Origin of the sequence: Plantactinospora sp. B5E13 (assembly GCF_039871775.1) — a bacterium.
GTDB lineage: Bacteria > Actinomycetota > Actinomycetes > Mycobacteriales > Micromonosporaceae > Plantactinospora.
Genome location: NZ_JBDPLT010000044.1, coordinates 1 through 56,454 on the forward strand (window position 1 = coordinate 1; position 56,454 = coordinate 56,454).

59 protein-coding genes and 3 tRNA genes (1 of these 62 only partly in view) are annotated in these 56,454 nt (G+C 71.1%); 39 read left to right on the top strand and 23 right to left on the bottom strand.

Features of this window, described 5'->3' with window-relative positions; all coding sequences use genetic code 11:
• Positions 1-605 precede the first annotated feature (605 nt).
• Positions 606-1,871 carry a nucleoside hydrolase gene (locus ABGB05_RS28800; RefSeq protein WP_347657059.1) on the bottom strand — a complete coding sequence of 422 codons (1,266 nt, stop codon included), beginning with the start codon at positions 1,869-1,871 and terminating at the stop codon, positions 606-608.
• A 52-nt stretch (positions 1,872-1,923) separates the two neighbouring features.
• On the bottom strand, positions 1,924-3,120 hold the full coding sequence (locus tag ABGB05_RS28805) for a hypothetical protein (protein ID WP_347657060.1): 1,197 nt from the start codon (positions 3,118-3,120) through the stop codon (positions 1,924-1,926).
• A gap of 89 nt (positions 3,121-3,209) precedes the next feature.
• Here ABGB05_RS28805 and ABGB05_RS28810 point away from each other — a divergent pair, with 89 nt between their 5' ends.
• Positions 3,210-3,713 (top strand): DUF6624 domain-containing protein, encoded by a 504-nt coding sequence (locus ABGB05_RS28810; protein ID WP_347657061.1) that lies wholly within the window; start codon positions 3,210-3,212, stop codon positions 3,711-3,713.
• 214 nt (positions 3,714-3,927) lie between these two features.
• Entirely contained in the window at positions 3,928-6,921 is a 2,994-nt protein-coding gene (locus ABGB05_RS28815; RefSeq protein WP_347657062.1) for a family 16 glycoside hydrolase, read from the top strand.
• Between the two features lie 81 nt (positions 6,922-7,002).
• On the opposite strand, the gene ABGB05_RS28820 is transcribed toward ABGB05_RS28815, so the two are convergent.
• Complete coding sequence (locus ABGB05_RS28820; RefSeq protein WP_347657063.1) at positions 7,003-7,233, bottom strand: hypothetical protein; 231 nt, start codon at positions 7,231-7,233, stop codon at positions 7,003-7,005.
• Positions 7,234-7,324: 91 nt separating this feature from the next.
• On the opposite strand from ABGB05_RS28820, the gene ABGB05_RS28825 reads away from it, so the two are divergent.
• Positions 7,325-8,116, top strand: coding sequence for a TetR/AcrR family transcriptional regulator C-terminal domain-containing protein (locus ABGB05_RS28825; protein ID WP_347657064.1), 792 nt, complete (start codon positions 7,325-7,327; stop codon positions 8,114-8,116).
• 8 nt (positions 8,117-8,124) lie between these two features.
• Here the strand turns inward: ABGB05_RS28825 and ABGB05_RS28830 are convergent, their stop codons facing one another.
• Together ABGB05_RS28830 and ABGB05_RS28835 are read right to left on the bottom strand one after the other, a co-directional pair.
• On the bottom strand, positions 8,125-8,631 hold the full coding sequence (locus ABGB05_RS28830; protein ID WP_347657065.1) for an HAD domain-containing protein: 507 nt from the start codon (positions 8,629-8,631) through the stop codon (positions 8,125-8,127).
• A gap of 86 nt (positions 8,632-8,717) precedes the next feature.
• Positions 8,718-9,329, bottom strand: coding sequence for a hypothetical protein (locus ABGB05_RS28835; RefSeq protein ID WP_347657066.1), 612 nt, complete (start codon positions 9,327-9,329; stop codon positions 8,718-8,720).
• Positions 9,330-9,404: 75 nt separating this feature from the next.
• Between ABGB05_RS28835 and ABGB05_RS28840 the strand changes: the two genes are divergently transcribed.
• Complete coding sequence (locus ABGB05_RS28840; RefSeq protein WP_347657067.1) at positions 9,405-9,956, top strand: hypothetical protein; 552 nt, start codon at positions 9,405-9,407, stop codon at positions 9,954-9,956.
• A 322-nt stretch (positions 9,957-10,278) separates the two neighbouring features.
• On the opposite strand, the gene ABGB05_RS28845 is transcribed toward ABGB05_RS28840, so the two are convergent.
• Positions 10,279-10,413 carry a hypothetical protein gene (locus ABGB05_RS28845; protein WP_347657068.1) on the bottom strand — a complete coding sequence of 45 codons (135 nt, stop codon included), beginning with the start codon at positions 10,411-10,413 and terminating at the stop codon, positions 10,279-10,281.
• Positions 10,414-10,638: 225 nt separating this feature from the next.
• Here ABGB05_RS28845 and ABGB05_RS28850 point away from each other — a divergent pair, with 225 nt between their 5' ends.
• From ABGB05_RS28850 to ABGB05_RS28870, 5 genes are all read left to right on the top strand, one after another.
• On the top strand, positions 10,639-10,968 hold the full coding sequence (locus ABGB05_RS28850; RefSeq protein WP_347657069.1) for a metalloregulator ArsR/SmtB family transcription factor: 330 nt from the start codon (positions 10,639-10,641) through the stop codon (positions 10,966-10,968).
• Entirely contained in the window at positions 10,968-11,675 is a 708-nt protein-coding gene (locus ABGB05_RS28855) for a cation transporter (RefSeq protein ID WP_347657124.1), read from the top strand. The genes ABGB05_RS28850 and ABGB05_RS28855 overlap by 1 nt, the downstream gene beginning before the upstream one ends.
• A 4-nt stretch (positions 11,676-11,679) precedes the next feature.
• Positions 11,680-12,312 (top strand): isoprenylcysteine carboxylmethyltransferase family protein, encoded by a 633-nt coding sequence (locus ABGB05_RS28860; protein ID WP_347657070.1) that lies wholly within the window; start codon positions 11,680-11,682, stop codon positions 12,310-12,312.
• 87 nt (positions 12,313-12,399) lie between these two features.
• The gene (locus ABGB05_RS28865; protein ID WP_347657071.1) at positions 12,400-13,236 is read left to right on the top strand and encodes an alpha/beta hydrolase; all 837 of its coding nucleotides are present in this window, start codon (positions 12,400-12,402) and stop codon (positions 13,234-13,236) included.
• Between the two features lie 9 nt (positions 13,237-13,245).
• Positions 13,246-14,097 carry a helix-turn-helix domain-containing protein gene (locus tag ABGB05_RS28870; RefSeq protein WP_347657072.1) on the top strand — a complete coding sequence of 284 codons (852 nt, stop codon included), beginning with the start codon at positions 13,246-13,248 and terminating at the stop codon, positions 14,095-14,097.
• Here ABGB05_RS28870 and ABGB05_RS28875 read toward each other — a convergent pair.
• The 5 genes from ABGB05_RS28875 to ABGB05_RS28895 all read right to left on the bottom strand — a co-directional run bounded on the left by ABGB05_RS28875 (position 14,077) and on the right by ABGB05_RS28895 (position 18,801).
• Entirely contained in the window at positions 14,077-14,490 is a 414-nt protein-coding gene (locus ABGB05_RS28875) for a hypothetical protein (RefSeq protein ID WP_347657073.1), read from the bottom strand. The genes ABGB05_RS28870 and ABGB05_RS28875 overlap by 21 nt on opposite strands.
• 80 nt (positions 14,491-14,570) lie before the next feature.
• Positions 14,571-15,248, bottom strand: a complete 678-nt coding sequence (locus tag ABGB05_RS28880) for a hypothetical protein (RefSeq protein WP_347657074.1) — start codon at positions 15,246-15,248, stop codon at positions 14,571-14,573.
• A 92-nt stretch (positions 15,249-15,340) separates the two neighbouring features.
• Positions 15,341-15,931, bottom strand: a complete 591-nt coding sequence (locus ABGB05_RS28885; RefSeq protein WP_347657075.1) for a hypothetical protein — start codon at positions 15,929-15,931, stop codon at positions 15,341-15,343.
• Between the two features lie 173 nt (positions 15,932-16,104).
• On the bottom strand, positions 16,105-17,307 hold the full coding sequence (locus ABGB05_RS28890; protein WP_347657076.1) for a hypothetical protein: 1,203 nt from the start codon (positions 17,305-17,307) through the stop codon (positions 16,105-16,107).
• A gap of 147 nt (positions 17,308-17,454) precedes the next feature.
• Complete coding sequence (locus tag ABGB05_RS28895) at positions 17,455-18,801, bottom strand: S1 family peptidase (protein WP_347657077.1); 1,347 nt, start codon at positions 18,799-18,801, stop codon at positions 17,455-17,457.
• Between the two features lie 143 nt (positions 18,802-18,944).
• Between ABGB05_RS28895 and ABGB05_RS28900 the strand changes: the two genes are divergently transcribed.
• Complete coding sequence (locus ABGB05_RS28900) at positions 18,945-20,192, top strand: ATP-binding protein (RefSeq protein WP_347657078.1); 1,248 nt, start codon at positions 18,945-18,947, stop codon at positions 20,190-20,192.
• Positions 20,189-20,887: a LuxR C-terminal-related transcriptional regulator gene (locus ABGB05_RS28905; protein ID WP_347657079.1), complete on the top strand. Its 699-nt coding sequence runs from the start codon at positions 20,189-20,191 to the stop codon at positions 20,885-20,887. The genes ABGB05_RS28900 and ABGB05_RS28905 overlap by 4 nt, the downstream gene beginning before the upstream one ends.
• A gap of 136 nt (positions 20,888-21,023) precedes the next feature.
• Here the strand turns inward: ABGB05_RS28905 and ABGB05_RS28910 are convergent, their stop codons facing one another.
• The gene (locus ABGB05_RS28910) at positions 21,024-21,863 is read right to left on the bottom strand and encodes a class I SAM-dependent methyltransferase (protein ID WP_347657080.1); all 840 of its coding nucleotides are present in this window, start codon (positions 21,861-21,863) and stop codon (positions 21,024-21,026) included.
• Positions 21,864-22,328: 465 nt separating this feature from the next.
• On the opposite strand from ABGB05_RS28910, the gene ABGB05_RS28915 reads away from it, so the two are divergent.
• The gene (locus tag ABGB05_RS28915; protein ID WP_347657081.1) at positions 22,329-22,856 is read left to right on the top strand and encodes a hypothetical protein; all 528 of its coding nucleotides are present in this window, start codon (positions 22,329-22,331) and stop codon (positions 22,854-22,856) included.
• A gap of 480 nt (positions 22,857-23,336) precedes the next feature.
• Here the strand turns inward: ABGB05_RS28915 and ABGB05_RS28920 are convergent, their stop codons facing one another.
• Positions 23,337-23,642 (bottom strand): hypothetical protein, encoded by a 306-nt coding sequence (locus tag ABGB05_RS28920; RefSeq protein ID WP_347657082.1) that lies wholly within the window; start codon positions 23,640-23,642, stop codon positions 23,337-23,339.
• A gap of 110 nt (positions 23,643-23,752) precedes the next feature.
• Between ABGB05_RS28920 and ABGB05_RS28925 the strand changes: the two genes are divergently transcribed.
• The 4 genes from ABGB05_RS28925 (at position 23,753) to ABGB05_RS28940 (ending at position 26,017) form a co-directional block, all read left to right on the top strand.
• Positions 23,753-24,175, top strand: a complete 423-nt coding sequence (locus tag ABGB05_RS28925) for a hypothetical protein (RefSeq protein WP_347657125.1) — start codon at positions 23,753-23,755, stop codon at positions 24,173-24,175.
• Positions 24,176-24,188: 13 nt separating this feature from the next.
• Positions 24,189-24,635 carry a SitI3 family protein gene (locus ABGB05_RS28930; RefSeq protein WP_347657083.1) on the top strand — a complete coding sequence of 149 codons (447 nt, stop codon included), beginning with the start codon at positions 24,189-24,191 and terminating at the stop codon, positions 24,633-24,635.
• A 108-nt stretch (positions 24,636-24,743) separates the two neighbouring features.
• Positions 24,744-25,595 carry a TIGR03619 family F420-dependent LLM class oxidoreductase gene (locus tag ABGB05_RS28935; protein WP_347657084.1) on the top strand — a complete coding sequence of 284 codons (852 nt, stop codon included), beginning with the start codon at positions 24,744-24,746 and terminating at the stop codon, positions 25,593-25,595.
• Positions 25,592-26,017: a nucleoside deaminase gene (locus ABGB05_RS28940; RefSeq protein ID WP_347657085.1), complete on the top strand. Its 426-nt coding sequence runs from the start codon at positions 25,592-25,594 to the stop codon at positions 26,015-26,017. The genes ABGB05_RS28935 and ABGB05_RS28940 overlap by 4 nt, the downstream gene beginning before the upstream one ends.
• A 15-nt stretch (positions 26,018-26,032) precedes the next feature.
• On the opposite strand, the gene ABGB05_RS28945 is transcribed toward ABGB05_RS28940, so the two are convergent.
• From ABGB05_RS28945 to ABGB05_RS28955, 3 genes are all read right to left on the bottom strand, one after another.
• A complete protein-coding gene (locus ABGB05_RS28945) occupies positions 26,033-26,482 on the bottom strand; it encodes a hypothetical protein (protein WP_347657086.1) in 450 nt (149 codons plus the stop codon).
• Positions 26,483-26,587: 105 nt separating this feature from the next.
• On the bottom strand, positions 26,588-26,788 hold the full coding sequence (locus ABGB05_RS28950; RefSeq protein WP_347657087.1) for a DUF397 domain-containing protein: 201 nt from the start codon (positions 26,786-26,788) through the stop codon (positions 26,588-26,590).
• Complete coding sequence (locus ABGB05_RS28955; RefSeq protein WP_347657126.1) at positions 26,781-27,659, bottom strand: helix-turn-helix transcriptional regulator; 879 nt, start codon at positions 27,657-27,659, stop codon at positions 26,781-26,783. Before ABGB05_RS28955 ends, ABGB05_RS28950 begins: the two co-directional genes overlap by 8 nt.
• Before the next feature lie 319 nt (positions 27,660-27,978).
• Between ABGB05_RS28955 and ABGB05_RS28960 the strand changes: the two genes are divergently transcribed.
• From ABGB05_RS28960 to ABGB05_RS28975, 4 genes are all read left to right on the top strand, one after another.
• A complete protein-coding gene (locus ABGB05_RS28960) occupies positions 27,979-28,299 on the top strand; it encodes a DivIVA domain-containing protein (RefSeq protein ID WP_347657088.1) in 321 nt (106 codons plus the stop codon).
• Positions 28,299-28,544, top strand: coding sequence for a hypothetical protein (locus ABGB05_RS28965; protein ID WP_347657089.1), 246 nt, complete (start codon positions 28,299-28,301; stop codon positions 28,542-28,544). Before ABGB05_RS28960 ends, ABGB05_RS28965 begins: the two co-directional genes overlap by 1 nt.
• A gap of 41 nt (positions 28,545-28,585) precedes the next feature.
• On the top strand, positions 28,586-28,765 hold the full coding sequence (locus tag ABGB05_RS28970; RefSeq protein ID WP_347657090.1) for a hypothetical protein: 180 nt from the start codon (positions 28,586-28,588) through the stop codon (positions 28,763-28,765).
• Positions 28,766-28,897: 132 nt separating this feature from the next.
• The gene (locus tag ABGB05_RS28975; RefSeq protein ID WP_347657091.1) at positions 28,898-29,092 is read left to right on the top strand and encodes a hypothetical protein; all 195 of its coding nucleotides are present in this window, start codon (positions 28,898-28,900) and stop codon (positions 29,090-29,092) included.
• Positions 29,093-29,147: 55 nt separating this feature from the next.
• Here ABGB05_RS28975 and ABGB05_RS28980 read toward each other — a convergent pair whose 3' ends face one another.
• Positions 29,148-30,191, bottom strand: a complete 1,044-nt coding sequence (locus ABGB05_RS28980; RefSeq protein WP_347657092.1) for a phosphotransferase — start codon at positions 30,189-30,191, stop codon at positions 29,148-29,150.
• Between the two features lie 104 nt (positions 30,192-30,295).
• Between ABGB05_RS28980 and ABGB05_RS28985 the strand changes: the two genes are divergently transcribed.
• Complete coding sequence (locus ABGB05_RS28985; RefSeq protein ID WP_347657093.1) at positions 30,296-30,937, top strand: hypothetical protein; 642 nt, start codon at positions 30,296-30,298, stop codon at positions 30,935-30,937.
• Here the strand turns inward: ABGB05_RS28985 and ABGB05_RS28990 are convergent.
• Positions 30,880-31,893 (bottom strand): WYL domain-containing protein, encoded by a 1,014-nt coding sequence (locus ABGB05_RS28990; protein ID WP_347657094.1) that lies wholly within the window; start codon positions 31,891-31,893, stop codon positions 30,880-30,882. The genes ABGB05_RS28985 and ABGB05_RS28990 overlap by 58 nt on opposite strands.
• A gap of 136 nt (positions 31,894-32,029) precedes the next feature.
• Here ABGB05_RS28990 and ABGB05_RS28995 point away from each other — a divergent pair, with 136 nt between their 5' ends.
• Positions 32,030-32,431 carry a RidA family protein gene (locus ABGB05_RS28995; RefSeq protein WP_347657095.1) on the top strand — a complete coding sequence of 134 codons (402 nt, stop codon included), beginning with the start codon at positions 32,030-32,032 and terminating at the stop codon, positions 32,429-32,431.
• 140 nt (positions 32,432-32,571) lie between these two features.
• Here the strand turns inward: ABGB05_RS28995 and ABGB05_RS29000 are convergent, their stop codons facing one another.
• From ABGB05_RS29000 to ABGB05_RS29010, 3 genes are read right to left on the bottom strand one after another with little or no spacing between them, the layout of a single operon-like run.
• Positions 32,572-33,561 (bottom strand): ROK family protein, encoded by a 990-nt coding sequence (locus tag ABGB05_RS29000; RefSeq protein ID WP_347657096.1) that lies wholly within the window; start codon positions 33,559-33,561, stop codon positions 32,572-32,574.
• Positions 33,558-35,027, bottom strand: a complete 1,470-nt coding sequence (locus ABGB05_RS29005; RefSeq protein ID WP_347657097.1) for a M81 family metallopeptidase — start codon at positions 35,025-35,027, stop codon at positions 33,558-33,560. The genes ABGB05_RS29000 and ABGB05_RS29005 overlap by 4 nt, the downstream gene beginning before the upstream one ends.
• Positions 35,028-35,039: 12 nt before the next feature.
• Positions 35,040-36,188 (bottom strand): ROK family transcriptional regulator, encoded by a 1,149-nt coding sequence (locus ABGB05_RS29010; protein WP_347657098.1) that lies wholly within the window; start codon positions 36,186-36,188, stop codon positions 35,040-35,042.
• 292 nt (positions 36,189-36,480) lie between these two features.
• On the opposite strand from ABGB05_RS29010, the gene ABGB05_RS29015 reads away from it, so the two are divergent.
• From ABGB05_RS29015 to ABGB05_RS29090, 16 genes are all read left to right on the top strand, one after another.
• Positions 36,481-38,283, top strand: coding sequence for a peptide ABC transporter substrate-binding protein (locus ABGB05_RS29015; protein ID WP_347657099.1), 1,803 nt, complete (start codon positions 36,481-36,483; stop codon positions 38,281-38,283).
• A gap of 74 nt (positions 38,284-38,357) precedes the next feature.
• Entirely contained in the window at positions 38,358-39,317 is a 960-nt protein-coding gene (locus tag ABGB05_RS29020) for an ABC transporter permease (RefSeq protein ID WP_347657100.1), read from the top strand.
• A complete protein-coding gene (locus tag ABGB05_RS29025; protein ID WP_347657101.1) occupies positions 39,314-40,237 on the top strand; it encodes an ABC transporter permease in 924 nt (307 codons plus the stop codon). The genes ABGB05_RS29020 and ABGB05_RS29025 overlap by 4 nt, the downstream gene beginning before the upstream one ends.
• 14 nt (positions 40,238-40,251) lie before the next feature.
• The gene (locus ABGB05_RS29030; RefSeq protein ID WP_347657102.1) at positions 40,252-42,480 is read left to right on the top strand and encodes an ABC transporter ATP-binding protein; all 2,229 of its coding nucleotides are present in this window, start codon (positions 40,252-40,254) and stop codon (positions 42,478-42,480) included.
• Positions 42,477-43,187, top strand: a complete 711-nt coding sequence (locus ABGB05_RS29035; RefSeq protein WP_347657103.1) for a copper homeostasis protein CutC — start codon at positions 42,477-42,479, stop codon at positions 43,185-43,187. Before ABGB05_RS29030 ends, ABGB05_RS29035 begins: the two co-directional genes overlap by 4 nt.
• A 107-nt stretch (positions 43,188-43,294) precedes the next feature.
• Complete coding sequence (locus tag ABGB05_RS29040; RefSeq protein ID WP_347657104.1) at positions 43,295-43,630, top strand: hypothetical protein; 336 nt, start codon at positions 43,295-43,297, stop codon at positions 43,628-43,630.
• A gap of 44 nt (positions 43,631-43,674) precedes the next feature.
• A tRNA-Trp gene (locus tag ABGB05_RS29045) sits at positions 43,675-43,749 on the top strand.
• 52 nt (positions 43,750-43,801) lie between these two features.
• Positions 43,802-43,876 (top strand) — tRNA-Asp (locus tag ABGB05_RS29050).
• A 24-nt stretch (positions 43,877-43,900) separates the two neighbouring features.
• Positions 43,901-45,553: an ankyrin repeat domain-containing protein gene (locus ABGB05_RS29055; protein ID WP_347657105.1), complete on the top strand. Its 1,653-nt coding sequence runs from the start codon at positions 43,901-43,903 to the stop codon at positions 45,551-45,553.
• 49 nt (positions 45,554-45,602) lie between these two features.
• A tRNA-OTHER gene (locus ABGB05_RS29060) sits at positions 45,603-45,678 on the top strand.
• 86 nt (positions 45,679-45,764) lie between these two features.
• The gene (locus tag ABGB05_RS29065; RefSeq protein ID WP_347657106.1) at positions 45,765-47,186 is read left to right on the top strand and encodes an SDR family NAD(P)-dependent oxidoreductase; all 1,422 of its coding nucleotides are present in this window, start codon (positions 45,765-45,767) and stop codon (positions 47,184-47,186) included.
• Positions 47,183-48,388 carry a gala protein gene (locus ABGB05_RS29070; protein ID WP_347657107.1) on the top strand — a complete coding sequence of 402 codons (1,206 nt, stop codon included), beginning with the start codon at positions 47,183-47,185 and terminating at the stop codon, positions 48,386-48,388. The genes ABGB05_RS29065 and ABGB05_RS29070 overlap by 4 nt, the downstream gene beginning before the upstream one ends.
• Complete coding sequence (locus ABGB05_RS29075) at positions 48,385-50,073, top strand: hypothetical protein (protein WP_347657108.1); 1,689 nt, start codon at positions 48,385-48,387, stop codon at positions 50,071-50,073. The genes ABGB05_RS29070 and ABGB05_RS29075 overlap by 4 nt, the downstream gene beginning before the upstream one ends.
• Before the next feature lie 65 nt (positions 50,074-50,138).
• A complete protein-coding gene (locus ABGB05_RS29080; protein WP_347657127.1) occupies positions 50,139-51,281 on the top strand; it encodes an AAA family ATPase in 1,143 nt (380 codons plus the stop codon).
• 25 nt (positions 51,282-51,306) lie between these two features.
• Positions 51,307-52,542 carry a VWA-like domain-containing protein gene (locus tag ABGB05_RS29085; protein WP_347657109.1) on the top strand — a complete coding sequence of 412 codons (1,236 nt, stop codon included), beginning with the start codon at positions 51,307-51,309 and terminating at the stop codon, positions 52,540-52,542.
• A gap of 170 nt (positions 52,543-52,712) precedes the next feature.
• Entirely contained in the window at positions 52,713-53,534 is an 822-nt protein-coding gene (locus ABGB05_RS29090; RefSeq protein WP_347657110.1) for an FkbM family methyltransferase, read from the top strand.
• 66 nt (positions 53,535-53,600) lie between these two features.
• On the opposite strand, the gene ABGB05_RS29095 is transcribed toward ABGB05_RS29090, so the two are convergent.
• Entirely contained in the window at positions 53,601-54,647 is a 1,047-nt protein-coding gene (locus tag ABGB05_RS29095) for an aldo/keto reductase (protein ID WP_347657111.1), read from the bottom strand.
• Between the two features lie 91 nt (positions 54,648-54,738).
• On the opposite strand from ABGB05_RS29095, the gene ABGB05_RS29100 reads away from it, so the two are divergent.
• Complete coding sequence (locus ABGB05_RS29100; RefSeq protein ID WP_347657112.1) at positions 54,739-55,350, top strand: TetR/AcrR family transcriptional regulator; 612 nt, start codon at positions 54,739-54,741, stop codon at positions 55,348-55,350.
• A 322-nt stretch (positions 55,351-55,672) separates the two neighbouring features.
• Here the strand turns inward: ABGB05_RS29100 and ABGB05_RS29105 are convergent, their stop codons facing one another.
• Positions 55,673-56,454, bottom strand: the 3' end of a protein-coding gene (locus tag ABGB05_RS29105; RefSeq protein WP_347657113.1) for an alpha-galactosidase. Its footprint extends 1,318 nt past the window's final position; 782 of the gene's 2,100 nt are visible here — the last part of the coding sequence; its start codon lies off the right edge, out of view; the stop codon is at positions 55,673-55,675.

Below are 56,454 nucleotides of genomic sequence, written 5' to 3' on the forward strand. Positions count from 1 at the left end.
AGACCGATTCCGTCGCAAGAACCTGTCTACCGATGGCTCCACGTCCTTATCAAAAGCTGTCCGCTATGGACGGTACGCCCGTGTCATCCCGAACCGCCCCCGGATCCTTGCTGAGATCACCTCAATGGATGCGCACGGCAGCAGGGGAACGGTCCGCTCGTTGGTCATGCCTCCTTCCTAAGCGTCGCAGGGTGTCCGTCGCACATGGAAATAGCCGATCGTCGCCTTCGGGTATCCGATCGGCTGATGACCCAGAACGCACGACGTACCCGTCACAGGTGCGCGGGTCGGCGCGACCGTCCTGTGCGCAGCGGCCCGACACGATCCGGGCCAGGCGGTGTGCGGCAGATCGGGGCGCCGTCGGTGAGGGGTGCCAGGAAGCGAGGTCGTCAGGCGGACCCAGGACGAGCGCCGTCATGTCCGACAGCCGTTGGGAGTGGCTCCTCTCGTAGCCGGCCAACTGCGGTACCACTCGGGCGAGGTCCTGCTCACGTGCGGCAAGAACCTCCCACCACCAGTCATCGAGATCGCCGCCGTTGAGCAGCCAGGTACTGATGCAGCCCGCGGCATCGGCATCGAGCGCGTCCGGGTCGTGTGCGTGAGGGCTACTCCGCGAGGTAGCCGGTGGCCGGGTCGACCTCGGCGAGAAAGCCGCGGATGGCCTCCTCCATCTCGGCCCGGCCCATCCGCGGCTCGACGGGTCCGCCGAGGGTGAAGCCGTACTCGTGTGGTCCGGTGAGCCACTCGAAGTCGTACGTGCCCGGCTCGTCGGCGCGTACCCGGACCCGGAAGTCGTGCCCGTCGACGGTGAGCAGGACCGGCTCGCCCCGGTGGGCGGGGCGCAGGTGCTCGGGCGCCCGGCCCGCTTCCGGCCCGCCCATCGCCGCGCCGTCCGGCCCGCCCGCACCCTCGCCGAACGGTCGGAACGCGCCCGGTGTCGGGTAGCGCGACGGCATCGACCGGCCGGACCGCGTCGACGGGTACGCGTCGACAACCGCGAAGTAGTGGTCGAGGACGGCATTCGGTCGTACGTCGACCGCGACCTGGTGCCGGCCCTGCCCGGTGCCGTCCGCGTCCGGCTGCCACACCGTGACCCCGGAGTCCGGACCGGGCTCCCGGACGACCGTCACCTCGCCGGCGGCGAAGGTACACAGTGACGGCGCGACGATGGTCATGGCGGCCAGCGGGTCGTGGAAGGTGACGGCCCGCCGTTCGGTGAACCAGGAGCCGGCCAGGTCGGCGACGGCCGCCAGCAGCGGATGGGCGCCGCACCGGGCCAGGAACGTGTCGGCGTCCATCCGTACCCGGGTGGTGACGTCGAGACCGACGCAGCGGTGCACCGGGACCGGGGTGGCGTACACCCGGGCGGCGGCCTCGGGGTCGCAGCGGACGTTCCACTCCGGGCCGGGCACGGTGTGGAAGGCGCCGCCCATCGTGACCAGGGCGCGCAGCAGCGACGGAAGCTCCGGGTCGGCCGCGAAGAGCAGGGCCACGTTGGTCAGCGGGCCGACGGCCAGCAGCGTCACCTCGCCCGGATGGGCCCGGACGGTCCGGCGCAGGAACTCCACCGCGTCCCCGGTGGGGAACGAGGTCTCGTGGTCCCAGCGGGCGAGCGCGGCGGCCTGCGGCGGCGGTCCCTGCAGCGGTGGACCGACCAGCGGCCGGTGCGCGCCGGGCAGGATCGGTACGTCCCGTCCGGCGGCCCGGCAGAGCACGCTGGCCAGCGCGGCCCGGGCGGTCGGGTCGGCGCTGACCGTGGTGATGCCGAGCAGGTCGCAGCGCGGTTGCGCCAGCAGGTAGGCGAGGCAGACCGCGTCGTCGATGTTGTTGCCGATGTCGGTGTCCAGCAGGACGAGGTGCCGGTTCTGCACGACTTGCTCCACGGTCGGTCGGGGCCGCGTCGGTCGGTTGGGCCGGCGGGTGCTAGCCGAGCGTCGAGCCGGTCACGGTCGGGTTCCGGGCGCCGAGGAAGAAGATGCCGGGAAAGCCCCGCGTCTCGAAGCCGTCGCTGGGATTGCGGCGCAGCGTCGATCCGTTGATCGTCATCGTACCGGTCCGGTCGTTGCTGACGAAGAAGATCGCACCGCCGCCCTCGTTGGCGTGGTTGTTCTCGACGACACTGCCGGCGATCGTCACGGTGAACCGGTTGCCGTCGGTGTAGATCGCACCGCCGCTGCCGCCGCCCGGGGTGCCGCCCCGGGCCGGGTTGGCACCCCGACCGACCGCCTTGTTGTGGCTCAGCACGCTGTTGAGCACCACCCAGGAGACGCCGATGCTGCTCAGCGCGCCACCGTTGGCGCACGTGCCGCCCTGCCCGGACGCGCCGCCGAAGGTGCTGTTCACGACGTACACCGGTAGGCCCTTGAACTGGCTCAGCACCCGGATCGCCGCGCCGCCGAGATCGGGGCCGGTCTGGTCGCAGCGGTTGCGAACGAACCGCGAGTTGACCACCTTGAACCGTCCGCCCCGGACGAAGATCGCCCCGCCGCCACCGCCCTCGACCCGGTCGCCGGTGGAGTTTCCGTCCGCGAAGGTCAGGTTCTGTACGGTGAGCCGCGGGTGGTCCTGGTCCTGGCAGTGTGAGGTGGTCCAGCCCTGCGCCTGGTCACAGGTGTTCATGTAGAGGATCCGGCGCTTGCCGCCGCCGCTGAGCGTGACCTTGCCGCCGCCGTCGAGCACGATCCGGGGACCGGTCGAGTTCCGGATCTTCGCGGTGGCCTTCATGGTGATGGTGACCGGGGCGGGACCGCAGGAGAAGGTGATCACCCCGCCCTTGGCGACCGCCGAGACCACCGCCGCCGAGGTGCAGCTGGCCGGCGTACCGTTCCCGATCACCCGGTCCGGCTTGCGGGTGTCCTCCGCGCGGGCCTCGGCCGGCACCTCGGCCCGACCCTTCGGGTTGCCCGGCCGGGGCAGCGACGCGGCCGATTTGGTCGGCGACGGGCTCGCGGTGGGGGAGGGCCGCACCGACGCGGTGGCGGTCGGGGTCGGGGTGATGTCCGCACCCGGCGCCCATGCCGGCCCTGCCGCCGGCTCCTCCGACGACGAGCCGCAACCCGCGAGTACGACGGCGGCCAGCACTCCGGCGACCGCCGTCGCGGCCGTGATCCTGATACGCACCGGCAGATGGTACGGCGCGGCGAGGTCCCGCTCCCGGGTCCTACGGATCTGCGACACCGGAACATCTCCGGACTCTCTACCGTCGACGGATGGACGAGTACCGGCGCATCGCCGCCGACCTGCTGGACATGGCCGGCGCGGACCAGCGGATGCGCGTCCGTTTCATGGCCGACGGGGACGCCTGGGACGTGGGGGTCGACCCGGCCAACGCGGCACGTCTGAAGGAGATCGTCGCCGAGATCGGGTGGCCCACGGTGTCGTTGGTCGGCGGTGAGGCGTCGACGGCGGCGTGGCTCCTAGCCCAGCACGCCCCGGACGACCTCGACTTCATGGAGCGCTGCCTGGAGTTGATGAAGCAGGCTGGTCCCGGTGAGGTCAGGTTGTCGGACATCGCACTGCTGGAGGACCGCGTACGGATCATCCGAGGTCGACCGCAGGTCTACGGCACACAGTTCTGCGACCTGGGCAACGGTTGGCAGCCGTTCCCGATCGAGAATCCGGAAGGTGTGGACGTACGCCGGGCCGCGATGGGCCTCGACACCTTCGCGGAGAACGTCGCCCGTATCCGGACCGTCCACCCCGAGGCCAGGTGAGGTGCATCTTTCACGCTCTTCGGACGCGGATCACCTCTGGTGCGGGCCACGCTGACCCAACTTTCATCCATTCATTCAAAACTTCTGCTGGATCGATGGAAAGTGGTAAAGTCGGCAATCGATCTTGGGTGTTACGAGGTCGTACCGAACCGGTCCACGGGAGGAGATCGGCTCGCGCCTCCCCGGCCGGGACCTGCGCTCACCAGGAGGAACCGTGACCGCACCGAACCGACGGCGCCGCCGTCGCGTCGCACTCGCGGCCGGGGGTGCCGCGCTGGCGACACTGCTCGCCGGAGTCGCCGTCGCCCCCGCCGCGTCCGCCGCCGATGTACCGCCCCAGGAACCCGGTGTCACCCTGCGCTCGTACGACATGGGCACCCCGCTCTCGGCGCTGTGCACCCTCAAGCCGGCACAGACGCCGAACGTCGACAAGCTCATGCCGCAGATCAACTGGACCGGCACCGACGAGTTCGGCCTGACCGACCGGTTCATCAGCCACGTCACCGCCAACCTCACCGTGCCGGTGGACGGGACGTACACGTTCCGGCTCACCAGCGACGACGGGTCACGGCTGACCATCGGCGGCCAGCGGGTCGCCGACCACGACGGCCTGCACGGCGAGACCTCCGTGGAGGGAACGGCCACCCTGACCGCCGGCCTGCACCCGCTGTTCGTCGAGTTCTTCGACAACGGCGGCGGCCAGGTGCTGCGCCTCGAGTGGCGGACACCCGGCGCCGACGACTTCGCACTCGTACCGACCTCGGCGTTGAGCACCGACGCCGGCGTCGTCCGGGTCACCGCGCCCGGCTGGAAATACTGTGAGGGTGCCAGCGACTCGGCCGGCGACGGGCTGCCGCTGGACCGGGTGCACCCCGGCTACACCCTCACCGACCTCCGCCCCGAGGGGTTCCAGCCGCAGGTCACCGGCATGGCGTTCCTCCCCGACGGAGACCTGGTGCTGTCGACCTGGGGCGGCACCGACAATGCGACCGGTGAGATCTGGGTGGTCGGGGGTGTCACCGGCCGGACCGGCCCCGAGCGGGTGACCTACCGGAGGTTCGCCGACGGGCTGCGGGAACCCCAGGGCGTCGCGGTGGTCGACGGCACCGTGTACGTCAGCCAGAAACACGAGCTGACAGCGCTGCGCGACACCGACCGGGACGGCGTCGCGGACACCCGTCGCACGGTCGCCACCTGGCCGTGGGGCGGCAACTTCCACGAGTTCGCCTTCGGGCTGCTCTACCGGGACGGCTACTTCCACCTCAACCTCTCGGTCGCGATCAACTACGGCGGCGCCACCACGGTGCCGCAGCCGGCGCCGAACCGCGGCACCTCGATCAAGGTGAACGCCGGGACCGGGAAGATCACGTACCTGGCCGGCGGGCTGCGTACCCCCAACGGGATCGGGTGGGGCCCGAAGGGCGAGGTCCTCGTCACCGACAACCAGGGCGGCTGGCTGCCCGCGTCCAAGCTCGTCGAGATCGGGAAGGGCGGGTTCCACAACCACTACACCACCCCGGCGGGCCCGTTCGACGACAACCCGGTGACCCGACCGGTCGCCTGGCTGCCGCAGAACGAGATCGCCAACTCCCCGTCCACGCCGGTGCTGCTGAAGAAGGGGCCGTACCGGGGACAACTCGTCATCGGTGACGTGACCTACGGCGGCCTCCAGCGGGTCTACCTCGACAAGGTCGAGGGCCAGTACCAGGGTGCGGTGTTCCGGCACACCCAGGGCCTGGAAGCCGGCGTCAACGAGGTCACCCTCGGCCCGGACGGCGCACTCTACGTGGGGGGCCTGGGCGCCGGCGGCAACTGGGGGCAGGAGGGCAAACTGACGTACGGCCTGCAGAAGCTGACCCCGAACGGCACCTCGGTTTTCGAGGTGAAACGGATGCGGGCGTCCCGGGCCGGGTTCGACCTGGAGTACACCGAACCCCTGTCGGTCGACACCGTGCGGGAACTCGCCGCCGCCTACCAGGTGACGCAGTGGCGGTACGGCGCCACCAGCCAGTACGGCGGCCCCAAGCTCGACCTGGAGACGCTCGACGTCACCCGGGCCGAGCTGTCCCGCGACCGGCGCACCGTCCGGCTCACCATTCCGGGTCTGAAGGAGGACCGGGTGGTGCACCTGCGGTCGCCCCGCCCGTTCAGCTCCGCCGACGGCGAGGAGCTGTGGAACACTGAGGCCTGGTACACGCTCAACCAGATTCCGGGTCACGTGACGCAGCCACAGACGTTCCACGAGGCCGAGGAGGGCCGGACGGTCGGCGTCGGAATGGCGACCGACCATGCCGCCTACTCCGGATCCGGGTTCGCCGCCGGCTTCGCCGAGGACGGCTCGTCGACCCGGATCGCCGTCGAGGTCGGCAAGAGCGGACAGTACGACCTGGCGATGCGCTACAGCAACGGCCCGAACCCCTTCTCCGGCGAGAAGCAATTGAGCCTGTACGTCAATGGTGAGCGGGTGGAGCAGACGGTCTTCCCGTCCACCGTCACCTGGGAGGAGTGGGGCACCGTCAGTACGACGGTGCGGCTGGTCAAGGGCCGGAACCTGGTCGAGTACCGTAAGGAGGCCGCCGACTCCGGCCACGTCAACCTCGACGTGCTCGCCGTCCGGCCGCGGGGTGAACGCATCACCCTCTTCGACGGGAGTGGACTCACCGAGTGGCAGCACACCGACGGACGTGAACCCGAGTGGACGATCGCCGACGGTGCGATGACGGTACGCAACGGGGACCTGCGTACCGTTCAGGCGTTCGGTGACTTCCGGCTGCACGTCGAGTTCAACCTGCCGCTGTATCCGCCGGAGGTGACCGGGCAGGCGCGCGCCAACAGCGGCGTGTACCTCCAGGACCGCTACGAGATCCAGGTGCTGGACTCGTACGGCATCGACCCGCCGCAGACCAACGACGCCGCCGCCATCTACACCCAGAAGGCCCCGGACGTGAACGCGGCCCGGCCGCCGCAGACCTGGCAGACGTACGACATCGTCTACCGGCAGGCCCGCTACGACGCGGCCGGCACCAAGGTCGAGAACCCACGGGTCACCGTGGTGTGGAACGGCGTCACCGTGCACGACGACGTCGAGATCCTCGGCCCCACCGGCGGCAGCCGCCCGGAGGGCCCGGCCGCGGGCGCCATCCGACTGCAGGACCACGGCAACCCGGTGCAGTACCGCAACATCTGGATCGAGCCGCTCGACCGGTAGTTCACCGGCCGTCCGGGACAGGGGCGGCCGGGCCGGTTCGCCGGCCCGGCCGCCCGCGCCGGTTCCGGCGGCTCTCCCGGGTCAGGGGCTGCTGTCCGGGTAGACCTCCACGTCGTAGAGCAACTGCACGTGGCGTCGGCCGTTCGTGACGCCCACGAACACCGGATCGCCCGCAGGGGTGCGGCCCTGGCGCCACACCTGCTCGCGGGCGGCCTCCCGGGACTCGTCGTGGACCTTGCCCGCTCGGTGCATTTGCCACACGCGTCGGGCGGTGATTCGGTCGCTGTCGAGGTGGACTCGTATCAGGGGCATGCGGCTCCTCCGCCTGTTCGCCTGCCGGAGCGGTCCAGGCGAACTAACTTACCATCGTTAAGTCAATTGAACGGCGTGCTAGGTTGACTGGGTGATCGCCGCAGAGCCGGACCCCTCGGGGAACGCCACAGACGAGCAGGAGAGCCACGGCAGCACGGTGTCGGTGTGGCTCCGAACCGATCGGACACGTGCCCGACGGGCGCCGCAGCTGACCCTCGGTCGCATCGTCGACGCGGCGGTGGCCGTACTCGACGAACACGGCACGGTGGGCCTGACGATGCGCCGCCTCGCCCAGTTGCTCGACGTCACGTCCACCGCGCTGTACTGGCACGTGAGAACGAAGGACGATCTCCTCGACCTCGCCCTGGACGAGGTCTTCGGCGCCGTGCCCGTACCGGAACCGAGCGAGGACTGGCGGGAGGATCTCCGCGCCCTCGTCCGAGGGTGGCGGGCGGCCATGCTGAGGCATCCGTGGGCACCGGAGCTGATCGGACGCCCGATGCTCGGGCCGAATGTGCTCGCCCGTACCGAGTTCCTGCAGTCGGCGCTCGTACGCGGCGGCTACTCAGGGCGCCAACTCGCGGTGGCAACCCGCACCCTGGCCAACTACGTGATCGGCGCCGCGCTGACGGAGGCCACCTGGCGCCGGACCGCGAACCCCCGGTTGCGGGCTGCGGCCCGCAACCACATCACCGCGAGCGCCGACACCTACCCGACCCTCAACGCCTCCGGCCATATGGACGAGACCCGATGGAGCGACGACCTGCTGTTCGACGAGGGCCTCGACAGCATCCTGACGGCACCCGGACCGGTAGCCGGTGAGCCCGCCGGTGCTGGTGTCGATGACGAACCGGGACAGCTGGATACCGACGACCCGAACTGACGATACGGTCAACCCGGTTCGTCCCAGTCCAGTCGCTCGATCCATCGACGTACTGCGGCAAGATCGCTGTCAGTCAGTCCCTGATGCGGGTCGACGCGGTGCAGCAGCGCCGGCCCTCCGTGGTGTGCGGCCACCCATCGTCGGTCGGCGTCGGAGATCTCGTCGTCGAGCCAGACGAACGGACGTCGTGCCGCCCAGCGGCTCAGGGGTTCGGTCTTCCAGTGCACGCCGCGTGGTGGGTTCCCGTCGGTGTCGGGCCACTCGACGACCGGCAGCACAGGGAGACCGAGCCGGGGTGCGACGACCTCGTTCGCCTCGGCCATCCAGGTACTCGCCCAGACCAGTTCGCCCGACAGGGCGAGCAGACGACGACCGTCGTTGTGGTCGAGACGATCCGCCAGCGGGTTCCCGGAACGGTCGGGAATGTCTGCCGCACCGCTGTTCAACCGTTGATCGGTGCCGCCGGGACGGGCGCGGAACGGAATGAGTACGCCGTCGACGTCGACAAAGACCAACGGCCGACGGCCACCGCCACGCCTGGCCGATCCGTTCCGCTGAGCGTGACCGTGGGCCGATGCGGCCGGAGTCTGCCGGTCCACCGTCACCCGTTCTCCTCCGGGTCGAGCCCGGCGATGGCGGCCAGGTCCTCGGCGGAGATCCCCAGGACTTCCGGTACGTACGCGAGCACCGCCCGATGCGGAACGATGCCCCCGGCACGGAGTCCTCTGATCGTGGACTCCGACCGGAAGCTTCCCCTGGCCATGTCCCGGACAGAGATTCCGCGCAGGTCTATCAGCCGGCTGAAGACCACTCCGAAGGGGTGCGGCTCCGGTTTGCCGGGAGCGGCGACGCTGGGGCCGACGACCATGTCGCCGAGCTTCGCCTGGAATCTGATCAGCCGATCGCCGTCGAACCGGACCTGGGCCGAGAACGGCAGGACATCGTCGCTGCCGCAGCTCGCCGTTCCCGGCACCGAGACCTCGACAACTCCCTGCTCGCGATCGTTCCACGGAGTCTCGTGTGGGTGGGCGGGCTCCACCCGGTCGATCCGCCAGGCCTGGTTCCACCACGGCAGTTCAGCAAGCAGGTCGGTGAAGAAGGGCGGTAGAACCGCGAGGTCCACGGGGGCCGGCCTGACAGAGTGGACAACTCCGGGCCAGTACCGCAACGCCTCGACCACGGCAGGAGTCAAGGTACGCCCGGCGAAGGTCATCAGCAGAGCGTAGCGCCGGCTGTTTAGGGTCACGGTCGATGAGAGACCGGGTACGCAACGCCCTTCGTCGCCACGATGGTCGTGCTGATGTGCTGCGGCGGTCTACTGATACTGGCCGCAGTCAAGATCGCGGCCCAGCACTACCCGCTGGTCGCGATGGTCGTCGTCGGGACCGGCTACGCCGCTCGGCGAGTGGTTCACACAATCCGTGCCCGGCGCACGGCGCGTCGGCTCGGGATCGAGGGCTGGCGACCCGCCCCGATCGACCAACCGTGGCCGTGGCTGCCGTTGAGCGAGCGACCCGACCAGATCCGGGTGCATCGGGCCTGGGCCCGGACCGTCGACCGGCTTCCGCTCACCGTCGGCGAGATCACCTGGAACGGGAACGCGCTCCACGGCTCGGTCCCGGACTGGCAGGGTCGGGGCGTGTTCGTCGTGGTCCAACTGCCCGTACCGGTCGAACCGATGGCGCTGCGTCGACCGCACCGGATGATCGGCACCGCCCGCCGGCTCGACGCCCCCGGAGTTGCACGCCGCGTACGAGGCCAACCAGATTCCACCATGGACGGCCGACCGCGACCTCCTCTTCACTTTCCACGTGACACCCGGACGGATGCGGCCCGGTGAGGTCCACGAAGCGGTGCGGCGTACGATGCTCGTGGTGCGGCTGCTGGACCTGGACCCGGTGCGCCCCGGCCGCGGCAGCCCGGTCCACGGGGACGTGACGTGACCGGGCGTTGTCCGGAGTGTGGGGCGGGGACGGCTCGTGAGGTCACCGAGACGTTCGACGGGGACAGGCTCGGCTGGGCGGTCTCGACGCGCTGCGGCGGCTGTGGCGGTGTCACCGAGCGGTGTGGCCGGGATGAGATGCCCGACGACGTGCGCAGAATCCTCGTCGCCCAGGTCGGCCTGGTCCGGTTGCGGGTCGACCCCGTTGCCGCCCGTCCGATCAGAGTGCGGCTCCTCGGCGTGTTCCGCCGCAGGGGGCCACGATCGCCGAGGCGAGCAGCACCTTCGCCGCGCTGACCAGCGGTGGCATCCTCGGGACGCCCGCCGAGACGAGGTTGCTCGCCGAGCGGCTCACCGCCGTGGGTGCGATCGTCTCGCTGGACCCCCAGCCGGGCCACCGGTCGGTAGGCGGGACACCGGGTACCCCGGGGCCCACCGCTCGAGTCGGACCGCTCGCCCCGGACGGACGAGGCTGAGGAAGCCCAGGCACCCACCAATCTCCTCGTCCTGCACTGACAATCCGCGTCCCCTGTCACGGTACAGAATTCACTGAATACAGCAGTTGCTGTACAGTCCGTGTGTGGAGACGTTGACGCACGGGCAGGTGTTGGCGCGCTTCGGCCATGCCCTGTCCGATCCGGTGCGGGCCCGGCTTCTGCTCGCACTGCGCGAGGGGCCGGGGTATCCGGCGGAGCTGGCTGAACTGCTGGGCACCAGCCGGCAGAACCTCTCCAACCATCTGGCCTGCCTGCGCGGCTGTGGGTTGGTCGTCGCCGTGCCGGAGGGGCGGCGAACCCGCTACGAGCTGGCTGACGCGCGGCTGGCGCACGCCCTGGGGGACCTGCTCGGACTGGTGTTAGCGGTGGATCCGGCGGCGTGTCCGGCCACGTCCGACCAGGGCTGCTGCTGATGGCCACCCCGATCCGGTTGGAGCCGGTCGGCCCGGCGGCGGCCCGGCGGGCTCTGCTCACCCGGCGGGTGCGGCTGCTGGTCGCCGCGACCATCGTCTACAACGTCGTCGAGGCGGCGGTGGCGATCACCGCGGGGTCTGTCGCGTCGTCGACGGCGCTGATCGGCTTCGGGCTGGACTCGGTCGTCGAGGTCGCCTCCGCGACCGCGGTGGCGTGGCAGTTCTCCGCCGCCGACCACGAACGCCGCGAACGCACCACACTGCGGATCATCGCGGTGTCGTTCTTCGCCCTCGCGGCGTACGTGACGGTCGAGTCGGTGCGTGCGCTGTCCGGCGCCGACCGGGCCGAGCACTCCACCGTCGGCCTCATCCTGGCCGCGCTGTCCCTGGTCGTGATGCCGGTGCTGTCGGCCGTGCAGCGCCGTACCGGTCGTGAACTCGGCTCGGCCTCGGCGGTGGCCGACTCGAAGCAGACCCTGCTGTGCACCTACCTGTCCGCGGTACTGCTGGCCGGGCTGGTGGTCAACTCGCTCTTCGGCTGGTGGTGGGCCGACCCGGTCGCCGCCCTCGTCATCGCCGCCGTGGCGGTCAAGGAAGGTCGCGAGGCGTGGCGCGGGGACGTCTGCTGCGCGCCGGTCAACCCCGGGTCCACGCCCACCACGACGGTGGACGGCTGCGGCGACGACGGCTGCACCGGCAGGAAGTGAGTCGATGGCCGCGATCGCACTACTGATCTATCTGCTCGCCCTCGGACTGGCGTTCGGGTGGCGCAGCCTCGCACAGTGGCGCCGCACCGGCGACACCGGACTCCGGCTGGACGCCGGACCGGTCGGCACGCTGCGCTGGTGGGCCAAGCTGCTGTTCGTCGCCGCGCTGCTGCTCGGCACGGCCGGCCCGGTTGCCGCGCTCGCCGGCATGAACCCGGCCGCCGTCGTCGTCGACCGGACCGCGATGTGGATCAGCGGACTGGTGCTCGCCGTCGCCGGAGTGATCGCCGTCCTCGCCGCCCAGACGGGCATGGGCACCTCGTGGCGGGTCGGGGTCGACCCTGGCGAACGTACCGACCTGGTCACCGGCGGAGCGTTCGCGGTGGCCCGCAACCCGATCTTCACCGCGATGATCGTGACGAGCCTCGGCCTGACCCTGATGGTGCCGAACCCGATCTCCCTCGCCGCCACAGTGGTCCTGGCCGTGTCGATCCAGTTGCAGGTCCGCGCGGTGGAGGAGCCGTACCTCGCCCGTGTGCACGGCGCTGCCTACGCCGCCTATGCCTCGCGGGTGGGCCGGTTCCTGCCCGGCATCGGCCGCCTCACCGGACCCGTCGAGGCCGCGGACCACCGATAGCAGCCGACATCAGGACCTGATTTTGGATCGGGGTACGCCGACATTTGTCCAAGACCGGTGGCGGCAGGCCCCCGCACCATCGGGGGCATGAACGTCGACGACGTCGAGTCTCCGCAGGGTCTGCACGTGGTCCACGACGGTTCCCGGCAGGCACCGCCGCTGCTGCTCGTCCACGGTTCCGGGTTCTCGGGAAACTCCTGGCACCCGATGGTTCCGGCGCTCGCCGGTCACCACCACGTCATCCGGGTCGACCTCCCCGGCTGCGGCAAGTCCCCGCCCGCGCCGTCGTACGCGGTGCACGCACAGGCGGGTCGGGTGGCCGCACTGCTCGACGACCTCGGCCTGCGGCGGGTCGCCGTGGCCGGACACTCCAGCGGCGGCTACGTCGCCACCGCGCTCGCCGAACAGCGCCCCGACCTGGTCGGATCACTCGTCCTGGTCAGCACCGGCCCGAGCCCCGACGCGCTGCTTCCCCAGCCGGCCCTGCTCCGGGTCCTGCTCGCCCCACCCCTCGGGCCGCTGCTCTGGCGACGGCGGACGGACAAGATGATCCGCCGGGGGATCGGCCTGACCTGCGTACGCCCGGTGGAGGTCCCGGACGACCTGGTCGCCGACCTGCAACGGACCACGTACCGCGCGACGAGGGGAGTACTGCGGGCCAACAGCGCCTATCTCGCCGAGCGGAGTGTGCCGGAGCGGCTCACCGCCGTCGCCGTGCCCGTACTGGTGATCTTCGGCGCCGCCGACCCGCGCTGGGATCCGGCGTCGGCCCGTCGGTACGACGCGGCGCCGACCGCCCGGGTCGAGATGCTGCCCGGCGTCGGACACCTTCCGATGCTCGAAGTGCCCGACGCGACCAGCGAGGTCCTGCTGAACTTCACGGCGCCGACGGCGAACACCCCGCCCGACAACCGTCGCGCCTAGACTCGGCCCGTGGTGTCGACCGGGACATCGCCCGACTGGGCATCGGTGGAGATCGCGGTCCCGCGCTCGCCGCGACCGCTGCCGGGAATCAGCATGGCCGGCTTCCACCAGCGGGTTCCCGGGCCCGTCGACATCGCGATGGTCGCGCACCCGGCCGTCACCCTGCTCGTCGACCTGAGCGGAGGCGGGTGCCTCGCCTACCGGGCCGGTGGCCGCCGCGAACACGGCAGTGTGGTCATCGGGCTCGCTCCCGGCGACCTGCGGGCCAGCGGCTCCGGAGTCGGCGAGTGCCTCCAGATCCGGCTGGAACCGGTTGCGGCGGCGACGGTGTTCGGAGCCTCGGCCGAGCTCGGTGGGGCACTCGTGGCCTTGGACCAGTTGTGGGGCCGGCACGCTGGCCAGGTCGAGGAGCGGCTGAGCGCCGCGACGTCCTGGGCGGAACGCTTCACCATTGCCGGGAAGATGCTCGGTCGACGCTGGGAGACCCGCCGGCCCGTCGACCCGGAGGTGGCCCAGGTCTGGCGCCGCACGCTCGCCAGCCGGGGACGGGCCCGGGTCGAGGCTCTGGCGGACGAGGTCGGTTGGAGCCGTAAGCGCCTGTGGTCCCGGTTCCGGTCCCAACTCGGGATCACCCCCAAGGGCGCCGCCCGACTGGTCAGGTTCGACCACGCCGCGCACCTGCTGGTCGCCGGGCACGACGTCGCCCGCGTCGCCGCCGAGAGCGGGTACGCCGACCAGTCCCACCTACACCGCGACGTCAGGGCGTACGCCGGGACCACGCCGACGGCCCTGGCCGTCGCGCCGTGGCTCGCGATCGACGACGTCGCCTGGCCCGGCTCGTCACCGGCCCTCCGCCCGTAGCTCGTCGATCAACGCCACGATCGCCGGATCGGCCGGTGCGCGTACGTCCGCGGGCCGAATTACCTCGTCGCCCTGCGGATCGTAGATCGTGAGTTCGTGGCGCTGGGCGAGTTCGTCGATCAGCCCCAGTGCCGGCGAGCCGTGTTCGCCGTAGCTCAGGTGCATGCTGACGTGGTCGATGCCGACCGCCAAGGGCGTCATCATCCACGGTGAGTCGGGATCGTGGGGTGGGACGTCGGGGAAGCAGGCGCGGAGGTCCTCGTAGAATCCGACGACACGTGCGTCCAACTCGCCGTCCGGGTGATCCGGGCTGGTGCAGCGGTCCGCCATGGTGCGTATGTCGGCGTCCGTCGCGGTCGGCTCGACAGCGATTACCACGACATGGAAACTCATGGCCGCATGGTGCGTCATCGGGAGCGACCCGTCGAGCCTCTCCGGACCCGGGCAGGTAGCCGACGGTGCCCGGGCCGCTCCTACTGTCGACTCTCCAGGTGTTGCGCGACCCGGAGCAGCGGACCGACCAACGCGGGAATGTGTTCCGGCATGTCGATCACACCCGGACGGTAGCTGAGCAGCTCGGGACCGTAGACACTCCAGGACGGCACGGTGCCGGCGAGATGTTCGTCGATCAGCGCCGGCCCGATGAGCCGGGAGATCGTACCGGGATCGCCGCCACGGACCCGGTACCGTCGGTCGAACCCGTCGTGCCCGGTGGCCTTCCCACCACCGGTCAGCCGCTGCCCCAGTCGGGACATCGGCGGCCGAGGCTCGACCGTGAGCCCCGGATAGGCGCGCGTCAGCCGTACGACGACAACGGTGAACGAGTGCGTCTGGGTCGTCTGCGTGGTGCTGGTGCCACCCTGACCGTCCGATGTCGTGGTCGTCTGTGTCTCGGTGTAGGAGTACTCCGCGACACTGACCGGCCGACCAGCCACGACCGCCAGCGACACCCCACGAGGGTTGCCGCCCGGAAGTCGTCGCCCCCAGTCCACCGCCGGGTACGGCGTGATCGTCCAACCGTGCTGGTGGGCCCACCGCGTCAACCGGTCGCGCCGCTTCCGCTCGCGCTTCGCGGTCGACACCATGGCCACAACAAACAGGACGGTCACTCCGAGGCAGGCGATACCGACGAACAACGGCAGATGATCCACGTCCGTTACTACCTCCCGGTGAGGCCGGGTTCCGCCTCGGTCAGGTCATGACGGCGGTCGGTCAGATCGCTGGTGATGGCACGTGCAGCCGATCAGCGTGCCCAGTCAGGGCCGGACGGGCAGAGCGCACAACCGATGCCACGGTGTAGCACGGCCTCTTCGTGCGGCACATGGTGCGCCTGACGGCGGGCACAGACCACTCCTCGGGTGCATTCGTCGTTCAGTTCGTGGACGACGACCGTGCCTGAACAGACCTTTGAGCCTCGACCTGTCGGGCCGGGCGGAACCTGCGGCGACGAGGCCGCCGGCGACGCGCGGAGTGGTGGCGGCTCGAAGTCGTCGGGAGCTGCCGCGTACCGACGATGGAAGGCTCGTTCGAGCCCGTTCTCCAGGCCGAAAAAGGCGTGGTTGAGCCGCCGCTCCCGCCCGTCGTCGAAGTCCGCGTCGGTGAGCCGCCGGGTCAACTCGGCGAGGTCGGTCAGACCGAGATAGTCGAACGCGTCCGCGGCACGGAGGATCTCTTCGGGGGTGCACGTATCGGCCACGGCCGAGGTGCCGCTGCCCATGATCCGGCCGTACGGCTTGGCCATCGCGTGCAGGTGCCGGTCGCCGACGCCACGCCCCGGCTGGTCGCTCAGCGCGCGGTTCCAGACGAGGTCGGCCGGGGTGAGAACGCTCGCCATAATGCCGAACCTAGCCGACATCCACCAGCTGCTTATGCCGGGACAACGCACGATGCCGCAGGACGGCGTCGGGTGTGACAAGGTCGAGCACCCCGCCGTGGTCACCGGACAGTGCCGCGAGCACTCCGACAGCCCGTCACTCCCGGGCGCCCCGGTTCCGTCTCCACCCGCGCTCAGGGCTGAGCGTACGGGGAACCGACGATCCGCAGGTCGTTCACACTGTAGGCGGGCTCCCGGGGGTACAGCATGGTCTCCGCATGGTCGGTGCGGTACCGGGACAGCGCCGACGCGCTCACCGCGGTGTCGACCAGGGTGAGCTGACGGAGGTCGTACCGCGCGAGGACGGGGAGGACCGCATCGCTGACGGGTGTCCCGCGCAGGTCCAGCGACCCGAGCCGCGTGACACCCTCGAGCAGCGCCACGACCTGCTGGTCGGCGTCGTGGCCGAGCCGGATCCGCAGGTGGTCGAGCTCGGTAGGGAGCCGTGCCGAGCCGGCGATCGCCGGGGCGACGAGCTCCACGTTCCGCACCGACGGGCCGAAGGCGCCGTCCAACCACAACGTCTCGGCCGCGGCGAGGTCGACGCGGGTCAGGCCCGGGGCGACCTCGGCGATCGCGGCCTGGCCCCAGGGGCGCGGCGGCAGGCCGGTGACGGTCAACTCCGTCAGGGTGTCGAGCCGGTCGGCCGGACTGACCTGGAACTCGCTCGGCGTCGCGAGGTGCAGGCGCAGGAGCCGAAGTTTCGGAAAACGGGCGAACGTCGACAGCGCTCCGACGCCCGACCTGCACCGGCCGCACTCGACGATCTCGGCATGGGGCAGCGGCGGCAGCGCGTCATGGTCGTACCCGTCGCCCGCTACGGTCACCGACCAGATCCGGTCGGCGACGCTCGCGAGGTGCCGGAGATCCTCGCTGTCACCGCACTCGGTACGGGTGTGGAGGCTGAACGGGTTGCCGTCGTGGACCGGAGGCAGCGCCGGACCCAGGACGTGGAATGGGGGTACGCCCTCCCGGATGTGGTAGAGCCGCGACTCGTCGTCGGTGAACCGTCCACAGCAGACCAGCTCGATGATGGTCGCCGTGCCAGTCTCGCCGACGACCGCGACGTTCACCCACTCGGGCACCCGACCGTCACGCCACAACTCGTCCACGACCGTTCCGGCGTCACACCGCCACAACGCGTTCCGGCGGTCAGGCTCACTGTCCTGCGGATAGCGGACCTCGCCGGGACGTGGCGGATGCCCGTCGTACGACTGGTTCAGTCGTACCCGGAACACCAGGGGTGCCGGCAGTCGCTCGACCACCAGCGTCTGCGCGAAGCTCCGGGCAGCCTCGGCCGACTCCGCCAACCGAGCGGCGAACAAGTCTCGATCCATCCGGTCAACCTAACCACCGCTGGGACCTGCGAGCTGCCTCACGAGGTCCGGATGGCGAGGACCTCCGGCGTCGGCGGTGCCGGGCTGCCGGTGGGCCGTGGAGGCACACCGGGTGTCCGGGACACCCGGTGTGCTGATCCGCCTCTGTTAGTTCTGCAGTACGGTAGCGTCGAGGTGACGGCTCACCCGACCGATCCGGGTGAGGTAGCTTTCCACGTTGTTCCAGGCGCCGGTGTGGCCGCCCCGGGCGGTGTTGCCGAAGAACCACGGGCCGCCGCTGTCGCCACCGGCCGAGATGTCGGCGTCGGTGATGTCCAGGCCGCACCACCGGTCGCCGTTGGTGAACGTCTGGCAGGTGTCGGTGTCGGCGATGTAGGAGCAGCGGTATCCGCTGGTGCGGCCCCAGTGACAGACGGCCGAGTTCATCGGCGCGTTGGCGACGGCTGTCACCGTCCGGTCGCCGCCCGCCTGCCGGTTGGTCGCCCGGAACTGCTTGTTCGTCGAGTGACCGTTCCCGGTCAGCGTCCGGTGGAACTGGAAGTCGATCGCGCTGTTCGACGTCTGGGTCGGGCTGGTAGTGATGATCCCCGTGGCGTTGCCGTACCGGAGGGCGTTGGCGCAGTGCCGCGCGGTCAGCACACCCCGGGTGCCGTTGCGGACCGCGGTGAAACCGGCGGTGCATTCGGCGTCGCCGTTGGCCAGGTTGAGGTCCCGTCCGCCTTCGACGGTGCGTTCGGTGACCGCGTCCCGGTCAGGGTCGAGTTCGAGCACCACGTCGATCGGAAGCTGTCCTCCGACGGTGCCCGCGGTCAACGCGTGCTCGAAGATCGAGCTGAGCGCGCTCAGCCGCGACGATCCCTCGACGGGCGCGTACTGGAGGCGCATGACGCGTCGCTCGGGGTCGTAGCGGGTGCCCGCGGACCGGATGACGTCGGAGCGCGCCGCAAGGGACGTGGTGAGCGCGTAGGCCAGGTTGGCCAGCTCCGCAGAGCTTGCCGGCGCGCCGTACTGCACCTCGGTGTTCACCGGCAGACGTTCGAGTTCGGCAACGACGTCGGCGTCCGGCTTCGCGGTGAACTGGATCCAGTTGCTGCCCGCGCTGTCCGGAGCAGCCAGGCCAGCCCGGACGAACGTGTCCGGCCTCGTCTCCTCCAGTTCCGTGACGTAGGCACTGAACTCGTGGATGCCCTGGTGGGCCGCGACGACGGCGGACAGGTCCCGCCCGCTCTCCTTGGCGTACGTGGCCAGGTCCTGCATCGACGCGTCGTCGAGAGCCTGTGCGGACAGACCCGTCCCGGTCACCCGGAACGTGCCCGCCGAGGCCGGCACGGTCCGCACCGGTACGGACGCCTGGACGACGGTTCCCGCGCCGCTGGTGTCGAAGCCGTTGGTGTCGAAGCCGGATAGGGCTGCCTGGGTGGGCGCTGCCGCCACGACCAGCGTCAGGCTGACGGTGACCGTCAGCGCGGTGGACAGGGGGAGAACTCGCCGCATCCGTGGTGTCCTTTCGGAGAAAACTGGTGATTTCCAGCTCGGTGCACTGAAGTACGCTGATCATTGCGTTTCGCGGATCGGCTGTGACCCAACGAATCCGCGAACTTCTGTCTGCCTGGACCGCCGTCCACCTGAGGAGGGCCATGAGCGGCCGGATCGGGCTGTGGCGCGTCACGGAGCTGCCGACGACCAGAGCCGGTGTCGAGCGGGCGTTCTCGTACTTCATCGCGGGTGTCCGCCTGGGCACGGTGGCGCAGATGGCCCCGGCGGTGCACCTCGGCGCGGCGACGTCACCGCACGATGTCGCCTATCTCGCGTGCTGGGCTGCCGCGGCATGCGCGTCCGTCGCGGTCAGCGTGGTGGCGCTGGTGCGCCGCCGCCCGCTGGGCACGGCGGCTTCCGTAGCGGACTTCGCGCTCGCCTGCGGCCTGCTCGTGCTCGGGCCGCTGGTGCTCGCACCGGGGGTACGCCTTGGTACCTGGGTCGCCTACCAGCCGGGCTACGCGCTGTCGGTCATCCTCACGGCCAGCGGTGTCCGCAGCCGTACCCTCTGCGTGGGTGGCCTCGTCGGCATCGTCGTCTGCTACGTGGTGTTCCTTCGCGGCGAGGTCGGGGAGGACATGACCTCGACCGCGGTCGGCAACATCCTCACCTACGTCGTGTATTCGCTGGTCGCGCGAATGCTCTTCGGATACACGCGTCGCATCGCGTCCGACGCCGACGCCTCGCGTGCCCGCGCAGCGGAGCTGGCCCGGCGTGAGGAGGAAAGACGTGCCCAGGTGATGATGCACAACGGCGTCGCCCTGATGCGCCTGCTGACCGAACCGGGGACCGACGCCGCACGCTCCCGGCTCATCGACCAGGCGGAGGTGGAACTGCGGCGCATGCGCTCCTACCTGCGTGGCCAGGCGCCGGAGGAAGACCGGGCCGCCGGCTATCCGGCGGTCGGCTCCGGCTCGCCGGTGATGCTCGCCCCCATGATCGGGCGGGTGTGTGACCGGTTCGCCGACCTGCACGTCGACACACTGCTCGACCTCGGCGCCGAGCTGGAACTTCCCGCCGCGCAGGCCGAGGCTGTCGAACGCGCGCTCGAGAGCCTGCTGCTCAACGTACGCGTGCACGCCCGGGCGGACACCGTCGTGGTCCACCTCGACCAGGGCGGGGACGGGAGCTGGACGTTGACCGTGCGCGACGACGGCGTCGGGTTCGACTCGTCGTCGGTGACGGCCGGGGTCGGCCTGCGCCAGGTTGTCGTGGGCGAACTGCGGCTGCGGGGACTCGACGTCGAAGTCGAGTCAACAGTGGGGGAGGGGACGACGGTGACGATCTCGTCCGGTCTCGGGCCGGCCAGCGTTTCCCCGGACCGGGACGCCTCCGTGGACGCGGCATGAGGCGCCCGGTGGCGGTCGTCGACGACGCGTCGCTGATCCGCGAGTCGATCGGCCTGCTCATGCCCGGCCTCGACGTCGTCGTCGCCGTCGCGACCGTGGAGGAACTGCTGCGCCGTCGCCCGGTGGTGGAGGTGGTCCTGCTCGACCTGCACCTGGCGAACCTCGAACAGCAGCCTGACGTCCGGCAGGGCATCGCCGCGATCCGTGCGCTGACCGGTCGCGGCTACCGGGTCTGCGTCTACAGTCAGGAGGAGCGCCGGTTCGTCCTCGCGGCCTGCATCGCGGCGGGTGCGAGCGGCGTCGTCTCCAAGGCGCTGCCGACCGGCCGGGCCGAGCAACTCCTCCTCGAGGTCGCCGCCGGCGGCACGGTAGTGCCGCAGCCGGTTGTCGGGATACTCGAGGTCCTGGTCCGGCGCGACTGCATCACCCTGCTCAGTGAGCGTCAGCGTCAGCTCCTCCACGGCCGTGCCCGCGGTTTGAGCTACGCCCAGATCGCCAGGCAACTGTTCGTGAGCGAGTCCACGCTGCGTGGCTACTGGCTCGACCTGACCCGGTCGTTGTCCGACTCCCTGCGTAGCCTCACCGCCGGCGAGATCGAACGCGCTCTCGGGCTCGCGCCGGGAGATCTTCTGGAATTCTGGTCCGAAGACGCGGCGGACGCGCGGGACTGGTGGCGCGTCGATACGGGCAGGTGAGTCGATCTGACCGGGCCGCGCCGCAGCCCTTCCCGGACGACCGCGATGACGGTCGTGGCTCGGACGAGAACCGCGCCGGTGTCGTGGTCGAAGCCGGTGATCAGGTCGGCGTCGTGGTCCCAGTGCGTCTGTCCGGTCACGAAGACCCGCCACGACGGCCCGCAGCGGAGGGGCTCTCCGCGCACCACCGCTCGTCGCACCGGCGCGCGAGATGGACGGTGAGGTCGGCGACCACCTCGACCGTCGTCGGCAGGACCCGTCTGATCGCGTCGAACACCTGCTCCTGGTGTGGGCTCGGCAACTCGAGGTAGGCCGAGACGGTCGTCAGGTAGCCGACATAGTCGTCGGCGTCCATCGTCAGCCGGCGTTCGAGCACGGACTGCCGTACGTCGACGAACCATGTCGAGCGTCGAAGCTCCGTACCTGGCCACTGCAGGTCCTGATCCGGTGGCGTGCCGTCGGGGGACGGGATCTCGTCGCTGGCCAGGAACGGCGCCCGGGCCACGCGTACGGCCTCCCGCACCGCCGGGTCAGCCAGTTGCAGTGCTCCACCACACGAGGCGAAGGTCCCGCCCGGCGCCACCAACGCGGCCATCCGCGACCACCGCCGCTCCGGTTCTGTCCAGTGCAGCGCCGCCGCCGCGTAGACCAGGTCGTAGCTCTCGTCGGCTCGGACGTCCTCGAACGCGGCCTGCACGGTCCTGACGTCGGCCGGCACGTGTTTCCTCAGCTCGGCGAGCATGGCCCCGTCCGGGTCGGTGGCGGTGACCGCGATCCCTCGCTCGGCGAACAGCCTGGTTGCCTTTCCTGTCCCGGCGCCGATCTCGAGGGCGGTCCGCACCGGCCTACCCGCGTACGTGAGCACCAGGTCGGCAAGTTCCACCGGATACCCGGGCCGGAACCGCTCGTACGCCTCCGCTACGGCCCCGAAACTCGTCGCCCGACCGGACATGCCGAGCATCCTGACACGATCCACGCCGCCGACGGACGGGTTTTTGCAGGTCCTCCGACCGCCTCACGGTCGCCGGTCCGGACGGCGGTCGGGTGGTTCGGCGCCATCCAACCTGGTCACCGTGATCGACTGTGCTGGTGGGACGGCTTCCGTCGCCACGACTCGTTGTCGAGGCGGGTTCCCCGCCTCGCCGGATGGGGAATTGATCGTGGATTTCAGTGCGCGGGTGCGGTCGGCCTTCCGGCGGGGTAAGACCGACGCGGCGGCGCGGATGAGCGAGGCCGAGATCGAGCGGGCACAGGCGGCCGGCGACCCGGGCGGGCGAGGTCGAGGCCAGGTACGCCCTGGCCCGGGTCGCCGTTCGTCGTGGTGACCTGCCCGGCGGGGCGGCCCGGGCCCGGGAGCCGTACCGGGAGAGCGTTCTGGCCGCCCCAGCACTTCCGCCATGGGAATCCATTCAACGGCACCGCCCGGGTACCGTCGTCTCCCGTGACCCTCTACTGGGACCCGACGACAGCGATGCGGCCCGAGCAGCGGGTCGGCTTTGACGGCAGGTGGGAGGAATTGCTCTGGCTGAACGTGCCCGGCCCCTTCTGGACGGGACAGACCGACAACTGCTGGACCGGACGGCTGCACGCACCCAGCAACGTCTTGTACGGCGGCGAGTACGTCACCGAGTTCGTCTTCCGGCAGCCCCGGACACCAGCCGAGGTCAACGCCCTCCTGGACGCTGCCTGGGAGGACCCGTACGGAGGTTACGGCTGCGACGGCGACGACCGCTGGACTCCCGCCACCGTCCGCGCCTGGTGGCGCGAACGTGGCCGGGTGCGCGAGCATCTCGACGATCTGCTTCCGCGTTGGAGCGCTGGTCGCGCCGAGGAGCAGGAGGCGGCCGAGGGGCTGCGTGACTTCCGCTCCTATCTCGCTGGACCTTTGGCGACCGATCTGCGGCGCTATTTGTTCTGGCTCGAGGAACGCCGCTCGCCCACCCCCGTCGACGTGTTACCTGATCTCTGAGCCTTCACGAACCGTCCAGGCTGATGGAGCTTCCGTTGTCGCCTCCCGCCCGACGCGACCGGCGCGAAGAGGACCTGCGGAGACGTGGTCGCGGCGTCGGCCCAAGCCTGGCTGGCTGGTCTACCCGCGTACCAGCCGGATCCGCCACCACTGACGGACGCCACGGGTTCGGTATCGTGAGTCGAGCCCAGGCGGGACGGCCGCGAAAGGACCTAGGCCGCGATGCCGCACATCGACAGCGCTGCCAGTGACCTACGCGTGCTCGTCGCCGGCCTCGACAGGGCAAGGGCAATCGTCGCGGCCGCCGACGACGAAGCCCGGAGGATAACCACCAGCGCTCTCGGGGGTGGCCTTACCGCCGTCGCTGCCGGCATGTCCCGGGTACGTGACGCCGTCAACGAGGTTCGGGCACAGGTCGACACGGTCGTCAACGCGGTCGATGAGACAGTCCTGTCCGTGACCGCCGCACAAACCGAGGCGTCACCGCAGGCGGTGATTGCCGTCCTGGCCTCCGCGCTGCACAGGATCGACGCCGTACAGATCGGGATCACCAAAACGCTCGGCAGCACCCACGACGTGTCCGGGCTTGTGACCCGGATTCTCCAGGGCGGCGACCCCACGACGATGATGTCGGTGCTCGGCGACCTCAAAGAGGTCCTCCTTGTGGCGCGGCAGCGGGCGGGACAGGCCAGAGAACACCTTCGGGTAGCCGTCAACGCGGCGCGAGAAGTCGGTCGACCGGGAAATCGGCCGGGGCTGGCGGTTCCGGACCGACCAGCCCCTCACCAGCCCAGGGTGCGGATGCGGATCCGAGTCGTTCCGAAGGGGGTGATGTGCCCTGGGCCCGCCGAGCCACCGGCGTTCCAGGTGGTACGCCGACCGGACCCCGTACCCGGATCGCGGCCAACGAGCAGCCCAGAGAACGCCGGTCGCTGGAGTTGGAAAACCAGTGTGCCGACACGATCGCCGGGCAAGGCTACCGGGTCCACCAGAATCCCACCAGGCGTGAGGTCGCCGAAGCGCGTGGCATCACCGGCGATGCCGGCGACCCGCAGAGGGCGCCCGATTACCTGATCGAGGGGCACGTTTTCGACTGCTACTCGCCGACACCGCCGGTTTCGCCGCGCGCTGTGTGGAATGCGGTCTCGAAGAAGGTCAGCAGCGCCCAGACACAGCGGGTGGTGCTGAACCTTCACGACTGGCGCGGCGACCTCGACGATCTTCGGCGACAGTTCGACACCTGGCCCGTGCCAGGGCTCAAGGAACTGGTGGCGGTCACACCATCCGGCAAGATTGTGCAGGTCGTCCGGCAGGACTGAGAAGAGGTCTGGCATGTCCATCCACTACCGGCTGACCCTGGCCGGCGACATCCCACTGGAACGGGTGGCCCAACTGATCCCCGCCGAAGCCACCGAGGTTCCTGCCCCGGGCGGCGACCGGGTGCTCAGCGCAGACCTGGACGACGAGTACGGCTATGTCCTCACCCTCACGTCTGGCGTACACGGCTACTACGAGGCGGAAGCCGACGGCATCATGTGGCAGTGGGAGCCCGAGACGTACGTCGACGTCACCTTCCACATGAACAAGGACCTGCTCACCGACCTGGGCAGGCCTCGGATGCTGAGGAATGTCGCCGAGATCCTCGCCAGCACGACCGAGGACGCGGCCCTGATTCTCGATGACAACTGGTTACTGCTGACCCGCAGCGGGGGCAGGCTCCAGAAGCACAACACCGCCGACTGGGACGACGGGGAGCTTTTCGACAGTCGCTCGGACTGACACGGACATCGTTCGGTGTCGTGGGGTGATGGCGCAGGATCGGTGCTGTTCTCCGGGCCGGGGACAGGAGGTTCACGGGCGACCGCCGCCGTCGCTAGCGTAGGTGCCGTGCAGATTGGTGTGAACGTACCGAACTTCGCCCCGGGCACCGACCCCGAGACGCTGCGACGGTGGGCGCAGACGGTCGAGGACCTCGGCTTCGACCTGCTGATGGTCTCCGACCACATCGCGGTGACCCCGGACGTGGCCGAGCAGTATCCGGCGCCGTTCTACGAGCCGTTCACCACGCTGTCCTGGCTGGCCGGGGTGACCCGCCGGGTTCGACTGGGCACCACGGTGCTCATCGTGCCGTACCGGCATCCGCTGCTCACCGCCCGGATGGCCGCGAACCTCAACCGGCTCAGCGGCGGCCGGCTCGTCCTCGGTGTCGGCGTCGGCTGGGCCCGGCAGGAGTTCGAGGCGCTCGGTGTGCCGTTCCGGCGACGTGGCGCGCTGACCGACGAGTACCTGCGAGCGATGCGCGACGCCTGGCGGAACACCGACGACTACGACACCGCGCCGATCCCGATCTGGGTCGGCGGCAACAGCGAGGCAGGCATCCGTCGCGCGGTGCTGCTCGGTGACGCCTGGCACCCGCTGCGGTTCACACCAGGATGGCTGGCGGACGCGGCCGGGCGGCTGAAGGCCACCGCCGACGAACTGGGCCGTCCGGCGCCCGCGCTGATGCCCCGCATCGCACTGCGGGAGACCCGTGAACCGGTCACCGACCCGGACCGGCTCGCCGGGGTCGGCACCATCCACCAGATCGTCGCTGACCTCGAACAGCTGCGGCTGCTCGGCGCGGAGACGGTGGTGCTCGACCCGTTCAACGGTGACCTGACCGAGATCCGCCAGCCCGAACGCGCCTGGCAGACCCTTGCGGCCGTGGCCGCGTACCACAATTCCCAGGAGGACCGATGAAGCCCGACGACGAGAAGTTCCTCCGCCGTGCTGTGGAGATCGCCGGCGAAGCCGGAGTGCTGGGCGAGCGCCCGTTCGGCTCGTTGCTGGTCGGCGCGGACGGCACCGTCCTGGTCGAGGACCACAACACCGTGGTCTCCGACAGGGACATCACCGCTCACCCGGAACTGAAGCTGGCCCGCTGGGCCGCCCGGGAGCTCACGCCCGACGTGGCGGCGACCACCACCATGTTCACCAGCTGCGAGCCCTGCCCGATGTGCGCGACCGCCATCGCCCGGTCCGGCCTTGGCCGGGTGGTGTACGCGTTGTCCGCCGAGCAGTTCGAGGAGGTCAAGCCGGCCACCCCGCCGCTGCCCCCGGTGCGGTACGAGGGGCCGGCGCTGTTCGCTGAGGCGCGCCAGCCGATCGACGACTATTACTAGGAGTGCGCCCCGGTCTCAGGCCGACGTGTCCGCTGACGGTGTCGGGCTGGCGAAGATCCAGGTCTCCCACTCCTCGCTCGACACGTAGGTGCTGGCCCGGCCATCGGGGGAAAGGGCGACGAAACCCCCTGCCTCCTCCGGCAGCCGCACCGCACTGGCCCGTGGTCGTGGGTCGCCGACCCTGACCCGCAGCCAGGGGAGCTGTCCGGCACCCTCGACGGCGAGCAGCATCGTGCCGTCCGCGCCGAGCGTGCCGTTATGAACGCACAGTCGCCACCACTCGTTGTCCACCCGAACGTCGGCGTCCGGATCGGCGTACGGGATGCGGACCGTTGGCGTGGCCGAGACCAGGATGAACGGCTGCCATACGGCCATCGGCGTCGGCAAGCCCGGCATTTCCAGGAAGTCGTCGACGGTGAAGCCTGCGTCGGCGACCGCCTTCCGCACGCTCTGCGGGTCGACCATGTCGGGACCCTACCTGCTGGTTCTCCGTCGAGACTGCTGGGCGTGCTCGTTATGGCGTACGCCTCCGGGTCAGTCCGGGGGCGTACGCCATGAGTGAGGGGCCGGTCATTGGGGGAGGACGCCGGTCTTGACGGCGGTGACGAAGGCGGACCAGTCGGCGGGGGCGAAGGCGAGGACGGGTCCCGTCGGGTCCTTGCTGTCGCGCAGCCCGACGAGACCAGGCAGGTTGTCGGCGACCTCGACGCAGTTGCCGGCGTTGTTGCTACGGGTCGACTTGCGCCAGGTGGCGTCGGCCAGGCTAGGCACGGGAGTACTCCTCTGCGATTTCTTTGATCATGCTCTTCGACCGGGATTCGGTGAGGGCACGTCGGGTCATGTCGGCCCAGATGAAGTTGTACGCCTCGGTTTCGTGCGGCTTGTCGAGGTAGACCGCACCGGTGACCGATTCCAGGTAGGCGACCGTCGGCTCCACCTCCTTGCCCCTCTCGTCCCGGTCGAAGTCTAAGATCGAAAACGCTCCGGTCATCGCTCCGGCGTGCAGCCCGGCAGAAAATGGCAGAACTTTGATGGTGACGTTCGGTAGTTCTGTTGCCTTGCCGAGCTGGTGAAGCTGCTCGGCCATGATCGCGGGATTACCGACCGGTCGCCGCAGCATCGCCTCGTTCATTATTACGTTCAGTTGCGGTGGGTTGAAGCGGGTGAGCAGTGCCTGGCGACGGCTGCGAAGCTCGATGAGGCGCTCCCGCTCCTCGTGATCATCGGGGCTGATGGCACCGCCGGGCATCCGGAAGATCTCCTCGGCATAGCGGCGGGTCTGGAGCAGCCCGGGTACCAGTTCCGCCGCGTACTCCCGGATCGTGGCGGCGGACGTCTCGAGTCCGATGTAGAGCTGAAACCAGCGCGGCATGCCCGACCCGAGCCAGTCGTGCCACCAACTCTTCTTCTCTCGGGTGGCGGCGGTCATCGCGAGGAGCAGCTCCCGCTGCTCGTCGGAGGCGCCGTAGAGCTGGAGCATCTGCTCGACGTCCGCCTGCCGAAAGCGGACGCTCTCCGCACCGTTTTCGATCCGGTGCAGGGTCACGCGGGCCCGGTCGAGCTGGACCGCCGCCTGGTCCATGGTGATGCCCGCTGCCCGCCGGAGCGCGGCGAACTTCCGACCGATCTGGCGCCGGAGCATCGTCGAGGCGACTACTGGCTGTGACACCGGCTGGCTCCCGTCCTGGGTTTCCTGGTCAGTGGTCCGTCCAAATCAAATAGCCATTGTCTAACCGCGAATAGACACGTGACAGAGTGTACTGACGTTGAGAGATCATCGGCAATAAGTGTCTCTGATGAAACATTGCATTTCCCGTGGGTCAATGCTTCACTCCCCTCAGGCTGATGTGGAACTGAGGCGTCGGCCGAGCTGAACGCCCCTGTCGCAGCGGCCTCGACGGAGGTCGAGGTGGACTGACGGGGCGCCATTCCCTCGTCGATCAATAGAAGGTGGCCTCATCGTGCGTCTCGGGTTATCAGCCCTCCGTCGGTCGAAGCGGCCGACGAGAGAGCAGCGGGGCAGTGGCTATTACCGGTCGGCGGCGTACCTGCCGTTGCGGCCGTGGCAGGTGCGGGACCGGCGGTTCCGGCTCGCCCGGGTCGGACAGCGCGGCTTCGACCAGGCCGAGGTCCGGGCCTTCCTCGCCCAGCTCGCCGACGATCTGGCCGCCGCGTACGAGGCGGTGGCCCACAGTCGGCAGGAAACGGCCCGGATCAAGGACGCGTTGCGGCGGTGGCAGTCGGAGCAGGCCGGCACGGTGGGTGAACGGGGTCGACCCTGATGCGGTACATCATCCAACTGCCTGTCACCGCCGTCGACCTGCAGACCGCGATCCGGTTGGCCCGGGTGGTCGCCCGGACGACGAGCTTCCTGCCGCAGGTCGACTCCCGGGCCACCACCGTCGCCGAGCACGGTGATTCCGGCGTACGGCATCGGGCCTTCTGCGACCTGAGGCTGCCGGACGGTCGGGGCTGTCTGCTGCGGGCCGGCCACGACGGTACGTGTTCCCGCCGCCTCCGACGCTGACCCGACACCCCCTGTTGCCTGTGAAACCGGAGGAGTGAGCCGTGCGCCTGGTGATGACGCTGGTGGTGGTCGGGGTGTTCGGTTTCGCCGCCGGCCTGTTTCTGTTCAAGGTCAAGTCGCGGTGGTGCCCGCAGTGCGGCGCCCGGCTCAGATGCCCCGACTGCCGCAGTCGAATCCCACGCCCTTATCTGCGCAACAGTCGTCCGAGTGGCTGGCGGTGAACCCGCCGTCGGCGTACCCGAATCTCCTGCCCGCCGTCGTCGTCACCGGCACAGCGCGGCGGCGGGCAGGACCCCCAAACGGAACGAAGGTGTCCACTTGTGCCCAGTTCATTCGCCGGTCCCGGTGACGTTGTGCGTCTCCCGGTCGAGGACTACCTCTACGGCGACGCCCCGGTCACGGTACGGATCGTCGGTATCGACGACAATCTTGACCGGATTCCCGGCCTCGAATGGATACGGATCCTCGCCGCCGACACCGCGCGGCCGGGCGCGAAACCGTACCCGATCATCGTCCGCGCCACCGCGCTGCGCCGCCCGGGGGCCTGACGGTGCGGGTGACCGGGCCGCCCGGTCACCCGGTCGGGACCGGTCCCGGTGGGCGTCACACGTCGCCCGGTTCGTCGTGCGGTTGCTCAACTGCCGCCTCGGCGGCCAGCCGGGGTGTGACATCGGAGGCTGCTGTGCGGACGTCCGCCAGCAGCTTGGCGATCGCCGCCTCGGTGACCCAGGCGTCGCCGTTACGGTTGACGGCACCCAGCCAGTCACCGATGTCCCAGATCGCCCGGCAGGCAGCCAGTACGGGGAACCCGGCCACCTCGCTCTCGCTCAGCGGACGGACCTGCTGGTAGCCGGCGAGGACCGCTGCCCAGCGTGCGCGTTCCTCCTCCGGCGCGTCGGGGCCGCGATAGAGGACGACCAGGTCGTACGCGCGTAACCCGAACCCGCAGTGGTCGAAGTCGAACGTGACGAGCCGTCCGTCGCCGTCGATGTGGGTGTTGCCCCGGTGCAGGTCGGCGTGGATGATCCCGTACCCGCCGTCGATCGCCCGGAGTCGCTGGAGCTCGCCGGTCAGTCGTTCGCCGAGTCTGCCGAGTTCGGCGAGGTCCGCTCTGGCCCGGTCCGAGCGGGCATAGGGTGCCAGGCTGGCCAGCGGCCGTTCGACGAGGATGTGTTCGTCGAGGTGGTAGCGGTCGTGGCTGGTGTGGAAGGCGTCCATCGTCAGGTGCATCCTGGCTATGCCGGAGCCGTACTCGCGCCACTGCTCGGCGGTCAGCGTGTTCTGGTACAGGGGTGTGCCGGGCGCGTGGGTGAACAGGGCGAAGTTTCGTTCGCCCTCGGGCGCCGTCAGCCGGCCGAGCCGGTCGCCGGAGATCCGTTGGTACGGGCGGATGACGCTCAGTTCGGCTGCAGCCAGGTGATCGAGCAGGTCGAGTTCGAAGCGAAGGTCGGATTCCGAACGGATCCAGTACTTCTCCCGGTTGTAGACCCGCAGCACGCGGCGACCGCCCTCGGCGTCGGTGACCAGGTAGGTGTCGTTGAAGCCGCGGTTCAGCAGGCTCACCGTGACCGGCGCGGCGATGGCATACTCCCGTGCCACGAGCTGGCCGAGGTCCCCGGCGTGAAGGAGCGAGTGGGTCACGCGCATGTCGAGTGAGCCTATGCGGGGACCAGGCGGCCCACCAGGAAATCTGTAGCATCCGCCGGAAACATTCCAGGTCGGGAGGTCCGGTTCGTGACGGTGGTGACCGGTTGAGCAACGAAGAGGCGCGGCTGACGGAGCTGCGCGACGAGCTGAGGCGGGACGACCTGGACCTCGACGCCTTCAGCATCTCCTTCGAGAGCGCCGTGTACGAGCTTGCGCCGTACGAGGGTCGCGACCTTCCACCGCGTTTTGTCGAGTTGGTCAACGAGCTTGAGAGAATTCGTTTCCGGGAGCGCCCGGAGAACCAGCGCGCCGCGGTCGTACGGCTCGTGGACAGAGCTGCCCGGATGCTGAGCATCGAGAACGCCGCGCCGACCGCTGGTGACACGGCTCTCGCGGCCTATCGGGAGAGTCCTTCCTACCAACGTCGGCTGACCGTCTTCGCGCTGGGCCTGGCGGTGCTCACTCTGACGCTCCTGGACCTTGGCGCCTGCGCCGTCGGCTTCGGCGTCGTCATGTTCTGCGGGATCACCAACCGGCTTTCACTTGTCGCCGCCCCCGCCAGCGCGGCGGTGCTGGCGGGGGCGGTGCTTCTTGTGCTGCGGGACCTCGCCATGATCAGTCGCCGTGAGTCGCTTGGTTGGTCGTCACCACGCCTCCTGTGGCGAACGCTGTCGGTGATTGCCACCGACTATGCGAGGGGCGTGGTAGAACAGTTCAAAGTGGACGAAGGTGCTGGCGCCTCGTAGCGGGCGGCGATCGCGGCGGCGCGGTGGTGCAGGGACGTACGCAGCGACTGCGGCGCCAGGGCCTCGGTGTCCGTGGCGAACTGCCACAGTGCCCACTCGGCGTGTCTCGAGTCCTGGAAGGTCAGCTCCAGCCGCAGCCAGCCGTCACCGTCGACCCCTTCGGAGTGGACCGCGAGCGCCGTGCCCACCAGGGCCTCTCGCCGCCTCGGGTGCACCCGGGCCAGCACGAGGACCTGGTCGCCCCCGGTCCGGAACCGGGTGCTGCGCTCCTGCCAGGCCCGGTCCAGGTCGACCCGGTCCGGTCGCTGCGCGGGTTCGTCGAGTTCCTCGGCGGCCAGCACCCGGGACAGTCGGTAGGTGCGGTCCGAGCCGGACCTCGTGGCCAGCAGGTAGCCCTGGTCGCGGACCGTGACCAGGCCGATCGGGTCCACCGTGCGCCATTCCGGGGCCTGGTGGGCAGCCGCGTAGTGGATGCGCAGCTTGTGTCCGGCGAGCACCGCACGCCGGATCTCGGCCATCACGGCGTCGGGCACCTCCTCGGCAACCAGCCGGCGTGACAGGAGGTCGGAATCCGGGTCGACGAGCAGTCGCTGGGCCGCACCGGCCGCGGTGGCCCGATAGCTTTCGGGCAGCGCGTCGACCACCTTGCGCATCGCCGAGGCGAGTGCCGTCCCGAGACCGAACGCCTGCGCCCCGCTGCGCGATCCGGCGACCAGCAGGGCGAGCGCCTCGTCATGGTTGAGTCCGGTGAGCTCGGTGTGGAAACCGGGCAGCAGTGCGAAACCACCGTGCCGACCCCGTTCGGCGTAGACCGGAACGCCGGCTGCGGAGAGTGCCTCGATGTCACGCAGCACGGTACGGGTGGACACCTCCAACTCGCGGGCGAGCGTGTCCGCGGTCAACCGACCGCGCTGGCGCAGCAGCAGTACCAGCGAGACCAACCTGTCGGCGCGCACCCCGGAACCGTACCGAAATACACGACACAACGTGTCACGTATTCGTTGGCATCCTCGACGACACGGCGCCAGCGCACGGGTCTTCGGGCCGAGCCGACGGGCGTCCGTCCTTTCCGGACAATCGAATGGAGCTGTCGTGGCAGTGGAACGAACCGCGGTCAACCCGGTGACGTGGTCGGTGGAGATGGGATTCAACCAGGGTGAGGTTGTTTCCGGGCACACCCGCACCCTGTACGTCTCGGGACAGACCGCGATGAGCACCGACGGCAAGCCCCAGCATGACGGTGACATGGCCGGACAGTTGGCCCTGAGCCTCGACAACCTGGAGGCCGTGCTCGGCGAGGCCGGGATGTCCCTGGCGAACGTCGTCCGGCTCAACGTCTACACCACCGACGTCGATCTGCTGTTCCCGCACTACGGCGTGCTGGCGTCGCGGTTGGGTGCCGCCGGGGTGGCACCGACCACCACAATGCTCGGCGTGACCCGGCTGGCGATCCCCGGCCAGATGGTCGAACTCGAGGCGACCGCCGTGGCGTGAGGTGACCTTGGCGCCGCTGCCGCTCGTGCCGGTCGGACCGGCACGAGCGGCAGGCAGGTGCTGATTCCGGATGGCCGAGAGCACCACGCCACGCTCGCCCCGACCGCCCCCGGCAGCTACGAACGGAGCGGCCGAGGCGCCTACGAACCGACCGGTTCGAGGGCGCCCCAGCCGTCCGGGACCGGCAGGCCGGCCGCCCGGCGGGCCAGGATCGCGGCGCCGACCTGGGCGGCGGTCGCCCCGAACGCCGACGGCAGTAGCTCGGGCGCGTCCCGCCAGGCGAGCGCGCCGGCCAGGGCCGTGCGGACCGGGTCGAAGAGCTGGTCGCCGGCCTGGGCGAGCCCACCGCCGAGGACGATCCGGGCCGGGTCGAGGGTCAGGGTCAGGGTGGCCAGGGCGAGCCCCAGCGCCTCGGTCGCGTCGTCCCAGACCGACCGGGCCAGCGGGTCGGTGTGGTACGCCGCGGCGATTGCCCGACTGTCCAGGCCCGAAACGCCGCCGAGGCGTACGTAGCGTTTGGCCAGGCCGCCGGCGGAGGCGTACACCTCGAGGCAGCCGCGCTGGCCGCAGCTGCACGGCTCGCCGCCCGGGTGGACCGGCATGTGCCCGACCTCGCCGGCCGACCAGGTGGTCCCCGGTACCGGCATGCCGTGTACCACGACGGTGGCGGCGATCCCGGTGCCGAGCGGCAGCAGCAGGAAGTTGTCCAGCCCACGGCCGGCGCCGGCGACCGCCTCGGCGACCCCGGCGGTCCGGACGTCGTGCCCGACCGCGACCGGCAGCCCGAGATCGTCGCCGACCAGCGCGCGCAGCGGCACGTCTCGGAACCGGATGTTGGAGGCGTAGCGCACCACCCCGGCGGCCTCGTCGACGATGCCCGGGGTCACCACCCCGATCCCGGCCGGCGTGGCGCCGAGGGCGAGCGCGTCGTCGCGCAGCCGCCGGCCCAGGGTACGGACCGCCTCGACCGGGTCGATACCCTCGGCGACCCCCGACGGAACCACCAGGCTGTGCCGGAGCCGACCGGTCCCGTCGACCACCGAGCCCTTCATCGTGGTGCCGCCGACGTCGATCGCGAGGACCGCCGGGCCCTCGGACGGACCCGCCGGGTCCACAGCGAGCGGACTCACCGGGTCACCACGGTCAGCTCGGCGGCGAAGTCGCGGTCCAGCGGGAAGACCGGCCGGAGCACCCGCTCGTACGGCAGCCGGACCAGGTCCTGGTCGACGCCGCCCGGGGTGAGCGCGAGCCGCCAGTCCCCGGCCGCCTCGAACAGCTCCGGCTCCAGGTAGCCGATCTTGACCACCACCACGTCGACCTGGTCGACCGCGACGCCCAGCCGGGCGTACGACGACAGTAGCCGGTACTGCATCCGGCGGGAGGTGACGAAGACACTGAGCCCGCCGACGCGGATGCTGACACAGCGTCCGCCGTCGGGGTCCTCGGCGACCGCCTCCAGGGTGCCCTGCAGCGTCAGGGGTCCCGGATCCCGGGGGTCGATCCGACCTCCGACGCTCACCTCGACCGGGGAGCCGATCGGCTGGTCGGCGACCTCCGCCACCGCCTCCGGGTCGACCAGGGAGGCGTACACCGCCCGGACCGCACCGTTCGAGATCTCCGGCCGGGCCAGCATCCGGCCGAGCGCGAAGGTGACGTCGTCGGCGCCGCCGGCGCCCGGGTTGTCCCCGGAGTCGCTGATGAAGAACGGCCGTCGCGCCGGGTCGGCGACCGCGTCGAGCGCGGTCTCCAGGCACTCGTCCATCGAGCCGGTGGGGGCGACGAAGGCGAACCCGTCGCGGGCCGCCCAGAACGCCTCGCCGAGTTCCCGGGCCGCCTCGGCGGTCGCGGTCGGGTCGGTGCCGGTGGCGACCACCGCGGCCCGGCAACGCGGCTGGTCGGCCCAGGCGAACCCGACCCAGATCGCCGCGTCGATGACCCCGTCGCGGGCCTCGACCTGCGGGATCCGGGCGTAGAGGCCGAGCGCCGGCTCGTCCCGGGTGCTGGTCATCTCGCCGGGCAGCAGGATCGGCACGTGCACCAGCGCCTTGTGCGGCCGTTCCTGCCGACGCAGCGCCTCGACCAGGTTGCGGGCCGCCCGCTCCCGGGTCTCCCAGACGTCGACGTGCGGTGCGGTGCGGTAGCAGGTGAGCAGGTCGCAACCGTCGAAGAGCACGTGCGAGACGTTGCCGTGCAGGTCCATCGCGGCGGAGACGAACGGCTCCGGGCCGATCTGCGCCCGGATCGCGGTGATCAGGTCACCCTCGGCGTCGTCGCGCCCGACGACGCTCATCGCGCCGTGGATGTCGAGCAGCATCCCGTCCACCGGACCCGCCTCGGCCAGCTTCTCCACGATCTCGGTCGCCCAGGCGTCGTACGTCGCCGGTTCGACCGCGCCGCCGGGCAGGGCCCGGGCGTGTACGAGCGGGATCCACTCGACGTCGGCCGCCCAGTCGGCGACCGGGGAGAGCCAGGCGTACCGGGCGAGCAGGGCGTCGCCCCGGGTGACCTCGAAGTCTCCGGCGGTGCTCAGGTGGGGCGAGAAGGTGCTGGACTCGATGTGGATGCCGCCGATGGCGACACGGAGGGGACGGGGCACGGGTGTTGCTCCTCAGGAGGGTCGTACGTCGGCCGTGGTGCGTAGCAGGTGTCCGAGGCCGACCAGGGCCGCGTCGGGGCCCGCGATGCTGGCTTCGATCATCAGGGACTGGGTCATGGACGGCAGGCAGCGTTCGTAGAGCATGCCGCGCGCGGCGGCCACGTAGACGTCCAGACTGGACAGTGCGCCGCCGATCACGACGGCGTCCGGGTTGAGGAAGTTGACCAGCCCGGACAGGGCGACCCCGAGCAGGCCGCCGGCGGTGCGGACCATGGTCACCACGGTCGGGTCGGCGTTGCCGACGGCGGTCATGATGTCCCGGGTGGTGGTCGCCGGGGAGCCCTGCTCGGCGAGCTGACGGGCCAGGGCGGCGCCGCTGGCGACGGTCTCCAGGCAGCCGCGGCTGCCGCAGGAGCAGTGCCGTTCGCCGCTGTCGGCGACCCGTACGTGGGTGACGTCGCCGCTGAGTCCACGGCCGCCGCGGTGGATCTGACCGCCGCTGACCAGGCAGGCGCCGATGCCGGTGCCGGCCTTGACGTAGATCATGTCGCCGGTCTCCCGGCCCCGGGTGACGTGCTCGCCGATCGCCGCCGCCTTGGCGTCGTTCTCGACGACCACCGGCACCTTGAAACGTTCCCGCAGGTGGTTTCGGGGGTCGACACCGCTCCAGCCGGGCATCCGGGCCGGGCCGATCAGCCGGCCGCCGGGGTACTCGACCGGGCCGGGCAGGGCCACCCCGACGCCGAGCAGGGCCTGTCCGGGTGCGGTCTCCCCGGAGAGTCGGGTGACGGTGGCCGCGACGACGTCGAAGACCTCGGCGGGACCGGCGGCGATGTCGATCGCCACCTCCTCGGCGGCCCGCAGCGTGCCGTCGGGGGCGCAGAGGCCGACCCGGGCGTGCTGCCCGCCGAGTTCGGCGACGGCGTGGATCCCGGCGGTCTCGCGCAGGCGCAGGATCCGGGGACGTCGTCCACCGGTGGACCGGCCGACCCCCTCCTCCAGGACGGCGCCCTCCTCAAGCAGTCGGCGGACCACGGTGGTGACCGTCGACGGGGCGACCTGCAACGCCTCGACGAGGTCGGCGCGGGAGGTGGCCGCACCGCTGGCGAGCAGGCTGAGGGTCTGGTCGCGCAGGGTGGCGGAGATCGATGACTCCGACATGCCTCTCCTCCTTCGGGCCGGTCGTCCGGCGTCGCCTCAGCTTGTCGGGTGCAACTGCCGGAGCCGGACACCGGGGTCACCGCGAAGAGTATCGGACGTTGCTTCGCCGGGTTTGATCGTAGCCTGACATAAGTCGCCGAATAAAGAGAGATTTTTTCGTTGACTCGAAACTTACCCCCGGCTACATTCTCGACATCGAACGCTCGAGGAGCATCACCAGGCGGCCGGGACGCGAGTCGACGCCGCTGGCGCCCGGAGACGCGGGGCACGTGCAGATCAATCGAGGAGATCCATGAGGAGCAGATTTTCCGGGCGCGCACTCCGCAGCGCGGTGGCCGTGGTCGGTGCGGTCACCATCGGGGTCGGCCTGGCCGCCTGCGGCGGCGGCAGTGGTTCGTCGAAAGAAGGCGGAAGTCAGGGCAAGGACACCGCGACGGTCGCCTTCCGTACCCCCAACTGGATCCTGCCGATCTCGGCGCCGGGTTTCACCCAGGGGGAGAACGCCATCTTCGGCCAGGCGCTGTACCGGTCGCTCTACCAGTACAAGCTTGACGGCTCGGCGCAGTACAACATCGACCCGAACCGGTCGATGGCCGAGGTCCCGGTGGTCAGCGACGGTGGCAAGACGCTGACCATCACGCTCAAGGACAACACCTGGTCCGACGGCAAGCCGGTGACCACCAAGGACATCCAGTTCTGGTACGACCTGGTCACCGCGAACAAGGACAAGTGGGCGTCGTACCGGGCCGGCGGCTTCCCGGACAACATCGCCAACTGGACGATCAAGGACGACAAGACCTTCTCGGTCACGACGAAGCAGGTCTACAACACCGCCTGGTTCGTGGACAACCAGCTCAACCGGATCACCCCGCTGCCCCAGCACGCCTGGGACAAGGACTCGGCGGGCGCGACCGTGGGCAACCTGGCCAGCACCCCGGAGGGTGCGCGGAAGGTCTTCGACTTCCTCACCGCCGCCTCCAAGGATCCGAAGACGTACGCCACGAACGAGCTGTGGAAGGTCAACAGCGGCCCGTGGAAGCTGGAGAAGTACGTGCCGAACGGCGAGGTCACCCTCGCCGCCCAGCCGAACTACTCCGGCACCGACAAGCCGAAGCTCAGCAAGATCGTGCTGCGGCCGTTCACCAGCGACGACTCCGAGTTCAACGTGCTCCGCTCCGGTGAGCTCGACTACGGGTACGTCCCCGCGGCCAACCTCTCCCAGGAGGACTACCTCAAGTCCAAGGGCTACACCGTCTCACCCTGGTACGGCTGGTCCATCACGTACCTGCAGCTGAACTTCAACAACCCCAAGACCGGGGTGCTGTTCAAGCAGCCGTACCTGCGGCAGGCGATGCAGCTGCTGATCGACCAGAAGACGATCAGCAAGGTGATCTGGTCCGACAGTGCCGCCCCGACCTGCGGCCCGGTGCCGGCCAAGCCCGGCTCCAACGCCGCCGGCGAGGGCTGCGTCTACGGGTTCGATCCGGCCCAGGCCAAGACCCTGCTGGAGAGCCACGGCTGGAAGGTCACCCCGGACGGCGAGACCACCTGCGCCACCCCGGGCAGCGGCCCGAACCAGTGCGGTGACGGCATCGCCGCCGGCACCCCGCTGAAGTTCACCGTCACCAGCCAGACCGGTTTCGCCGCCACCACCAAGATGTTCGCCGAGATCAAGTCGCAGTTCGCCAAGCTCGGCCTCCAGCTGGACATCAAGGAGGTCCCGGACTCGGTCGCGGTCACCCCGGCCTGTAAGCCGACCGAGGCCAGCTGCTCCTGGGACATGTCCTTCTTCGGCTCCCAGGGCAGCTGGTACTACCCGGCGTTCGCCAGCGGCGAGCGGCTCTTCGCCACCGACGCCCCGGTCAACCTGGGCAGCTACAGCAACCCGGAGGCGGACACGCTCATCGAGGCCACCCAGTTCTCCGGCGACGAGAGCGCGCTGAAGGCGTACAACGACTTCCTCGCCAAGGACCTGCCGGTGCTCTGGATGCCGAACCCGGTCTTCCAGATCTCCGCGTACCGGTCCGGCCTGCAGGGCGTCGAGCCGCAGGACCCGATGAACTACATGTACTTCCAGGACTGGTCCTGGAAGTGACCATCCACTGATTCGTTCCGGTCCCGGCGGCGCACCCGTGCCGCCGGGACCCCGATCGGGGAGGAGCGGCCCAGGTGGTCCGGTACCTCATCACACGCTTGGGCCAGGCGCTCATCGTCGTCGTGCTCGTCACGGTGATCGCCTTCCTCATCCTGCACCTGCTGCCCGGCGGCGCGGCCCGGGCCACGCTCGGCAAGGAGGCGACGCTGGAGCAGCTGGCGGCCTTCAACCACGAGATGGGCTACGACAAGCCCTGGATCCAGCAGTACGGCATGTACCTGCAGCGTCTGCTGCACGGCGACCTCGGCTACTCGTACCAGCTCAACCAGTCGGTCACCGAGGCGATCACCCAGCGGCTGCCGAAGACGATGGTGCTGTCGCTGCTGTCGACCCTGCTCGCGGTCGTGGTCGCCATCCCGCTCGGCGTCATCCAGGCGGTACGCCGCAACCGCTGGCCGGACTACACCATCACCTCGCTGTCGCTGCTGGCGTACGCGACGCCCATCTTCTTCATGGGCCTGATGATGATCATCCTGTTCTCGCAGGTCTGGCCGATCCTGCCGCCCGAGGCGCCACAGGGTTTCACCGTGGCCGAGGTGCTCGCCGACCCGGCCGGGCTGGTCCTGCCCACGGTCACCCTCGCCATCGTCACCATCGCCGTCTACTCGCGGTACGTCCGCTCCTCCATGGTCGACAACCTCAACGAGAACTACGTCCGTACCGCGCGCAGCAAGGGGCTGTCCGAGTGGCGGGTGGTCTTGCGGCACACCCTGCGCAACGGGCTCTTCCCGGTCATCACCCTGCTCGGGATGTACCTGCCCGCGCTGTTCAGCGGTGCCCTGGTCGTCGAGTCGCTGTTCAACTTCCCCGGCATGGGGCAGCTGTTCTGGCAGGCGGCCCTGAAGCGTGACTTCCCGATCCTGCTCGGGGTCACCCTGATCATCTCGATCGCGACGGTGGTCGGCGCCCTGCTCGCCGACCTGCTCTACGCCGCCGTCGATCCCCGGGTCCGACTCCGCGGGAGCACCTCATGAGCACACTGTCCGAGGCGGTCCCGCCGGTCACCGCACCGCAGCAGCCGGCCGGGACGGCCGAGCCGCCGGTCCGCGGCATGTGGCGGCAGGGCCTGGTCGTCTTCTGCGAGAACCGGCTCGCCCTGGTCGGTCTGGGCCTGTTCATCCTGCTCGCCGGGGTCTGCTTCCTCGGCCCGCTCTTCTACCACACCGACCAGGTGCACACCGACCTCGCCTCGGTGCACCTCGCCCCCGGCGAGCAGGGCCACCCGCTCGGCACCGACGGGGTCGGCTACGACCAGCTCGGTCGGCTGATGCTCGGCGGCCAGACCTCGATCGTGGTCGGGCTCGCCGCCGGCCTGCTCGCCACCGCGCTCGGCACCCTCTGGGGCGCGGTCGCCGGCTTCGTCGGCGGCTGGGCAGACTCGGCGATGATGCGGGTGGTCGACGCGATGATGTCGATCCCGTCGCTGTTCCTCTTCATGCTGCTGGCCGCGATCGTCACCCCGACCGTGCCGATGCTGATCCTGATCATCGGGGCCTTCGCCTGGCTCGGCCCGGCCCGGCTGGTCCGCGGCGAGGCGCTGACCCTGCGCTCCCGCGAGTACGTCCAGGCGATGCGGGGCATGGGCGGCACCGGCGGCCGGGCGGTACGCCGGCACATCGTGCCGAACGCGATCGGCACGGTGATCGTCAACGCGACCTTCCAGGTCGCGGACGCGATCCTGTACGTCGCGTACCTGTCCTTCCTCGGGCTCGGCGTACCGCCACCGGCGGCGAACTGGGGCGGGATGCTCTCCGACGGTCTCGCGGACACCTACAGCGGCCACTGGTGGCTGCTGTATCCGCCCGGAATCGCCATCATCCTCATCGTGCTCGCCTTCAACTTCATCGGCGACGGGTTGAGGGACGCCTTCGAGGTCCGCCTCCGGCGACGCTAGGCAGGAGCAGGGAAATGAGCGCACCGAACGATTCGACACCGCCCGAGGTGGCCCGCGACCGGGCCGGCGGGCAGCCCCTGCTGGAGCTGCGTGACCTCCGGACCGACATCGCGCTGCGGCGTGGCACCGTGCACGCCCTGGACGGGGTCAGCCTCGAGGTGATGCCGGGCGAGACCCTCGGTGTCGTCGGCGAGTCGGGCAGCGGCAAGACGATGACCGCACTGTCCATCATGGGGCTGCTGCCGCACGGCGGCGCGGTGACCGGCGGGCAGATCCTCTTCGAGGGTCGTGACCTGCGGTCCCTGCCGCGCGACGAGGTACGCCGGATCCGGGGCGTCCGGATGGGCATGGTCTTCCAGGACCCGCTCACCTCGCTCAACCCGACCATGCGGATCGGCACCCAGGTCGCCGAGCCGCTCCGGGTCCACCAGCGGGTCGGCAAGGCGGAGGCCCGGGACCGGGCGATCGAGATCCTGCGCCGGGTCGGGATGCCGCGCCCGGAGCGGATCGTCGACAACTACCCGCACGAACTCTCCGGCGGGATGCGGCAGCGGGTCGCCATCGCGATGGCCCTCGTCTGCTCGCCACGGCTGCTCATCGCCGACGAGCCGACCACCGCGCTGGACGTGACGACCCAGCGGCAGATCCTCGAGCTCATCGACGACCTGCGCGAGGAGTTCGGCATGGCGGTCGTCCTGGTCACCCACGACCTCGGGGTGATCGCCGGCCGGGCCGACCGGGTCGCGGTGATGTACGCCGGCCGGGTGGTGGAGACCGCAGCGACCGGTGACCTGTTCCGGTCACCCCGGCACCGCTACACCGAGGCGCTGATGGCCGCCCTGCCCGAGTCGGCGATCCGGGACGAGGGCGAGCACGCCCGGCTCTACAGCATTCCTGGGCTGCCGCCGGACCTGTCCCAACCGCTGGCTGGCTGCCGGTTTGCGCCGCGCTGCCGGTACATCACCGACGAGTGCCGCAGCGCCGAGGTCACCCTGACCGGAACCGGTCACCAGCACGCCTGCCTGCATCCGGTCACGGTGGCCTCCCCGGGCACCGGGCTCGGGGCGGCGGACGCAACCGCCGAGCCGGGAGAGCCGGCCGCGCCCGCTGAACCGACCGTGCTCGTTGAGCCGACGGTGCCCGCTGAGTCCGCCGTACCGGTCGGGTCGGCGACCACGGCACCGGCGGCAGCCGTACCGGTCGAGCCGGCGACCGCGACGCCGGCCGGTGGACCGGCGCCGATCCTGTCCGTCCGCGACCTGGTGAAGAACTATCCGGCCGGCGGCAGCGGGCTGCTGCGCCGGGACGCCGGCCAGGTGAGCGCGGTCGCCGGGGTCTCGTTCGAGGTACGTCCGGGAGAGACCTTCGGACTGGTCGGCGAGTCCGGGTGCGGCAAGTCCACGGTGGGTCGGCTGGTCGTCGGGCTGGAACGGCCGAGCGCCGGGCAGATCGTCCTGGACGGCACCGACCTCAGCACCCTCGCCGGCCGGGAACGTCGCCGGATGCACCGGCAGGTCCAGCTGATGTTCCAGGACAGCTACGCGGCGATGAACCCGCGGATGCGGGTCGACGCGATCCTCGCCGAGCCGCTGGAGATCCAGCAGGTCGGCGACGGTGCCGCCCGTCGGGCCCGGATCTCGTCCCTGCTCGACCAGGTGGGGCTCTCCCGACGGGTGCTGGAACGGTATCCGCACGAGTTCTCCGGCGGCCAACTGCAGCGGATCGGGCTGGCCCGGTCGCTGGCGCTGCAACCCCGGCTGATCGTCGGCGACGAGCCGGTCAGCGCGCTGGACGTGTCGATCCAGGCCCAGGTGCTGAACCTGATGCGGGACCTGCAGTCCGAACTCGGCCTGGCGTACGTTTTCATCAGCCACGACCTCTCCGTCGTCGACTACATGGCGGACCGGATCGGGGTGATGTACCTCGGCAAGCTCGTCGAGGTCGGCCCGGCCCGGGAGGTGGTCCGGGCCGCCCGGCACCCGTACACCCAGGCGTTGATCGACGCGGTGCCGTCGGTGACGCCCGACCCGAAGGCGCCCCGGGAGGGGCTCACCATCCGGGGTGAACTGCCCAGCGCGGTCAACCCGCCGACCGGGTGCCGGTTCCGGACCCGGTGCCCGCTCGCCGCCGAGATCTGCGCGACGGAACCACCGCTGGCCGGCGACGTACACCAGGTCGCCTGCCACTTCCCGCTGCGGCCGGAGTCGGCGGCGGCGACCGCCGGGGCCGGGGCGGCCCGATGAGCGGGCCCTTCCCGACGGTGGAGATCTGTGTCGGCGACGTACCGGGTGCGCTGGCCGCCGAGGCGGCCGGCGCCGACCGGGTCGAACTCTGCGCGGACCTCGGCCAGGGCGGTACGACGCCGAGCCTGGGCGCGGTGGCGGTGGCCCTGCGGACCCTGCGCCGGGTCGGGGTACGGGTGATGGTGCGTCCGCGCGGCGGAGACTTCCGGGTGAGCGACGTCGAGGAGCAGGTGATGGTCGCCGACATCGCGGCGATCCGCGACCTGCCGAACCCGCACGGGCTCGAGGTCGGGGTGGTGGTCGGGGCGCTGAACCCCGACGGTGACCTCGACCTGCCGGTGCTGCGTCGGCTGGTCGAGGCGGCCGGACCGCTGCCGGTGACCGTGCACAAGGCGTTCGACGAGGTCACCGACCAGCACGCCGCGTTGGAGGAGATCATCGCGATCGGCGCCGACGCGGTCCTCACCTCCGGGGCGGCGCCGACCGCGCTGGCCGGCGCGGAACGGCTCGCGGCGCTGCGGAAGCGGGCCGGTGACCGGCTGCGGATCATCGTCGGCGGCGGCGTGCGGTCGCACAACGTCCGCCGGGTGCTCGACGTGACCGGCGCCCGGGAGGTCCACCTGCGGGCACCGGTGCAGCGGGACGGCCGGGAGGCCACCGACGGCGACGAGGTCCGCCGGGTTGTCGCGGTCGCCCGGGCGCGGTGACGCCACACGGACACACCGTCGCATCGACGACGCCGAATTGATTGCGTATTCAACAAGTCTGCGCCATGATCGGTATGGTTTGTTGTCGATGTGAAGGGGGTTCTGCCGTGCGTCGGACACCAGCGAGGATCGGGGCGGGTCTGATCGCGTCCACCGTGCTGACCGTCGGGCTCGGGGTCGCCGCCGCGCCCGCCTCGGCCGCCGCCACCGAGGAATCCGGGCTGACCTTCTATGACCCGACCTTCACCACCCCGGTGCTGCACCTCGACGCCCCGACCGGCGAGTGCCTGGCCCTGCCGCCGACCGCCGGCGCCCTCGTGGGGTGGAGCGGGTTCACCGACGTCGAGACGTACCGGACCACGGACTGCACCGGGTACGCGGTCAGCAACGGCACCCTACGCACCTTCACCCCCGGGAGCTACCAGAGCTTCCGCGCCTTCTGACCGGCTGCACACCTTCGCGGGCCCGGTCCTACACTTCCCGGCGGCGGACCGTAGCGCAGCGGTCGTCGCGTCCGGTCTCCAAAACCGGAAGGACGCCGGTTCGAATCCGGCCGGTCCGCCACCCGAAACCGGGTACCCGCGACGATCCCCGGCGCCCTACACTGCCTCGCGGCGGGTCGTAGCGCAGCGGTAGTCGCGCCTCCTTATCAGGGAGGAGGACGCCGGTTCGAATCCGGTCGGCCCGCCCCCAGGTACGACGAGAGGGCGCGGATGGGGCGGCAGGGCGACTGGCGACGGCGGGCCCGGGAACTGGCGCACTTCGCCCCAGCATCGATGGTCACCGCCGTCACCGAGCGTCGCCGGCAGGGTGACTGGCGGGGTGCCTGCGCCGCCGCACGGTTCGACCCGCACCTCAACCTCCGCGACGTCGCCAACCGGTACGGCGACCAGGAGGCCGGCCGGATCGCCGCCGACCTCGCCGGTTTCGCCCCCGACCTGCTGCGCCGGTTCCTGCCCCGGGTCGCCGCCGGGGTGCTGGAGCCGCAGGCGAGAGTCGTGCTGTCCCGCCGCACGGAGCCACTGCGCACCTCGCCCTCGGAGGTGCCGCCGAGCGGGTCGGCACGGCCGGGCCTCCCGGGGGTGGCGCGACCGCCGGCCCCGGTGCTGATCGCGTTCCTGCCGAACAGTGTCTCGGCCCCGCAACGGGTCATCCTCCGGGTTGGTGAGGTCGACCGGCTGACCGACCGCTGGTACGACCTGCCCGACTGGTGCTGGCACGCGGACGCGGTCGAGCAGCGGCGCTGGGCGTACGGAGCCTCGCCGACCCGACTTGCCTGGCACAGGCCGGACGGCACCCCGTGCCGGTCGGACGGACCGTCCACCGCGGAGTGGCCGGTCGACCGGGCCACCGAGATGGAGACCATCCACCACCTGCTCGGCGACAACCGGGTGGTCGAGGCGTACGGGGCGGCCGGCCTCGCCGTCGACGTCGACCTCGGCGACGACGCCCGCGACCGGCACAGGTGGCAGTGGTGGACCGAGGTCGAGATGGTCCGGCTCGGGACCACACTGCCGGTGCTCGCCGCCGAGGCCCGACGGCTCGCCCGACGCTACGGCCGTACGACGCTGACCGGTGGCCGATCCGTCACCACCGCGGTCGACGTGATCGACGGCGGCCCCGCCACCGTCCGCCGGACCGAGGGTGGCGAGCGACTGGGGGGACCGGACCCGGTCGCCATGGTCGCGCCGATCGAGGCCGGGCTGCTGAACCGCAGACTGCTCCGTCCCGACGAGCTGCATCCGCTGGTGCACGAAGCGTTGTTCCCGGACCGTCGCCAGGACTGGCGGATTCCGCCGCCGGCGCCGGTACCGGTGATCCGGATCCGGTGCGGTGGGCCGACCCCGCACACCCTGCGGGTGACCGACGGGAGCCTGTCCGCCGAGTACCACACCGAGCAGGAACTCCGCCGCGAGCTGGTGCTCGGCGGACTCGGCGGACCGATCAGCGGCTGCGCGGCGGCGGTACGCGCCTGGCGTACCGGGCAGGGGCCGGTGCCGAAACGGATCCGGCTGATCCGGCGGGACTTCTTCGCCCTCGCCCGGCACGGCGACACCGACTCGCTGCTCGCCGTCCTCGCCGATGGGTTCGACCCTGCACTGCGCGACGGCGACGGCGGCACCCTGCTGCACTGGCTGCACCAGCTCGACCACGCCGAGATCCTTCCGCTGCTGCTCGCCGCCGGGCTCTCCCTCGACGAACGGGATCGCAACAGGGACACGCCGCTGCACCGCGCCGCCCGGGCCGGCGCGACCGAGGTGATGGCGGCACTGGTCGAGGCCGGTGCCGACGCCGGGCTGCCGGACGCGAACGGCCGGACTCCGGCGGATGTCCTCGAACAGACCCGGGCCAGATCGGGTCGGTGACCGCCTGCGGCGGCTCGTGTCGGTGGTCGTGTGTATGCTCCCGCACGGCGAGGCCGTAGCGCAGAGGTCGACGCGCCTTGACAGCAAGCTGGAGGACGCCGGTTCGAATCCGGCCGGTCTCGCCACCATTCTCGTCGCCGGCGAACGTTCACGGGGTCGGCGAGGGCCCACCGGGTCGGAGGGCCGGGGAACGTCCATCGGGGGAGGTGCGGTGTCCGTCGAGCGTGCCGAGCTGGCGGCCTGTGTGGACGTACTCGCCCGGCTCGACGCCCCCGACCTCGACGAGACCGTCCGCGCGGAGCTGGAGCGCGCGGTGGTGACGGCGTACCGGGGGGTCAAGAAGCGGGCGAAGGCCCGCCGGTCGGCGCGGACCCGGGAGAGTGACCGGGCCCTGCTCGCCGGCGCCACCCGCTTCCACACCGAGATCCCGGCCACTGGCCCGGCCCCGGAGTCGCCGCCGCCCGCGTCGGGCCCGGGTGCGCCGGATCCCGAGCCGGCCCGGTCGGGCACGGACGCGTCGGAGGCCCTCGGCGACGCCGCGCCGGGCGGCGGTTCGCTGATCCGGGCCCGGTACTGCTACGTCTGCAAGACGCCCTACCGGGACGTCGACGTCGACTACCACATGATGTGTCCACCCTGTGCCGAGGAGAACCGGCTGCGCCGGTCCGCCCGCTGCGACCTGGCCGGCCGCACCGCCGTGGTCACCGGCGGCCGGGTGAAGATCGGCTTCCACACCGCGCTGAAACTGTTGCGCGACGGCGCCGACGTGATCGTCACGACCCGGTTTCCCCGGGACGCGGCCCGGCGGTACGCCGCCGTGCCGGACTTCGACGACTGGGCCGACCGGCTCTACCTGCACAATCTCGACCTGCTCGACCTGCCCGCGACCCTCGACTTCGTCGGACTCGTCGGGCGACGCTTCACCGGACTGGACATCCTGGTCAACAACGCCGCCCAGACGCTCTACCGGCCGGCCGCGTACCACCGGGACGCCCGGGAGGCCGAGGCGGCCGCGCTGGTCGGGCCGGCGGCCCGGATCGCCATCGGCGGCGGTCCGACCGCCAGCGCCGAACCGGGTCTGCCGGGCACCCTGGACGCGTTCTTCCCGCCCGGCCAGCTCGACGAGACCGGCCAGCAGCTCGACCTGCGCGAGGTCAACTCGTGGGTGCTGCGGGACGCCGAGGTCAGCCCGCACGAGTGGTTGCAGGTCCACGTCGTGAACGCGTTCGCGCCGTTCCTGCTCACCTCCCGGCTGCGCCCGCTGCTGGCGGCGAGCCCCCACCCGCGACGGTACGTGGTCCAGGTCTCCGCGATGGAGGGCAGCTACTCCCGGGCCGGCAAGACCGTCCGCCACCCGCACACCAACATGGCGAAGGCGGCGCTCAACATGCTGGTCCGCACCGTCGCCGCCGACTACGCGGCCGACGGGATCCACATGAACAGCGTGGACACCGGCTGGGTCACCGACGAGCGTCCGCACCCGAGCAAGACCCAGCAACGCGACCTCGGCTTCCGGCCCCCACTCGACGTGGTCGACGGCGCGGCCCGGGTCTACGACCCGATCGTGCGCGGTGAGCGCGGCGAGCCGATGCACGGACTCTTCCTCAAGGACTACCGGAGTGTGCCCTGGTGACCGATCCGAACCCGGTACCTGACCCGGCCACCGCCGATCCGTCGCCGGAACGCCGCCCGACCGTCACCGACCCGACCCCGGTACGCTGCCCGGTCATCGCCGACCCGGACGCCGGGCTCGCCGACCCGACCGAGTTCGAGCCGCTGCTGGGCCGCCTCGCGACACCGGAGACCGTGTCGGACAACGAGGTCTTCCCGCGCGGCACCATCCAGGCCGACGGCCGGCTCGACCTCTGCAAGCAGGGGATCGGCCCGGTGCAGACGGCCCGGATCGTCTCCGCCGCGGTCGACTCGCCGCTGGTCCGGCACCTGCTGCTCGGCACCAACGGGCTCGGTGCCGAGGGCGCCCGGGCGGTCGCGGCGGCGCTGCGTCCCGGCCACCGGCTGCAGACGCTCTATCTCGGCTGCAACCGGATCGACCCGACCGGGGTCGAGGCACTCGCCGACCGCATCGAGGGCGACCAGACCGTCCGGGCACTCTGGCTCAAACGCAACCCGATCGGTGACGAGGGCGTGACCAGGCTCGCCGCCGCGCTCGTGCGCAACACCACCATCCGGACCCTCGACCTGGTCAACGTCGGGATGACCGGGCACGGGCTGACCGTGCTCGCCGAGGCGCTGGTCCGGCGGCAGCCGCCGTTGCAGCGGCTCTTCCTCGGCGGCAACGGCTTCGGCCCGGAGGTGGCGTCGACCCTCGCCAACCTGGTCCGCCGGGCCGGCATCCGTGAGCTGTACCTGGCCGCCAACCACCTGGGCGACGACGGTGTCACGGCGCTGGCCCGGGCCGTCGACGGAATCGAGCTGACCCTCGGGTTGGGCGGCAACGGCATCACCCCGGTCGGCGTCGCGGCACTGGCCCGGCACCTCGGGGCGTGGCGGTCACTGGACCTCGCCCGGCCGCCGTCCGAACGGGCCCTCGGCGCGCACGCCAACGTGGTGGCGGACGAGGGTGCGGCGGAGTTGGCCACCGCGCTGCCGACCGCCGCCCGGCTGCGCCGGCTGGACCTGCGGCGTACCGGGATCGGTGGGCGGGGCGCCCGGCAACTCGTCGACGCCGTCGACGGCCACCCCACCCTGGAGTACCTCGGCATCAACGGCGGGGTGCCCCGGCGGATGCGCCGTCGGGCCACCGCACTGCTCGCCGACCGGCCGGTCAGCGCACCGCACCCCGACATCCAGGCGATCGCGAGCGTCTACCGGTGACCGCGCGACCACCGGTCCTCCCCGAGCTCCCGGTCTGGCGACGGGTCCGCCGGTACGCCGTACCGGCCGAGATGATCGAGGCGTGCGCGGCGGCCCGGTCGGCCGGCGACTGGCGGGCCGGCTGTGCGGCGGGGCGGATCGACGTCGGATTCGACCTGACGGAGGTGGCCCGGGAGCACGGTCGGGAGGCCGCCGACCGGATCGAGGCCGATCTGACCACGCTCGCCCCCGACCTGCTGCGCTGGCACCTGCCCCGCGTCCTCGGCGGCCGGACCAGTCTCGCCACCGACCAGCAGTGGCTGCTCTCCGTCCGGGAGGGCCGGCTCGGTGCCGAACCGGCCCTGGTGCTGCGGACGCCGAAGATGGTCGACGGCTCCCAGCGGCTGCAGCTCACCGTCCGTCCGGCGGGCCGGGGGCTCCTGGAGTGTCTGGACCTGCCGCCGGCCTTCTGGAGCGCGGAGCACGTCACCGGCCTCGCCGCCGCGTACGGCGGATCGCCGGCCCGGATGCCCGGCTTCGAACCGGACGCCACGGTTCGCCCGTTCGACCGGTACGCCACAGAGGTGGACCCGGCCGACCCGGCGAGCCGGGCGGAGCTTTTCGACCGGTACGTCGCCGACGGTGACCTCGTCTCCGCCTGGGCGGTCGCCGGAATCGACCTCGATCCGACCCGACCCGAGGGTCCGGACTATTGGCTGAAGGAAATCGAGGGCACCACCGAGCTTCTGGTCCCCACCGGACTGCCGGCCGAACTGCAGCGCCTGCGCGCCCGGTACGGCATCGACTGTGCGGTACTCGGGCCGATGTTCCAGTACCGGGCGGCTGTCGAGTTGCGCGACGACGGTCGGCTCGCCGCCAGGTTGCCGGGATACCGCGACGAGCACAGCTCGTGGCCGCGGGTCGCCGCCGTGGTGTACGACCGACCGGTCGACCTCGAACTGATCCGGCACGGCCTGCTCGACCCCGCCGAGTTGCACCCGCTGGTGCGGCAGGCGCTCTTTCCCGCCCTGCCCGCCGTGGCGGCGGTGCCCGACCGCGTCGACCTGCGCCGTGAGGTGTCGGTGCGGTGCCGGGGCGAGTGGCACACCGTACGACACGGCGACGGCCGGCTCGACCCGGTCGCGCACACACCCGACGAGGTCGCCCGGGAGCAGGCCCTGCGGGCCCTCGGCGGCCCGGTCACCGGTTGCTTCGCGGTCCTCGAAGCGTGGCGTTCCGGCACCGGCCGGCTGCCGCGCCAGCTCCGGGAACTCCGCCGCGAGGTGCTGCAGCGTCTGCAACACGGCGGGTCCGCCGCGTTGACCACGCTCCTCGACGCCGGGCTCGACCCGGCGATCCGGGACGGCCGGGGCGGGACCCTGCTGCACCACGTGCGCGCCCTGTCGGACGTCGGCGCGGTCCGACAGTTGGTCGACGCCGGGGTGCCGGTCAACGTGCCCGACCACCGGGGTCGGACGGAGTTGCACGTGACCGTCGGCGACGGCGGCACCCCGGAGCTGGTCCGGGCGCTGCTCGAGGCGGGCGCGGACCCGCAGGCGACCGACAGCGACGAGATGAGCGTCGTCGACCTGGCGGAGTACAAGGCACAGATGTACGAGGACGATGAGGACGAGGAGACGGTGCTGGCGGAGTATCGGCACATCCTCCGGATTCGTGACGTGGTCACGGAATGGAAGGACCGGTGACCGCGACCGACCGGGCGTCCACCGCCGGTCCGCCCGCCGCGGGTCCGCTCGCCGCCGCCGACGCGCTGGTCGCCGCCAGTCGGGACTGGCGGAGCGAGCCGGTCCGTGACCCGAAGGTGGAGGCGCTCGCCCTCGCCGTCTCGGCGAACCTCCCGGTGCTGCTCTGGGGCGAGCCGGGAATCGGCAAGTCTGCGACGCTGCAGCAGCTCGCCGACGGGATGGGCACGCTGATGGAGACGGTCATCGCGAGCGTGCACGAGCCCAGCGACTTCGCCGGACTGCCGATAGTCGGTGACTCGCCGGCCACCGACGGGGTGCCGATGGCCCCGCCGGACTGGGCGGTACGTCTCGCCCGTACCGGAACCGGGCTGGTCTTCTTCGACGAACTCTCCTCGGCGCCGCCGGCCGTCCAGGCGGCGCTGCTGCGGGTCGTGCTCGAACGGCGGGTCGGCAGCCTGCAGCTGCCGCCCGCGGTACGGATCGTCGCCGCCGCGAACCCGCCGACCAGCGCCGCCGACGGCTGGCACCTGAGCCCGCCGCTGGCGAACCGTTTTGTGCACCTGTACTGGACACACGACGCGCGGACGGTCGCCCGGGGACTCGCCGGCACCTGGCCGGCGGTCTCGGTGCCGGCCGTCGACTCTCGGCGTACCTCCAGCGCGGTGGCGAGGGCGCGCGGCGCCGTCGCCGGCTTCCTCACCGCGCGCCCCGGCCTCGCGCACCACCTACCGGGCGACGCGGAGGCGCGCGGCGGCGCCTGGCCGTCGCCGCGCACCTGGGAGATGGTGCTGCGGCTGCTCGCCTTCCACTTCAGCACGGGCACCGGCGGCGACGCCCTCGCGCTCGCGGTGGTCGGTGCGGTCGGTGACGGCGCCGGTCTGGAGTTCGTCACCTACCTGGAGAACCTCGACCTGCCCGATCCGGAGCGGGTGCTCGCCAACCCGGAGGCGTTCGCGCTGCCCGAACGGGGGGACCGGCAGCTCGCCTTCCTCACCGCGGTGATCTCCGCCGTCCGGTCCCACGTCGACCGGCGGCGCTGGGAGGCCGGCTGGGTGATCCTGGAGAAGGCGGTCGAGGCGGGCGTGCCGGACGTCGCCGCCCGGGCCGCGATGGACCTCGCCGCGCTGCGGGATCCGGCCTGGCCGGTGCCGGCGGCCATCGACGCGTTTGTCGAGGTGCTGCAACTCTCCGGGCGCCTGCCGGGATGACCGGCGTGACGACGGCGACCGTCAGATGAGCGGGCGGGCGTCCGACGGCGCCGGGGCGCTCGACCGGACCAAGCTGCTCGCCGCCCGGTTTCGGGCCGCCCAGGACCGGCCGTACCTGGCGACCGCGTTGTTCAGCGTCACCGTAGTCGAGTCCCGGCAGGTGCCGACGATGGGTGTGGACCGGCGGTGGCGGTGCTACGTGTCGCCGGAGTTCGTCGACCGGCTGCCCGTACCGCAACTCGCGGCGGTCTGGATCCACGAGGTGGCACACCTGCTCCGCGACCACCACGGCCGGGCCGACCGGCTCGCCCACCCCGACCGGGCGGACCACCACCGGGTCAACGTCGCGCAGGACTGCGAGATCAACGACGACCTGGTCGCGGACCTGCTGCCGCTGCCGCCCGACCGGGTCGAGCCGAAGACCTACCAGCTGCCGGACGGGCTGCTGTTCGAGCAGTACCTGCCCCGGCTGCCGGCGAGCGTGCACGGCCATCCGGCGTTCGGGGTCGGTGACGGCACCGGGACGGCCCCGGACTGCGGCTCCGGGGCGCACGGTGTCCACCGGCCGTGGGAGAGCGGCGCGGCCGGTGGCGGGGTCGGCGACGTCGAGGCCGGCGCGATCCGCCGGGACACCGCCCGGGAGGTACGGGCCCACGCGCGGGGACGGGGAACGGTGCCGGGCGGCTGGCAGCGGTGGGCCGCCGAGATCCTCGAACCGACGGTCGACTGGCGGCAGGCGCTCACCGGTGCGGTACGCGAGGCGGCCGCCTGGGCGAGCGGTGCGGTGGACTACACGTACCACCGGCCGTCCCGGCGGTCGTCGGCGCTGCGTGGGGTGGTGCTGCCGAGCCTGCGCCAGCCGGTGCCCCGGGTCGCGATCGTGGTGGACACCTCCGGGTCGATGGGGTCCACCCAGTTGACGGCGGCGCTCTCCGAGGTCTCCGGGGTGCTCCGGGCGGTCGGGATCGGCGGCAACCGGGTCACCGTACTCGCCTGCGACGCGGACGTGCAGGTGGTCCGCCAGGTCCACACCGTCGGCGAGGTACGCCTCGCGGGCGGCGGTGGCACCGACATGCGGGTCGGGGTGACCGAGGCGTTGAAGGGCCGGCCGCACGTCGTGGTCGTACTGACCGACGGGTACACCCCCTGGCCGGAGGCCCCGCTGGAGTCGACCCGGCTGATTGCCGGGCTGATCGGGGTCAATCCGCCGGAGCCGCCGCCCTGGATCACCACCGTCCACATCACCGATCCGGAGTCCTGAACCCGGGTCGGAGTCCTGTTCGAGGCCGGCGCGGAGTCGTCGCGACCGCTCCGGCCGGCCGGTGGTGTGCCGAGTCCGAATCCGGTGTGACCGGAGGCGAACCGATCGACCGGATTTTCCGTACCCAGGGGAGCGGGGCGCGTCCGCACCGCAGCGACGAAAGGGTGATCGTGTCGACCGGTCGAGGGATTCCGCCCCTGTTCCGCCGTACCTGGGGGATGCTGCGATCCCTGGTCATCTACCACGGTCAGCCGGCCAAGCACCGTCGTGCCCGCCAGCTCTACCAGGAGTTCCTCGGGCCGGGGCAGATCGGGTTCGACATCGGCGCGCACGTCGGCGGACGGGTACGCACCTGGCGGCGGCTCGGCGCCCGGGTGGTGGCGGTCGAGCCGCAGCCGGACTGTCTCCGGGTCCTGCGGCTGCTCTTCGGTCGCGACCGGGACGTGGTGGTCGTTCCCGAGGCGATCGGGGCCCGGGTCGGGCGGGCGTCCCTCGCACTGTCGACCGCCCATCCGACCGTCTCGACGATGTCGCGGGACTGGATCGAGTCGGTCACCGCGGAACAGGGTTTCTCCCGGGTCCGGTGGGACCGCTCGGTCGAGGTGCCGGTGACCACCCTCGACGAGCTGATCGCGAAACACGGCATGCCGGCGTTCTGCAAGATCGACGTCGAGGGTTTCGAACTCGACGTGCTACGCGGGCTCAGTCGTCCGCTGCCCGCGCTCTCCGTCGAGTACCTGCCGCAGGCGCACGACGCCGCGCTCGCCGTACTCGACCTCGTGGAACAGCTCGGCGCGACGGCCGGCGGATACCGCTACAACTACTCGCCGGTCGAGACGATGCGGTATGCCAGCGACGAGTGGCTCGACGCGGCCGACCTGGTCCGGCTCCTCGAACGGTTCCGCCCGGCGGGCCGCTCCGGTGACGTCTACGCCCGGCTGAACGTTGACGACGGGACACGGCCGGCCGACGGCGGATCCGACCAGGGGTAGGCTGGCCGGTGTCGGGCGCCCCGGGGAGGGCGGCAGTTTCCGCCCAGCGGACGTGGGGACAGCTGCTCAGGCGATGTTCGCGAGCGGCGAGGGGTTGAGCCTGGCGAAGCCTTCCTGCCGCTGGTAGGGGAAGTACGGGTAGGGCGCGGTGCGGCTGCTGGCAGTGTCGAGCCGGGCCGCCTGTTCGGGTGTGAGTGACCAGCCGACAGCCTCGATGTTCTGCCGTAGTTGTGCCTCGTCGCGGGCGCCGATGATGACGGTGGCTACCGTGGGCCGGTGCAGTAGCCAGTTGACCGCGATCTGCGGAACCGCTCGGCCGGTCTCGCGGGACAGTTCTTCGAGAACGTCGACGACGCGGAACAGGTGCTCGTCGTCGACCGGCGGGCCGTAGGCGGCGGTCGCGTGCAACCGGCTCGTGGACGGTGGCGGCGTACCACGCCGGATCTTGCCGGTGAGTCGTCCCCAGCCGAGCGGGCTCCACACCACGGCGCCGACGCCCTGGTCGAGGCCCAGGGGCAGCAGTTCCCACTCGTAGTCCCGGCCGATGAGCGAGTAGTAGACCTGGTGTGCCACGTACCGGGCACGGTGGTCCCGGTCGGCGGCGGCGAGGGACTTCATCAGCTGCCAGCCGGCGAAGTTCGAGACGCCGAGGTAGCGAATCTTCCCGTTCCGTACCAGGTCATCCAGTGTCGCCACCACCTCCTCGACGGGAGTTGCGGCGTCGAAGGCATGTAGCTGGAACAGATCGATGTAGTCGGTGCCGAGTCGGCGCAGCGCCACGTCGACCGATCGGATGAGCCGGGCGCGCGAGGTTCCCGCGTCGTTCGGTCCGTCGCCGGTCGGCAGGCCGCTCTTGGTCGAGATCAGGACAGCGTCACGTCGGCCTTTGATCGCCTGTCCCAGCACCTCCTCGGACGCGCCGTCGGAGTACACGTCGGCGGTGTCGAACATGTTCAATCCGGCGTCCAGACAGATGTCCACAAGGCGCCTTGCCTCGCGGGCGTCCGTGTTGCCCCAGGCGCCGAAGAGCGGTCCGGAGCCGCCGAAGGTGCCGGCGCCGAAGCTGAGGGCGGGGACGGTGAGTCCGGATGCCCCGAGTCGTCGGTATTCCACGATGACAACCTCCCGTTAAAGGTACTCTAGTTCCGTTAGAGCGTCGACTACGATAGCACTCGTCCGCACTTAAGGGAACTGGAGACCCGTTATGACCGTCGGCACGATCCGACCCGGCGGCCGGACCGCCCGGGTCCGCGCCGCCGTGCTCCGAGCTGCCGGTGACGCGCTCGTCGAGCACGGCTTCGATCATCTCGACCTCGCCGACGTGGCGCGCCGCGCCGAGGTGGGCAAGACGACGGTCTACCGCCGCTGGGGTACGGTCGCCGGGCTCGTCGCCGACCTTCTGACGGACATGGCCGAACAGTCGCTGCCGCGAGCCGACACCGGATCGTTGATCGAGGATCTGCGCGCCAATGCGCGGCTCGTGCAACGCACCCTGGTCGATCCGCGCCAGGGTGCCCTGTTTCGGGCGGTCATCGTCGCCGCGACCTGCGACCCCCGTGCCGCCGAGGCCCTGCACCGCTTCTACGCCATCCGCATCGCCGAATGGGCCCCCTGCGTACAGCAGGCCGTGCGGCGGGGGGAACTGCCTTCGAGCACGGACCCGTCCGAGGTCATCCGTGCCGTGTCCGCACCGCTCTACTACCGCCTACTCGTCAGCGGTGACCCCATCGACGAGGCCGTGGCGGACCGGGCCGCCGAAGCGGCAGCGGCAGCCGCCCGTGCCGGCGTTTACACGTCCACCAACAGTCCTAACTGACGACACGGCCCGGCCCAGGATCCGTATCCAGGTGTGCGTGACCGACCTGCTGCGCAGCCTGGCGCTTGCCGCCGCCTGACAGGTTGATCGCGGGCGCGATGAGCCGCACGCCGAGCGGGACGGTGTAACGCCGCCGTACCTGACCGCTACGCGCTCATGCGGCGGTCAACGTGCGGCCGGCTCCGTACCCATCCACCCTGCATGAGCGGGGACCTCTCAAGAACCGCCACGGGCGCGGGGCGAAGTCCAGCGTGGCCCGGCCCGCCGCCCCGGCCCGCGGCGAGCTGCACACCGTGGCCAGGCCTGCCGCGGGGGCGCCAGGTCAGACGCGCTGGAGCACGACCAGCTCCGCGTCGTGGTCGGCGCTCCACCGCACCGGCAGACCGACCGCGCCCAGGTGGCTGCCGGAGTAGTGGACGTCGCCGTGCCGGTAGCCGGCGGCCGGGTCGAGGCCGGCGAGCGGCAGCCGGACCGGGCGGGACGGCAGCAGCCCGGCGCCGTCGAGCCGGCCGGTGTGCCAGGCGAGCACCACCACCGTGGCGCCGTCGGGTGCGGTGTACTGCACGGCGCAGCGCGGCTGGTCCGGTCCACCGACCAGGTGCACGGTGCCGTGCATGATGATCTCGCGGATCTCCTTGTACCGGGCGATCCACCGGCTCGCCTCGGCACGCTGCTCCGCCGTCCAGTGCCGGATGTCGGCGCCGATGCCGAGCACCCCGGCCATCGCCAGGACGAACCGGAACGCCAGTGACCGGGGGCGTGGGTCGAACAGGCCGGGGGAGTCGGTCACCCAGGAGCTGAGCAGGTGCGGCGCGTTGGCGTGCAGGAAGCCGTACTGGATGGCGAGCCGGTCCAGCGGGCCGGTGTTGTCGCTCGGCCAGAAGACGTCGGCGCGGGCGGCCATCGCCAGGTCGGTCCGGGCGCCGCCGCCGGCACACGCCTCGATCAGCACGTGCGGGTGGTCCCGGCGCAGCTGTTCGTAGATCCGGTGCAGGTTGGCGACGTGCGCGCCGTCCAGGTCGATCCGGGCGGCGTTGCCGGCGGCCTCCGTACCGGGCCGGCCCGGCTCGGTACGCGGCCGGTTGAAGTCCCACTTCAGGTAGC

Coding starts and splice junctions, on each gene's coding strand:
- ABGB05_RS28810 (WP_347657061.1), top strand. CDS start 3,210: ATGGACGAGTACCGGCGCATCGCCGCCGACCTGCTGGACATGGCCGGC.
- ABGB05_RS28820 (WP_347657063.1), bottom strand. CDS start 7,233: ATGCCCCTGATACGAGTCCACCTCGACAGCGACCGAATCACCGCCCGA.
- ABGB05_RS28835 (WP_347657066.1), bottom strand. CDS start 9,329: ATGACCTTCGCCGGGCGTACCTTGACTCCTGCCGTGGTCGAGGCGTTG.
- ABGB05_RS28840 (WP_347657067.1), top strand. CDS start 9,405: ATGGTCGTGCTGATGTGCTGCGGCGGTCTACTGATACTGGCCGCAGTC.
- ABGB05_RS28855 (WP_347657124.1), top strand. CDS start 10,968: ATGGCCACCCCGATCCGGTTGGAGCCGGTCGGCCCGGCGGCGGCCCGG.
- ABGB05_RS28860 (WP_347657070.1), top strand. CDS start 11,680: ATGGCCGCGATCGCACTACTGATCTATCTGCTCGCCCTCGGACTGGCG.
- ABGB05_RS28865 (WP_347657071.1), top strand. CDS start 12,400: ATGAACGTCGACGACGTCGAGTCTCCGCAGGGTCTGCACGTGGTCCAC.
- ABGB05_RS28875 (WP_347657073.1), bottom strand. CDS start 14,490: ATGAGTTTCCATGTCGTGGTAATCGCTGTCGAGCCGACCGCGACGGAC.
- ABGB05_RS28885 (WP_347657075.1), bottom strand. CDS start 15,931: ATGGCGAGCGTTCTCACCCCGGCCGACCTCGTCTGGAACCGCGCGCTG.
- ABGB05_RS28890 (WP_347657076.1), bottom strand. CDS start 17,307: ATGGATCGAGACTTGTTCGCCGCTCGGTTGGCGGAGTCGGCCGAGGCT.
- ABGB05_RS28895 (WP_347657077.1), bottom strand. CDS start 18,801: ATGCGGCGAGTTCTCCCCCTGTCCACCGCGCTGACGGTCACCGTCAGC.
- ABGB05_RS28900 (WP_347657078.1), top strand. CDS start 18,945: ATGAGCGGCCGGATCGGGCTGTGGCGCGTCACGGAGCTGCCGACGACC.
- ABGB05_RS28905 (WP_347657079.1), top strand. CDS start 20,189: ATGAGGCGCCCGGTGGCGGTCGTCGACGACGCGTCGCTGATCCGCGAG.
- ABGB05_RS28930 (WP_347657083.1), top strand. CDS start 24,189: ATGTCCATCCACTACCGGCTGACCCTGGCCGGCGACATCCCACTGGAA.
- ABGB05_RS28940 (WP_347657085.1), top strand. CDS start 25,592: ATGAAGCCCGACGACGAGAAGTTCCTCCGCCGTGCTGTGGAGATCGCC.
- ABGB05_RS28945 (WP_347657086.1), bottom strand. CDS start 26,482: ATGGTCGACCCGCAGAGCGTGCGGAAGGCGGTCGCCGACGCAGGCTTC.
- ABGB05_RS28955 (WP_347657126.1), bottom strand. CDS start 27,659: ATGCTCCGGCGCCAGATCGGTCGGAAGTTCGCCGCGCTCCGGCGGGCA.
- ABGB05_RS28965 (WP_347657089.1), top strand. CDS start 28,299: ATGCGGTACATCATCCAACTGCCTGTCACCGCCGTCGACCTGCAGACC.
- ABGB05_RS28980 (WP_347657092.1), bottom strand. CDS start 30,191: ATGCGCGTGACCCACTCGCTCCTTCACGCCGGGGACCTCGGCCAGCTC.
- ABGB05_RS29010 (WP_347657098.1), bottom strand. CDS start 36,188: ATGTCGGAGTCATCGATCTCCGCCACCCTGCGCGACCAGACCCTCAGC.
- ABGB05_RS29015 (WP_347657099.1), top strand. CDS start 36,481: ATGAGGAGCAGATTTTCCGGGCGCGCACTCCGCAGCGCGGTGGCCGTG.
- ABGB05_RS29025 (WP_347657101.1), top strand. CDS start 39,314: ATGAGCACACTGTCCGAGGCGGTCCCGCCGGTCACCGCACCGCAGCAG.
- ABGB05_RS29030 (WP_347657102.1), top strand. CDS start 40,252: ATGAGCGCACCGAACGATTCGACACCGCCCGAGGTGGCCCGCGACCGG.
- ABGB05_RS29035 (WP_347657103.1), top strand. CDS start 42,477: ATGAGCGGGCCCTTCCCGACGGTGGAGATCTGTGTCGGCGACGTACCG.
- ABGB05_RS29055 (WP_347657105.1), top strand. CDS start 43,901: ATGGGGCGGCAGGGCGACTGGCGACGGCGGGCCCGGGAACTGGCGCAC.
- ABGB05_RS29085 (WP_347657109.1), top strand. CDS start 51,307: ATGAGCGGGCGGGCGTCCGACGGCGCCGGGGCGCTCGACCGGACCAAG.
- ABGB05_RS29100 (WP_347657112.1), top strand. CDS start 54,739: ATGACCGTCGGCACGATCCGACCCGGCGGCCGGACCGCCCGGGTCCGC.